The organism is Peteryoungia aggregata LMG 23059 (assembly GCF_030814435.1).
In the GTDB taxonomy this organism is placed as follows: domain Bacteria; phylum Pseudomonadota; class Alphaproteobacteria; order Rhizobiales; family Rhizobiaceae; genus Allorhizobium; species Allorhizobium aggregatum.
On sequence record NZ_JAUSUW010000014.1, the window covers coordinates 1 to 55,567 of the forward strand.

The following is a 55,567-nucleotide window of genomic DNA, read 5'->3' on the forward strand; positions in this document are numbered from 1 at the left end:
GCTTATCGACCTCCTCAAAAGACAATGACTGTCAGGCATGTCTATGAACATCTGTCAGGAATGTCTCCGGGCTTTACACTTGTCCCGAGGATCTATTGCCGCTGCTATTGGCTCGACGTTTAGAACCTTCCCTGAAGCGTCCCCTTCACAACCACCCTTGGCAGATCCTCGGGACAAGCCCGAGGATGACGGCGGGTGTGGGCCGGGCAGTGCCAGTCATTGAACGTGAGCCGCCTCCTCTAGACAGGGCCTTTTCCGGGGGCGAACCGATCGTCGGTTCGGACGGCTGGACTTCGGCCACCGATGCTGGCACGCCGTTGACTGGTCATCAGACAAATCGAGTCTCCCCGATGCATTTCCAGCCGCAGTACCGCGTCTATATCGCCTTCTTTCTCTTCGCCATGTCGACAGGCTCGCTGTTCTCGCGGTTGCCTGACCTGCAGGTGCAGCTCTCGGTCAACAAGGCGGAGCTGGGGCTGACGTTGATCGGCATGGCGATCGGCTCGCTGATCTCGCTCACCCTCTCCTCCCCGCTGATCGTCCGGCTCGGCTCGCGCACGACGCTGGCCATCTCGCTGCTCGGCGTGATGGCGCTCTTGTCCCTGATCTCTCTTCTGCCGTCCGCGCCCTTCGTCTTTGCCACGCTCTTTGCCGTTGGGCTTCTGGCTGGCGCGCTGGAGATCTGCCTCAATGTCGAGATCGGGCGGATCGAGGAGCAGGCGGGTTTCGGCATCATGAACCGCGCGCATGGCTGCTGGAGCCTCGGCTTCTTCGTCACTGCGGTTACCGCCTCGCTGGTACGGCAGGCGGGGGTGACGATGCAGGTGCATATGCATGTGCTGCTGGGGCTGATGTTCGTCATCGGCGCAATCACACTCGCGGGCATGAAGAATGCGCCTGTCCTCACCACCGCCGGAGCCGAGGACAAGGCACCGCATTTCGCGCTGCCGACGCTTTCACTGCTGCCGCTCTGCATCATCGGCACCTCGGCCTTCCTGATCGAAGGGGCGGGCATCGACTGGTCGACGATCTACATGGAAGAGGTCTTCGACGTCTCGCCCTTCATCTCCGGCTCGGGGCTGACGCTGTTTGCCTTCTTCATGGCGCTGGCCCGCCTCACCGTCGACCCGGTGGTCGATCGCCACGGGGCACGGCTGGTGGGCCGCGTGCTGCTTTCGATCGCGGCACTGGGGATCGCCATGGCCTGGCTTGCGCCGCATCCCTATCTGGCTCTGCTCGGCTTTGCGCTGATGGGCGCAGGCTGCAGCGCGGTCTATCCGATGGCCGTCTCGGCCGCTGCCCAACGCACGGACCGGCCGGCGGTGATCAATGTCGCGGCAATCGCGCAGATGGCCTTTGTCGTCTTCTTCCTCGGCCCGCCGCTGCTCGGTTTCGTGGCCGAAGCCTTCGGCATCCGCAACGCCTATCTCGTCTGCCTGCCGCTGGTGCTCGGCTCTATCCTCGCCAGCGGCGCGCTGCCGGTCGGGCCGGCCCGGCGGGGGAAGGCGGCGGAATAGCTGTCAACGGGTGAGGAAGGTCAGCTCTTCCGGCGTCGGGTCGCCGAAGATCTTGATGCCGAGCTTGGCGTCGGAGATGTAGAGCAGCGCCCGCTTGCCATCCTCGGAATAGAGGACCCGGATCCAGCTCGTTTCGCAGGTGCGCGGCTCGCAGGCGCGGAAGAGTTGCATGCGCTTGCCCTTCACCGCCACTTCCTCGGACGCCAACGCGACATAACGCGGCTGGCGCACCAGCGCGCGCACCCAGAAGGGCAGGCCCGGCTTGCCCTTGAGCATCTCCATCAGGCTGTCGCGATGGGGCGGGGACGTGGCGAGCACGCTCGGCAGGTAGTTGCCGGCGAGCGAGGTAGAGGCCGTCTGGGCGTGGAGGGGGGCGGCGCTCAGACTGAGCACGGCAAGGAGAACAAGCTCAGTCCAGACGCGGCTTAACTTCACGCCCCGTTCCCCGTCACCGGAAAATGAAGAGCCTCGTAGTGTTCGAGGAGCGCAACTAGGCGGTCGAATTCCAGCGCGTCTGCGGTGCCATCTTCAGGCTCATGGTCGAAAAACGGGCGAACCGCCGAGAGCATGGCTCGATAATCGCTGTCGTTGGCAATCTCTTTCAACACGGCTCGCTGCACCTCAGCAGAATTGTCTGCACCGTCAGACCATCATTTCCATTGATTGTACTTGCATCGGCCGCCCGTCGGCAACCTGCCGCCTCACACCAGATCCCTTTCCCGCAGCGCCTCCGCCGTCTGCAGGTCGACCGACACCAGCTGGCTGACGCCCTGTTCGGCCATGGTGACGCCGAAGAGGCGGTTCATGCGGGCCATGGTGATGGGGTTGTGGGTGATGATGACGAAGCGGGTTTCCGTGGAGGCGGCCATTTCGTCCATCAGGTTGCAATAGCGCTCGACATTGTGGTCGTCGAGCGGCGCGTCGACTTCGTCCAGCACGCAGATCGGCGCGGGGTTGGTCAGAAACACCGCGAAGATGAGCGCCATGGCGGTCAGCGCCTGTTCGCCGCCTGAGAGCAGGGTCATGGTCTGCGGTTTCTTGCCCGGTGGGCGGGCGAGGATTTCCAGGCCGGCTTCCAGCGGGTCGTCGCTTTCGATCAGTTGCAGTTCCGCCGTGCCGCCGTTGAAGAGGTGGGTGAAGAGGCGCTGGAACTGGGCGTTGACCACGTCGAAGGCGGCGATCAGGCGTTCGCGGCCTTCGCGGTTCAGGCTCTGGATGGCGCCGCGCAGCTTGCGGATCGCATCGATGATGTCGTCCCGCTCCTTGATCAGGGCCGCGAGCTTTTCCGACAGTTCCTTCTGCTCTTCTTCTGCGCGCAGGTTGACGGCGCCGAGGCGCTCGCGCTCCATCTTCAGACGGTCAAGGTTGCGCTCGACCTCGCGCAGGTCGCCGATCTCGCTCGGGTCCTTCAAGCCCGTCAGGCGGAAGGCCTCATGCGGGCCGACATTCAGGGTCTCGCGGATTCGGGTCTCGGCTTCGATACGCCAGTCGCGGGCCGACACCAGACGCTCTTCGGCGCGGCCGCGCTTTTCGCGTGCTTCAGCGAGTTCGGCGAGCGCGGCAGCCGCCTTCTGGTCGGCCTCGCGCTGGCGGGTCTCGGCTTCGATCAGCCGATCGGCGGCCTCGCGGCGGTCCTTCTCGGCCTTGTCGAGGGCGGTCATCAGGTTGCGGCGCTTGTCCTCGAATTCGTCGGGCGCCATTTCGAGATCGGTGATCTCGTCACGGGCTTCCGCCTCGCGCTCGCGCAGGGTCGCGATGTGTTCTTCGGCAGATTTGGCGCGGCTCTGCCAGTTCTGCTTTTCCTGGCGGATCGAGAGGATGCGGCGGCGGCGCATTTCGTCTTCGCGGGCGAGCCCCTCGAAACGGGCGCGGGCTTCGGCGAGCAGGCCACGGTCGCGGGCGACGACGGCCTCCGCCTCGCGCAGGCGGGCGTCGAGGGCGGAGAGATCGGGCGTCTCCTCCATCTCGATGCGGGCGGTTTCCTCCTGCTCGACGATTTCCTCGATCTGACCCTTCAGGCCGTTCACCGCCTCCTCGATCACCTCGCGGCGGCGGATGAGGTCGCCCGAGGCGCGTTCGGCCTGAGCGAGCGCGTCGCGGGCTTCGGCGAGCGCGCGGACCGTCAGGCGGCTGCGGTCGCGGGCGTCGGTCAGGCGGGCCTCTTCGGTGCGGATGGCATCGGCGGCCTCGCTAAGGCGATCCTCGGCCTCGACCATCTGGTCGCGGGCTTCCTCGGTCTCGATCTCGATTTCGGCAAGCCGGTTCTTCTGGGCAAGGCGGAGTGCCGCGGCACTCGGGGCATCGGCGCCGGTGATATGGCCATCCCAGCGATAGACCGCTCCATCGCGGGTGACGAGGCGCTGGCCGGGGGCGAGTTTGGCCATGAGGGCGAGTGCTTGGGCTTCCTCGATGACGCCGATCTGGCGGAGCGCGCGAGTAAGCGCTGCCGGCGCGCGGACATGGGAGATCAGGGGCTTGGCGCCTGAAGGCAAGCCCGGGTCCCCTGCCCCGTCGCCATTGTCGTGCCAGTGGGCGGGGGCGGATTGGTCGAGCGCGCTGTCGAGATCGTCGCCAAGGGCGGCACCGAGCGCGGTTTCATAACCGCGATCAACGGAGAGCTCATCGGCGACCGGCGGAAAATCGCCTGTCGTGGTCGAGGCCAGGATGCGGGCGATGGTGCGGGCTTCGGTCTCCAGACCGTTGACGCGGGCGCGCGCGGCTTCGAGCGGCTGGCGCAGATGGCTTTCGGTGCGGCGGGCCTCAGTCAGAGCCGCTTCTGCCTCCATGGCGGCACTCTCGGCGTCAGCCACGGCCTGCTCGGCGATCTCGACCATTTCGCGCTTTTCGTCCGGATCGGGGAGAGCCGCGATGCGGTCGGAGATTTCGGCGAGTTCGCGGGAGGCGTCCGACACCTGGCGCTCCAGCCTTGCGCGGCGCTCGGCGAGGTCGCGGATGGCGCGTTCCAGCTGGTGGCGTCCGGCGGCGGCTTCGGCGCGCTCGGCGGTCAGCCGGGTGAAGTCACGTTCGCTGTCGGCAAGCGTTGCGGCGGCGGCGTCGAAACTTTCCTTTGCCTCTTCGGCAAAACGGCCGGCATCGGCGAGGATGTCCTCGAGTTCGGCCTCTTCTTCCGCCAGCCGCTGGATGACCTCGGCATTTTCAGAAACCAGACGCTCCTCACGGCGGATGTCCTCGTCGAGCTGCGCGAGACGGCGGGTGAGTTCGTCGCGGCGGCGCAGGATGCGACTGGCTTCCTCGTCGAGCTGGCTGCGGGCGATCTGCAGACGCTGGAGGCTTGCTGCACATTTCGCCTCCTCCTCGCGCAGTTCCGGCATCTTGAGGCTCGCCACAGCCTGGAGCTTTGCCGCCTCCATCTGGTGGTTCGCCTTTTCGGCGACCGTGGACATGGCCTGGTTCAAGGCGCTTTCGGCCTCGCCCTCGGCCTGCTTGGCCTGCGCCCAGCGGATGTGCAGGAGCATTGCCTCGTGCGCGCGGATATCGGCGGAGAGTTGTTTGAAGCGGTTGGCCTGGCGGGCCTGGCGCTTCAGGCTCTCGATCTGGCTTTCGAGCTGGGCGGTGATGTCTTCCAGGCGCTCCAGATTGGTCTCGGCGGCGCGCAGCCTGAGTTCCGCCTCGTGGCGGCGCGAATGCAGGCCGGAAATGCCAGCGGCCTCTTCCAGCAATTGCCGGCGAGCCTGGGGCTTGGCCTGGATCAGCTCGCCGATGCGGCCCTGGCCGACCATGGAGGGCGAGCGGGCGCCGGTCGAGGCATCGGCGAAGAGAAGCTGCACGTCCTTGGCGCGGGCCTCCTTGCCATTGATGCGGTAGACCGATCCATTGCCGCGTTCGATCCGGCGGGTCACCTGGATCTCGTCGGCATCGTTGAAGGCGGCGGGCGCCGTGCGGTCGGAATTGTCGAGATAGAGGCCGACTTCCGCCGAATTGCGGGCGGGGCGGTTTCCCGAACCGGAGAAGATCACGTCGTCCATTCCGGACGCGCGCATGTTCTTGTAGGAGTTCTCGCCCATGACCCAGCGCAGCGCTTCGACAAGGTTCGACTTGCCGCAGCCATTCGGCCCGACAATGCCGGTGAGGCCGCGCTCGATGATGAATTCCGAGGGCTCGACGAAGGACTTGAAGCCGACGACGCGCAGGCGGTTGAATTTCATGCTTTTACCCTCCCCTTGAGGGGGAGGGTCGGACCGCAGGTCCGGGGTGGGGTGATGCCGCGACAACTGCCAAGTGAGGTTACATAGCTGGAAACGCCGGCGTCTAGCCAGTTCGCCCCCCTCTGCACTGCCGGGCATCTCCCCCACGAGGGGGGAGAGCGGCGCGCGGTTATTGTCGCGGTTGCCACTGGCGTCGCGTTCGGGGTTGATGGTGCGGTCGGGACGCTGCAGCGAGAGGCGAGCGAGTTTCCACTCTCCCCCCTTGTGGGGGAGATGCCCGGCAGGGCAGAGGGGGGTAGCGCCTGATGCAGCGTCGCGGATGCGCCCCTCATCCGGCTGCCGCCACCTTCTCCCCGCAGGCGGGGAGAAGGGCCATAGAAGGCGCCATCGGCGCCCGTCAGCATGACGAAACGTCGGTCAGAGCAGGCTGTCGATGAGGGCCGACATGGTGTCAACCGACATGTCCCCCGAATAGGCCTTGCCATTGATCAGGAAGGTCGGGGTCGACTGGACACCGAATTCCTCAGCACCGCGGTCGCGGACTGCCGACACATCACCGGCAAGCTGTGCGTTCGTCAAGCAGGCGTCGAAGCTCTCCTGTGTAAAACCGGCAAGCTTAGACATCTGCAGCATGGCGCCGCGCACGTCGCCGTCAGCGGGTGCTGCCCAGGTGCGCTGCTGCTTCAGGAGTGTCGAGACGAAGGGGAAGAACTTGTCTTCGGTGGTGCAACGGGCCAGCATGAAGGCGGCGAGCGAGGCGGTGTCCTGCGGGAAGGGGAACTCGCGCACGACGAAATAGACCTTGCCGGTGTCGACATATTTGGTCTTGATCGCATCGAAGGTGTTGGCGTGGAAATTGGCGCAATGCGAGCAGGTCATCGACATGTATTCGATGACCTTGACCGGGGCATTGGCATCGCCGAGCGTCATTTCCTTGAGCGGACCCGGCTTCAGCGCTTCCTCCATGTCGACGTCGCGGTCGGCGGTCGGGATCTCGACGGCAGGCGTCGTGGAGGCGGTGGTCTCGTTGCTGACCGCCGGCTTGGCCTCAGCGCTTGCAGCCTTGTCTTCGCTGTCACTGCAGGCGGTGAGTGCCATGGAGACTGCGGCGATGGCGATGCCGCCGAGGAGACGGCGCTTGGTGATCGAGAGTTCGGAAGTCGACATGGGTCAGTTACCTGCTTGCAAGGGTCTTGGATGGGTCCACCGTTATAACGGCAAATGGCGCCAAACAAGGCAGGGTCCCCCCCGAAAAATCAAAGTTCCGTGACCTTTTGACGCCATCCCCCTCAAAGAGCATGGGTTCGCCGGGCGCATCGCCTGCCGAACCCCGCAGCCGGTGGAGAACCGTGTCAACCTCCCGTCGGGCGGCTGACCAGCGATTGCACCGTATAGACAAGGATCGCGATGCCGACGGCACCCATCGCCGCCACGCCGAGCAAGACGATCACGTCAACCGGGCCGCCGATGTCACCGAAGCCGGAGCGGGTGACAGCCTGGACGAACCAGACGGCGCCGACGGCACCCACAGGCATGGCCAACTGGGCCAGCAGGAACTTCTTCCAGGAGACGCGGCGGTCGCGGATCAGGACGTAGAGATAGGCAAGCGTGATCACGGCGGCGACCACGACCATCACCCAGAACAGGGTGCGGCCGAAGATCTCCTCGAGAACGGCAACGAGCATTCCGACAGTCATGTCCTTCATGGCATCCTCCTCAGGCGCGGCCGCGCAGCATGGCGTTGTAGGTGGGCTTCAGGGCGATCTCCTTCATCAACCAGGAAATCCAGAGCTCTTCGAGTGGCGCAATCAGCCCCGGGAAGGACGGCACGAGATTGTCCTTGTAATCGAACTCGACGAGCATGGCGGAACCGATGCGGGTGATCAGCGGGCAGGACGTGTAGCCGTTGTAGCTTTCCTTGCTCTCGCGACCCTCAATCTGCGCGACCAGTTGGTCGACGGCGACCGGCACCTGCCATTTGACGCTGGCGGCCGTCTTGCCCTTGGGCACCCCGGCGATGTCACCGACGGCAAAGACCTCTGGATAGCGCGTGTGGCGCAGGGTGTGCTTGTCGACCTCGACCCAGCCCTGCCCGACCCACTTGTCGGCCCAGGGCAGCGGGCTGTTGAGGATGACATCCGGCGCGCGCATGGGCGGGATGACATTGGTGAAATCGTAGCCCAGCTCCTTGTCACCTTCCGGCGTGGTGAATGTGGCGATCTTCCGCACCGGGTCAATCTTCTTCATCACGTGTTCGTAGACCGTATCGATGCCGCGCTCTTCATAGAGCATGCGCACCTTTTCGGAGACGATCGGCACGCCGAAGAGTGCCTTGTTGTGGGCGGCATAGACGATCTTCGAATTGCTGCGGGTGCCCTTGCGGGTGAGATAATCCTCGGTGAGGAAGGTGTATTTGAGCGGCGCGCCGGCGCATTTCATCTCGGTCGCCGGGCGCGAGAAGAGTGCCAGTCCGCCCTTGTCGGTGAAGCGGTTCATTTCGGCCCAAGTCTTCTCGGCATAGTCAGGGCCTGCATAGACGGATCCGATGCCGTCCTTGCCGATCAGGTCAAGGGACATGCCTTCGATGGCGGCATAATCGAGCTTGAGGCCAGTGGCGACAAAGAGAAAATCATATTCGAGCGCCGTGCCGCCGGTGGTGACGACCTTCTTGCCCTCCGGATCGACCTCGGCTGCGCCCTCCTCGATCCATTCGACGCCAGATGGCAGCCAGTCACCCGTGCCGGAGACGGAATAGGAGGCAGGCTTGAGACCGGCGGCGATCAGCGTAAAGCCTGGTTGATACCAGTGCTGCTTGCGCGGATCGAGGATGGTGATCTTCGCTCCGTCCAGGCGAGTGGAAAGCTGGTTGGCCAATGCCGCTCCAGCAGCACCTGCACCAAGGATCAGAATGCGAGCGCCGGTCTTGACCGGTGTCGCCGTAGCCCGGCCCAAGGGGGCAGCCGCGAGTGCTGCACCGCCGGCCGCCAGACCGAAAAACTGTCGTCTGCTGGTCTTCATCATTTCCTCCCCAGGGCGGCCTAGCCACCACGCTGCTCCAGCTGCTCTTGCCGATCACGCCACCGGCCCCTTCGGGCCTCGGCACACATCAAGGATGCAATCGGTCTCTATATATACTAATCCGTATCTACAATGCAACGTAGTTATAGATATATAGACTTTAGCATCATGCCGTGCTCCTACGGGCATCCGGATTGCCATTCGGAGAGAGGCCAGCTAACACCATGATCGAGGACTGCGAGAAGTCGGGGAAGACCCCAAACTTGGCCGTGATGGTCCGTTTTACCGCCTTCAAACCGGGCATCAAACTGTCATAAAGAATTTCACCCGTTCATTGTCAGAGTCCATTCGTTGATGTTGTTGCCGAAACGCCGAGCGCCGGCGCCCCTCGCCGCGTACAGCCTGAACCTTACGCTGGTGGCTGCCTGCCTGGTGTTGCCGGTGCTGCCTGCGGCTGCACAGCAATCGCAGAATGTCATGCCGCGCATCGCCGGAAGCTCTTCCGAGGCGATCGAGGCCGAACGCCGGCAACTCTTCGAGCGCATGATGGCGGCTCCCGACGATCTGGATACGGCCTTCGAATATGCCGCGCTTTCCTCGCAGGCGGGCGACCTGGAAGGGGCCATTTCCACGCTGGAGCGCATGCTGATCTATGCACCCGGCCTGCCCCGGCTGCAGCTGGAGCTCGGCGTGCTCTACTACCGTCTCGGCGCCTATGAGACCGCGCGGCAGTATTTCGACGGTGCCAAGGCCGCAGGAGAGGTGCCGCCGGAGGTCTCCGCAAAGGTGGAGCAGTATCTTGCGGCGATCGACCAGCGCGCGGCGCCCTCGCAGCTCTCGGGTATGATCAGCACCGGGCTGCGGTATCAGAGCAATGCCAATGCCGGCCCCGGCAATTCCACCGTCACGCTGAATGGCCTGTCCTACACGCTCGACGACCTCAGCGTCGCCGGCGAGGATATCAACGCCTTCGTCAACGGCGCGCTGCGTTTCCGCCACGACACGGACATCCAGGGGCTCTCGCTCGAAGCCGGGATTTCCGGCTACGCTGCGGGATACCGGGAGCGCGACACGCTGAACACGGCTGCCATGGAGGCCTATGCCGGCCCCGTCTTCGATCTCGGCCGTTTCGGGCTGGATGACCGGTCGGTCTCGGTGCTGGTATTGACCAGCGGCGTGCTGATCGAAGGCGACCGCTATCTCGCCTCGGCCGGGGTCTCGACCAATTTCGACTGGCAGGTTACCCCGGTCGACAGCCTCTCGGCGAGCCTGCAATACCGTTACGAGGACTATTCCAATACCAAGTCGCGTCAGACCGCCGAACTGCAGACCGGCAACCGCTTCGACGCACAGCTGTCATGGTCGCACAACGTGACCGAGGATTTCAGCCTGACCGGTCGGCTGCTTGCGACGCGGCGGGATGCGCAGGAGGGCTATCTCTCCTCGACCGAGGTCGGCGGCGCGATTTCCGGCACCTATCGCTATGCCGCACCTATCGGAGACGGACCGGCCTGGATCACCGGGCTGGAGGCGGCGGTGGCGGGGCGCAGCTATGACGATGCTGATACGATGATCAACGCGGACGAGCGCCAGCGCGATACGGAATTCAGCCTCAACCTGCGCCAGATCATGCCGTTTACCGAGCGCGTGGCCCTGGTCGCGGAGGCCGGCTATCGCAAGGTCTGGTCGAACTACGACATCAAGGCCTTCGACAACATCTCGCTCTCCGTTTCGATCCAGTCGGCCTTCTAGGAGCATCACGATGAAGACGAAGACACGTCATGCCCTGCTCAGCACCTCGGTGGCGCTGCTCCTGCTTGCCGCCGCTTCGGCGCGCGCGGAGGCCGAAGTCGCCGGTGTGACCGCTGCCGTCAATCCGACGGCAACGGCCTTTGACGGGGGCGGCAAGCCGCGCCTGATCTCGCTTGGCGATCCCGTGATCCGCAACCACCGGATCGAAACGAGCGGCGAGGGTCTGGTGCAGATCCTGCTTGCCGACGGGACATCCTTCACCGTCGGGCCGAATTCCTCTGTCGTCATCGACAGCTTCGTCTATGATCCGGAAAAGAACACGGCCTCGCTGGCTGCGACCATGACCAAGGGCGCGCTGCGCTTCATCGGTGGCAAGGCCTCCAAGGCAAGCGGCAATGTGAAGATCGACACGCCGATCGGCACGGCCGGCATTCGCGGCGCCGTGGTCGACATCAATCTCAACGGCCAGACGTCCGACGGTCAGCCGCTGCCGCCGCATATGACGCTGGTCTATGGCAAGGAAGTGCAGCTGACCGGCAACGGACAGCCACAGCGGCTGTTCAGACAGGGCTTCTCGATCGTGGCTGGCGACGGCCAGCCGCGCGTCCAGCGGACGCCGCCGCAATGGGTGAGCGGGCTGCAGCAGTTCCTTGCCGGCCGCCCCGGCCAGAGCGGAGGTGCGAACAACACGCCGACCGACCAGACGGTGCAGAACAGCACGGTCGGCCAGAGCAATTCCGCGCAGCTGCCGTCGGAGAATGCGATCCCGGTGCCGCAGCCGCGGCCGATCGTGACGACACCCGTGGAAGACGTGGCGGGAGAATCGCAGCGGGATGTCGGGACACGGCCGGAAGTGCCGGTGGATCCTGTCGACCCGGAGCCGGAGGAGCCTTGGGATGGATCGGCCAGAGCCGTAGCACGGATCGACACGGACGGCGACGTCGCCGTCGCGGCGATCGACGGGACGCTGACATCAGACGGCGCCGGCAGCCTGACCGGAACCTTCGGCGGTCTGGGTGCCGTCTCCCTGGAGAAGCCGGCCTCCAGCTCGACATTGACCAGCACAAACGTCACCGGGACGATTGGCAGCCTCGGCGTGGTCAGCGGCACGGCCTATACCGGCAGTGGCGAATTCATCGCCTATTTGCTGACAGCCAATGATGGCGGCGAACCGGTCTACATCGTCGGCGGCAAGCCGGCCGACGCGACCGAGGTGTTCTCGTCCAGCCAGGTCTATCGCTATGCCGTGCAGGCGGATCCAATCAGCGGTTCGGTGACGATCGGCGGAGTGCCGGTGCCCTTCACCGATTCCTTCTCGTTGGGGACACCCGAGACCGGCCTTGCGGTCACCAGCGACATTTATGCCGGAGGCGTGACCTCCGAGGACGACGTCGTTGCCCGCCTTCTTCAGGCATCCCTGTCGATTTCCGGCACAGGCAGCGCCCAGTCGAGCTCGATTCTGGTCATGGCAGGAAGCTTCGACGAGCGGGACAGCACCTACGGCTTCAACGGGCGGGTCTCTGGCTCGTCTCAGACCAGCGATCCGACCTCGACCTCCGGGACCGCCCTCTATGTGGAAACGCTCGGGAGTGGCAGCGGGAACGATCAGATCTTCGGCGAGGACGGCGAGTATCTCGTGCTCGGTACCGGCAGCATCGAGGACGTCGAGGATCGGGGGAACCTCTATGGTACGGTGCAGGTTGCGAGCCGCAATGACGCTGCGACCACCTCGGCGACCCGCAGCTTCGGCGGACAGACGATGACCGGCTTCGCCTCGGGAGCTGCAACCAACATGTTCAGCGGCAATACCGAGCTTTTCCAGGGTGTGACGTCGCTGGAATTCGACAATGCGGCCGGCACCTTCACCGGTTCGATCTTCAAGCCCTCGAGCAGCTACTTCGCCGATTTCCTGGCGACGAGCGAGAAGAGCGAACAGGTCTACCTGACCGACCAGCTGATCGCCGCCGTGGATTCCTCCGGTGGGGCCTACATGGTCTCGTCTGCCGTCGTGCCGACGACGATCTTCAACGGCAATACGAGCTCGTCGATCTGCAATGCCTGCGATTTCATGACCTGGGGATGGTGGGGCAAGCAGTCGGGGCCCGAGAGCACCTACAGCGTCCATCTCGGCAACTGGATCATCGGCAAGCAGCCGGCCAACAGCGCTGTTCCGACCACGGGCACTGCGACCTATAACGGCAATGCGGTCGGCACCGTACTCAATGACGGCGCGCAGTATATCGCGACCGGCGCAATGACCTCGACGATGAATTTCGGCACACGGACAGGGAGCGTCTCTGTTTCCGGTTATGACAGCAAGAGCTTCAGTGCCGATGTCACCTTCGGCAGCGGAAGCGCGACCTTCAGCGGCACCTCGAGCAGCGGCATTGCCACAAGCGTCACCGGCGCGTTTGCTTCGAACGGCACGGATCCGGTCAAGGGCATCATGGGCAGCTTCAGCGCAAACGACGGCGCCGACTGGTCGACGACCGGCATCTTCGCCGGCAGTCGCTAGGCCTTCCCATGGCCGAAGCCCGCACGCAACGTCGCCTGTCCTCGTCGCAACGGCGCAAGCTCGGCGTGCTGATCGTGGGGGCGGCAGCGCTTGTCGCCGTTCTCACGGCCCATGCAGCCCTGGCACCGCAGGCCTTCCGGCTGACGGCGCTCGTGTTCGACGCCTATCAGACGATCAAGCCGCGGGAGGCAACCGATCCGCCGGTTGCCGTGATCGACATCGACGAGGCCTCGATCGGCAAGCTCGGGCAATGGCCCTGGTCGCGCCGGACGGTCGCAGAGATCGTAACGCGGGCGAGCGGGCTGGGTGCAGCAGCCATCGGCTTCGACATCGTGTTTTCCGAACCGGACAGAACGGCACCTGCGCGCCTGGTCGAAGAGATGCGGCGGCAGGGGATCGCAATCGATGTCGGGCCGGATCTGCCGGATCCGGACAAGATGCTGGCCGACGCCGTCGCCGCGAATGCCGTGGCGCTGGGGATCGCGCTCAGCAACGAGACGTCGGTGCCAGCACCAGAGCCCAAGGCCGGTTTCTCCTTTCTCGGCCCTGATCCAGGCGAACGCCTCCCTCCCTTTTCGGGAGCCCTGTCCAACCTGCCGGTGCTGACGGACCGCGCCACCGCGATGGGCTATTTCTCCTTCCCTCCGACGCCCGACAACATCATCCGCACCTTCCCGTTGATCTCCAAGAGTGGTGACAGGCTCTATCCGGCGCTGTCGATCGAGACGCTTCGGATCGCCCAGCAGGCCGGATCCTTCGTTGTGCGCTCTGCCGGCACGGCAGGGGGATCGGCGATGACGGATCTGAGGGTGGGGGCTCTCGACATACCAGTCAGCGCCGATGGCGAGATCTGGATCTACTATTCCGGCCTGCCGAACATGCCGGTCATCTCGGTCGCCGATCTCCTCGACCCGGCCAAGGCCGCCGCAATCGCAGGCCAGATCCAGGGACGCATCCTGCTGGTGGGCACGAGCGCCGTCGGCCTGCGCGACATCGTCGCCACTCCCGTCGATCCGGCCATGGCGGGCGTGAAGGTGCATGCGGAAATCATCGACCAGATCGCAAGCGGCGTCTTCCTCGAACGCCCCGACTGGATGCTCGGGGCGGAGCGGGCCGCAGCCGTTGCTGCGGGGCTGGTGCTGCTCCTGGTGCTCGCAACCGCCACCCCTGCCCTGTCGGTCGCGACAGGCCTGCTGCTCGCCGCTCTCATTGCCGGCACCTCCTGGCTTGCCTTCGCCCGTGGACTGACGCTTTTCGATCCGCTGCTGCCGTTCGCCGGGCTCGGCGCCGTGCTGCTGACGGCGCTGCCACTGTTGCTGATGCTCACCCACCGCGAAAAACGCTTCGTGCGTGAGAGCTTCGGGCGATACCTTTCGCCAACTCTGGTCGAGCGGCTTTCCGAGAACCCTGAGGGGCTCACCCTTGGTGGCGAGGACCGCGAGCTGACCATCCTCTTTTCCGACATCCGTGGCTTCACCACGCTGTCGGAAAAGCTGAAGCCGACCGAGCTTACCGGGCTGTTGAACAACTTCCTGACACCGACGACCGATGTGCTCCTGAAGCGTGAGGCGACGATCGACAAGTATATCGGCGATGCCGTGATGGCCTTCTGGAACGCGCCGCTCGACATTGCCGATCATCCGCAAAAGGCGTGTCTCGCCGCACTCGACATGGTGTCTTCGCTGGAACGGCTGAACCACGAGAGCGGCATGGCCCTCAAGATCGGCATCGGGCTGAACACCGGCATGGCCTGTGTCGGCAATCTCGGATCCGACCAGCGCTTCAGCTATTCCTGTCTCGGCGACAGCGTCAACCTCGCCTCGCGGGTCGAGGGCATGACCAAGCTCTACGACCTTTCGATCCTGGTGACCGAGGAGGTGAGGGCAAAGACCACGGGGCTTCTGTTTGTCGAGATAGACCGGGTGCGGGTGGTCGGGCGGCAGGCACCGGTGACGCTGCATGCGCTCATGGGAGTTTCAGGGGGAAGCGCTCCTGAGCAGACCAACCTTTTCGCAGCCCACGGCGCCTTCATCCGCGCCTGGCAGGCGGGCGATCTCGCAGCCGCGCGCAACCAGTTGCAGATCCTGCTGGCGCTGCCACGGAACCGGCTATCCGGCACACATGCACTCTATCAGCAGCGACTGTCGGAGCTACCCGAAACGGCACCCGAGGGCTGGGACGGCGTGTTCACCGCGAGCAGCAAATAGTCCTTCGGCATCGGTTACTCATGCAGTGCCTGGACCAGGCGATTGGCGATGGTCAGGCGTTCGGCAAGCGTCGTGGCGCAGAGACGGTGAACGAGGAGCGCCAGTTCCGGGTCGGCCTGTTCGAGATAACGCAGCTGTCGGCGGGCGAGACGGTAGACGGTGGACGGAACCTCGGCGACAACATCGGCTGTGCGTGGACCACCCCGATAGATGGCGATTTCACCCAGCACGACGCCGGGCTTCACGGTGCGCAGGCGCAGGCGCTTGCCATTGGCCAGTACGGCCTCCACCTTGGCGCGGCCGGTCCAGAGCAGGAACAGGTCGTCGCCCGTCTCACCGGCGCGGATGAAGCGGTCTCCCGGTTCGAGACGGATTTCCTGCATGGAGGCGACGAGGTCCTTGAGCCGGGAGCTGTGGCCGATCGTCTGGGCGAAATAGTCCTCGACATCCTGCCAGGTTTCTTCCCGGGCGATCGCGGCGATCAGCCGCTCCTCGCAGCGCTCCAGCGCATGGTCGAGATCGCGCTCGCGGCCGACGACGGGATCGGTCGCAAAGTCGATGCCGTTTCGAACAAGCGCCTGCTCGATCTCCGGCGATAGGTTGCTGAAGACGAGCTCGACCTCGCTGCCGGCAAGCAGGTTGCGGATCTTCACGAAGGTGGCCGCAGCCGCGGCATCCATGCCGCTCACCCGGCGGAAATCGATGATGACGAAGCGCAGCGACAGGCGGGTGCGATCCTGCAGGCGCTGGCGGATGGCATCGACCACCTGCTCGGCCGTGCCGAAAAACAGAAACTCCTGCAACTCCAGAACCTGGACCTGCTCGCCCTCGAGTTCGAGCAGGCTGTTTTCCGCCGGCGGACGGTCGATACTGCTCTTGCGCTCCCGCAAAGAGGCATTGATCCGGATGACCGAAAGGCGGGCATAATTGTAGACGAAGGTGACGATCGACAGACCGAGGCCGAGCGCCATGCCGCCCATGAAGCCGAAGGCGGCCATGCCGAGTGGAATGGCAAGCACGGCGAGCCACTCGCTGCGCGGCAGCTGTTGCCGGGAGCGCCAGAGCCAGTCGTGGATCAATTCGATGCCGAGGGCGATCATCAGGCCAGCCGCGACGAAGGTCGGCATGGCACCGGCGAGTTCGCCGGCAAAGGGCAGCATCAGCGCCAGCATCACGGCCGTCGCGATACCGACAGACCTTGCCGTTGCGCCCATGCGATTGGCAAGCAGGGTCATCGACAGGCCGGTGAAACCCGGTGCGCCACCGAAGCCGCCAGCCACAACGTTGGCGATACCGGTTGTGCGCAGTTCCGCATCCGCATCGATGTCCTGGCGGGTCGCCACTTCCAGGCCACTGGTGTTGAGGAGCAGGCCGACCATGCCGAGCAGCGCGACCGAGACGATTGCCGGCAAGGCCAGGACGACGACGGACCAATCCGCTGTCGTGACGACCTCAAGCGGCTGCGGCAGGGCAAGGCCGCCGCCAGGCGGCATGGCGGGGAGCCAATGCATGGCGCGCGCCTGTTCGACGTCGGCGCCGATCGCAGCCAGCATGGCAAAGAACAGGACGCCACCACCGAGCATGAGCAGCGGCATGGTCAGCGGGCTTGAGGAGCGCCTGAGAGCAAAGGTGACGACGGTGGCAAAGACCAGGGCTACATAGAGATTGGCAAGCGCCTGCTGGCCCTCGGGGCGGACGAAGAGTTCGGCCAGGCTGCGATCGCCGACGATCATCATCACCGCGCCCTGGATGAGCAGCCAGCCGGATCCGGCGAGAAAACCGGCAACCACCGGATAGGGCATGAAGCGCACGAGGCGACCGAAACGGCAAGTGCCGAAAATCCAGAAGACGGCTCCCGTGACAACCGCGCTCGTCCCGAGGATGGCGAAAGCGGTGGCGACCTTGACCTCCTCCGGCGCGAACTCCAGATGAGCGATGGCTGCGGCGATGGCTGTTGCGAGGATAGCGATGCTCGCCTCCTGCACCTGACCGATGCTGGAGGGATAGCGGCTGCGCAACGCGATCCATGCGGCCATCACGATGCTCGACAGAAGGATGACACCCACCCCCATGCCGAAGCCCGCCGCAAGCGGACCAGCGAAGATGAGGGCGGCAAAGGCGATGCTGGTGCCGAGCCCATCGATGCCGGCGATGACAGCGAAAAGCAGCGGAGCGAGAAGCCGCGCGCTGCCGTTGTGCCATGCTGCGGGAGCGACATCCCCTCTCGGAACAGCCCCGAGCATGGCATCGCGATCCGGAGCAGGTGTCGGGCTGTGAAGGTTCAAGCGGATGTTCCTGCGGATTCAAGAGACAAGCGCGCAGGCCATGCCGGCCCCGCGCCGTCGACTGGTAGACCTGGTCCTTGGCAGGAGCAACGCGAGCTCAGGGATCGGCCCAAACTTGGCCGCCACAAAGGCGGCATCTGGGGCAGATGCAGCGCCGGACGATCGCGCTTCGATCGGCCGGAGAGCCAATTGCGGACAGGCGACCGCTCGCTATTTGCGCTTGGCCTGCAGCACCGCAGTGCCCAGACGCTCGACGGCACGGCGGAGGTTTTCGTCGTCTATCCCCTCCATCATCGCCGCGAGCCGTTTTGCCTTCTCACCCTCGAGCTTGCGGATCCGCGGCCTGACGCTCGCATTCGAAACCGGCTTCTGCACGATGCGGACCTGGCCGATCGCGGGATAGCCGAAGAAGCCGTTGATGCGGGCAATCAGCTCGCCCTGGGCGTGGGAGAGGAAAAGCGCCCTTGCTCCTTCGCAGGCGATGGTGAGGACGCCGGGCCGATGGCCGCCATCGTCGGGAAGATCGGAGCGGCGCGGCCAGGCGATCTTTTCCGGCCGCGTGCAGTCGGCAAAATTGTCGCCGACGATATCTTCCCAGGACCCGAGCAGCGCCGTGTTGATACCGGCACGCCGCGCCAGAACGGGATCGACGATGCCGTTGGCGATCTCGGCGATCTGGTTGGCACCGTAGCGTTTAGGCTGATCCTTCGACATCCGTATTCGCTCCCGGTGTGGCCGATACGGCGATGATCGTGCCGACCCAGAGGAACAGGGCGTCGTAGATCATGTGACCGAAGACCTGGTTGACCATGCCGCCCCAAGCATAGGCGAATACGAGGATCGTGGCGATGAATAAACGTGGCCGATAGAGGTCATCTTTCGCAGCGCGCAAGGCAACGATCATCGGCGCTACGAGCAACACGGTCATCAACAGCAGGCCTGGAATGCCGTTGTCAAAGGCTGCCGTCAGGAAGCCATTGTGCCAATGGTTATAGTCGTAGCCCAGCAGGCCGATGAAATGGCGCCGGTTCTGGAAACCGTGACCGGAGAATGGAGCGTCCAGCACTGCCGCGAAGCTGTTTGACCACATGGTCAGACGCTCGGTATAGGAATTGCCCAGTTTCGCCGAAGGATTATCCTGCACCAGGATCGCCCAGATATCGCGGAAGCGCTCCCAGCTGTCCGACAGATAGAAGCCGATGCCCGCAAAAAGCATGACAGCGAGCCCGATGCCGGCGAGCTGCCAGAGGGGCATGCGCCCCCTCAGGAAGATAAGCCAGAAAAGGGCAAGGCCGAGGATGGGAACGGGCATCATGCTCTTGGTCTGGGAAAACAGGACACAGAGGAAGCCCGCAGCAAAACCCGCCGCCGCCAGCCACCGATAACGCCGGTCTTTTTCATTCAATCCGAGCAGCGCACAGGACGAGAAGAGGGAGCCCATCAGCGCAAAGGGAATGGCGTTGCCGGTCCCGGCCTCGGCGCGCATGTCGAGGAGGAGCCCCTGATAGAGCGTGTAGGGAAGCGTTGCGAGCCCCCAGACGGCGGCGGCGAGCCAGACCGTGCGCAACAAGCTTTCCGATGGAACGGCTGACAGACGTGCGGCGATGAAGAAGGGCAGCAGGAAGGTGACAAGCTTCAGCGGCTCCGCCCATTCCTTGTCCGGCTTCGGGAAATGGGTTCCGTAGTGCGCGAAGAGATAAACGACGTGAACGACAAAATACGCGGCTGCCGCCGCCACGAAAAAGCCGATCGCGCCGTCGAGCCTTGGCTTCAGGACGCCCACCAGCAGAAAACAGAGGGCCCAAGCAGCGGACACGATCAATGCAATGTTGAGGATCGAGTTCTCGTAGGCGGAGAGGCTGAGGATCAAGAACAGAGCCCATACCGTATTGCGCCTCAGGGCGGAGGACTGTAGCTGCATAGGATCTCCAGAGCATGGACTGACGGTCGTCTTCGTCGCTCGCCCCGTCTAAACGCATCATGGCAGCCATTCAACCGATGAAACACCAATTCAGCGCCGATCTCCTCGCCTGGTATGACCGACATCACAGGGACCTGCCGTGGCGGATTTCGCCTGCGGCGGCCAAACGGGGGGTGAAACCCGATCCCTATTACATCTGGATGTCGGAGGTGATGCTGCAGCAGACAACGGTTGCGGCGGTGAAGGCCTATTTCGCCAAGTTCATCGCGCGATGGCCGACGGTCAGGGATCTTGCGGAGGCGCCGAACGAGGATGTCATGGCGGCCTGGGCGGGGCTTGGCTATTACGCGCGTGCCCGCAACCTGAAAAAATGCGCCGAGGCCGTCGCCTTCCAGCATGGTGGGATCTTTCCCGATACCGAAGAGGGTTTGCGTACCCTTCCCGGCATCGGCGACTATACCTCGGCTGCCGTGGCGGCGATCGCCTTCAACCGGCCATCCGCTGTCATGGACGGTAATGTCGAGCGGGTGATCTCACGGCTTTTTGCCATCGAGGCGCCGCTGCCGGGATCAAAGCCGCAGATGAAGGCGAAAGTCGCAGAGCTGACGCCGACCGATCGGCCCGGGGACTTTGCCCAGGCGATGATGGATCTGGGTGCGACGATCTGCACCCCGAAACGCCCGGCCTGTGCGCTCTGTCCGTTCAACGATGCGTGTCTGGCGCTTGCGAGTGACGAGCCGGAGCGTTTTCCGGTCAAGGCGGCGAAGAAGGCAAAGCCGGTGCGGCTGGGGGCCGCCTTCATCGCTGTTGATCGCGACGGGCGGCTTCTGCTGCGCAAGCGGGTGGAAAGCGGCCTGCTGGGCGGCATGACGGAGGTGCCGACGACGGACTGGACCTCACGGCAGGACGGGGAAACGGGGGTGGACGCTGCCCCCTTCCCGGCCGAGTGGCAGGCGGCGGGAAGCATTTCCCATGTCTTCACGCATTTCGAGCTCAGGCTGTCGATCTTCCGCGTCGGGCCGATCGACTGCCCTGCCGGTGATCACGGTTTCTGGGTGCCGGTCACCGAACTTGATGGGGAAGCGCTGCCGACTGTCATGAAGAAGGCAATTGCGGTAGCTATTCCAACCGCCTTTCCAACACTCAAGGGCTAAGACATGACCGAAATCCGCCATATCGTCTTCGACATCGGCAAGGTGCTCATCCATTACGATCCGAACCTGCCTTATCAGCGGATCATTCCGGATGCGGCAGAACGGGCGGATTTCTTTCAGCGCGTCTGTACGCATGACTGGAACATCGAGCAGGATCGCGGCCGCGACTGGGCAGAGGCTGAAGCGCTGCTGATTGCACAGTTTCCCGAGCGGGAAGCGCATATCCGCGCCTTCCGCCAGCATTGGGCCGAAATGGTGCCGCATGCCTATGACGAGAGCGTCGCTGTTATGACCGGGCTGATCGCGGATGGCCATGACGTCACCATGCTCACCAATTTTGCCGCCGACACCTTCCGCGAAGCGCGGAAGATGTATCCGTTCCTGAACACGCCGCGCGGCGTGACGGTTTCCGGCGAGATCGGCCTGATCAAGCCTGACGTGGCGATCTACACGCGGCACGCGACGGATTTCGGACTGGAACCGGCCCACACCGTCTTTATCGACGACAGCTATCCCAATGTCGAAGGGGCTCGTGCTGCCGGCTGGCAGGCGGTGCATTTTACCGGGGCGGACAAGCTGAAGGCGGATCTTCGGGGGCTGGGGATCAGCCTCTGACTTCCTCGGCCACAATGCTGCCCTGCGGCCCGCTTGTGCGGGCCGTTTGCGTCCATCAATTGGGTCGTTCGACCAGTTCCACGCGGCGGTTCAGCGCCCGGCCTGCCTCGGTCTGGTTGCTGGCGCGCGGGGCAAGCATGCCCATTCCGGCAGCGGCGACACGCTCTGCCGCGATGCCCGAGGAGACCAGCGCTGCCATGACCGCCTGAGCCCGCTTCTGCGACAGCGACAGGTTGGTATCGGCATCGCCGATCCAATCGGTATGGCCGACGATATAGACCTTCAAAGCCGGGTTTGCGGTGAGGAGCTTTGCCATCTCGGCAATGGCCGGGGCTGCTTCCGGCGACAGGTTGGCCGTGCCGAAGTCAAAATAGACATTGTCGAGCGCGATATGGCCCTCGTCCGAAATGCCCTTGGCCATGGCGGCGGCATCGATCATGCGGCTTTCGAGCGCTGCCGCGGTGACAAGATCCAGATGGACGGCGGCGCGCTCCGATGCATTTTCGGAGATCGGGGTTTTCTGGTTTTGCGCGACATAGAGCGCGACATGGCGGGTGCCATCTGCGGAGACGGCGGCCATGTAATGCTCGTCGCCGTCAATATAGAGCGCGAATTCCGACGCCTTGCCCAGATTTCCCAGCTTCCGCTGCGGCGGGTAGATGATGAGCTTGCCGAGCAGGGCATTGTTGCTGCCACAGGTTCGCGCGGAACATTCAAACAGGGGGGAGAAGCCGGCCCCTAGCAGGGCCGTACGGTAGTTGAGAAAGACATCGGCTGCGCTTGCGCCTTCAGGGGCCACATAAAGGCGGCGCTGCAACTGGCCCTCGATCGGCTTGACCTCGGACACGGTCCGGCCCTTCATCGGGCCGACCGGCAGCTCGAACCGGGTGAAGCCTGCATCTTCGGCGCCGTAAAGGCAGGCCCCGTCATAGACCGGCAAGGCCTCAAGCGGGGCAAAGCCTTCGAGGACAGGACAGGTTTCGGCAGCGCTGGTGCGGGCAAAGCCGAGAAGGACAAGTGCGATGATGCCGATGAATTTCAGTGAATGCCGGGTCATGGAGCACCCTTTTCCGGGCATTCCCCCAATGGCCTGCCGGCAGTCAGGATCGTGGCGCGATAGCGATCGCTGATCAAGTGTTTCCTGTCACTCTCTCCGGATATTAGGACCGTGAGAGCGCGAATATCGACTTTTGGGGTGAGCGCCCGACAGGAGGGGCGAATAAGGCGCTGGCGCGGGTGGAGTTGGCGGACCCCTGCCCGCGCCAGTTCGATCCAGAAGATCGAATGCAGCCGAGATAAAGCGCACAACTTGCTCGAAGCTGATCACGCGCATGTGAAGTTATTCTAATATTGATGGAAATCGGCTTCGGCGCATTCAAGGCGCCGAAGCTATTTCGTCACTCCAGGCCGCCCATGCGGCTGCGGATGACCGAGCGCAGGTCGTCGATCGGCTTCAGGGCGCCCTCTTCCTCGACATGCCAGAAGGTCCAGCCATTGCAGGCATCCATGCCCTGGACGCGTGCACCGACACGGTGGATGGAGCCGGCTTCACCGTTTGCCGTCAGCGTGCCGTCGGCGCGGATGATGGCCGAGTGGCGGCGCTTGATGTCGGTCAGCACCTGGCCGGGCTTCACGAGGCCGGCTTCCAAGAGAACGTTGAAGGCGACGCGGGGTTCGGCCTTCTTGCCGGTCATGACCGTCAGTTCGACCTTGCCCAAAGGCTCGACGGCGGCGATTCGGGCGGAGGCCGCATCAATGTAATCCTGCTCGCGCTCGATGCCGACGAAATGACGGCCGAGACGCTTGGCAACGGCACCCGTGGTGCCGGAGCCGAAGAAGGGATCCAGCACGATATCGCCCGGCTTGGTCGAGGCCATAATGACACGGGCGAGAAGCGCTTCCGGCTTCTGGGTCGGATGGACCTTCTTGCCGTCGTCGCCCTTCAGGCGCTCGCCACCCGAGCAGATCGGGAAGAGCCAGTCGGAGCGCATCTGCACATCGTCGTTCGACGCCTTCATCGCATCGTAATTGAAGGTGTAACCCTTGGCCTTCGGATCGGGCGAGGCCCAGATCATCGTCTCATGGGCGTTCTGGAAACGGCGGCCCTTGAAGTTCGGCATCGGGTTGGTCTTGCGCCAGACGATGTCGTTGAGGATCCAGAAGTTGAGATCCTGCAGCGTGGCGCCAACGCGGAAAATGTTGTGATAGGAGCCGATGACCCAGATCGTGCCCGTCGGCTTCAACACGCGGCGGCAGGCCAAGAGCCAGGCGCGGGTGAAGGCGTCATAGGCCTCAAACGAGGCGAACTGGTCCCATTCGTCGTCGCAGGCATCGACAACCGACTGATCGGGCCGCGTCAGCGCGCCACCGAGCTGCAGGTTATACGGCGGATCGGCAAAGATCACATCGACGGATTTATCGGGAAGGGCTTCGAGGGCGGCGACGCAATCGCCCTTGATGATGCTGTCGACCCAGGAAAACGGGTCCGTAGAACGGCGGAGTTCGGCAAGCGGGAATACAGAAGCCATGGGTTACTCACTCTTACGCTGACGCAGCACGGTATGTGAGGCTTATGGTTACCGAAGTTGGTTACTGAAGGGTGAAGACGGGGTGAGATTTTGTGCGGGGGTGGGATGGGTGGGCGCTGTCAGCAGGCATTACTCTGCTTCGCGGCTGCTTTTCGCTGCCTCAAGCTCGGTGTCGTTATCGTGAAGCCAAAGCTCAAGCGCATTCATACGCTTGGGCCAAACGTCGTCGTACTCGTGATGAAACGTCTCCATACAAAGCTGCATAGAATTCAAGTGCTCGTTGGCGTGAAGTTCAGTCCAGCGATTCAAGAATTGAGTTTCATATTCGTCATGGTCGATGATCGAGTACCCCTTTGACATTCCTTCATAATTCGGATGCGCACTCTCCGAGAGAAACGCATAGAGGCTCATCAATCCTGGATACCGTTTGTCACAATTCTCCAGGATTGTGACAATATTCAGCGACTTCACGTCCGTTGATCCATTGCGAGATCCCAACAACAAAACGGTGGTTTTTTCTGAAAATGTCCAAAAATCGATGTCATTGGTGACCACCTTTTGGATGAGCTGGTTAAGGTAGATCATGACGGCCAGCGTTTCAAAGCCGCTGCGCAGCAAAATGCGGGCGCCAAGACTGTGTCCCTGCTGATGCAGAGCATACGACTGGGTCAGCAAATCAGAAACTCTCCAGAAGGTCACTTCGCGCAGCATCCAGCACCGAAAGGTAGCCTTCCACTTGTACGCCACGGGGTCCTTCGCCAGCAGTCCAGCGATTGGTATGCTTTTCAAAAGTGATGCTTGCCAGTTCACCAAATTCTGCTCGACCGCATCCATATAAACCCTCGCTTCAATAGTAGAGTATACGCTGGGGAAATCAGGTAGACCCTTTGGACGGTCAACCTATTGACGGAACAAGATAGCAAGCCTGAAAACAGCCAATTAATGAATAGCGGCGTTGACCTTGAGTCTGCAAACGCGTGCGAATTTCTTGAGGCAGCAAAGGCGGGCACAGAAACGAGTGTATACCTACAAGATGCCTTGATCGAGGGCGAGCAGTCCGGCGAGCCACAGCCGTTTGATTTCGATGCCTTCAAGGCGCGAAAGCGAGCCGAGTTTAAAGGCAAAGATTGATACTGAGGCGTCACCGCGCGCTCCCTCTTCTCCCCAGCGGGGAGAAGATGTCCGAAGGACAGATGAGGGGGGCGAAGCCACTGTTTTCCTTCGGAATCCCCCTCATCCGACGCGATGCGCCACCTTCTCCCCGCTGGGGAGAAGAAGACCGCTACCGTCCCACATCCCACTCTTTCACCACCGCCTTCTTCGCCTGCGCCCGCCAGACGCGGGTGAGGTTTTCCCGCGCCCATTCGACGTCGAGCCGATCCGGGTGGGCCAGCACCAGCCGATGGGGCCGATGATGGTCTGTGGTGAAGAAGGTGTCGGGGTCCATCTCGATCAGATGATCGCGCTCCTCGAAGGGCACCTTGAAGACCGGGCAGTCATGGATCGGGTTCCAGAACAGCATGGCCTTGCCGTTGACCTTGAAGGACACGGCGCCCCAGGAGGTGGTTTCCTCCGTGGTCGGCAGGGCAAGGATGATCTGGCGGAGCGTATCGAGCGTGATCATGGCGGGGGCCTCCGGGCGGGAAGTCTGCCAGAGGAAGAGCCTCCTGTCATCGCCATCGGCATATCCGGGGCAAGCAGATTTCGGGAGCCTGACGGCCCCACCTTGCGCGCGACGATTTCTCCATTATAGTTGCATATTGCAACCTATTTGGAGAAAACGATGACGCTGCAGGCCCCTGATGTCGCCGAGATCCGTTCTGCCTCGCGCATGCTGGTGCGCAAGCTCGGCTTCATGGGCAAGACGCTGGCACAGACCGAGCTTTCGCCGTCCGCGGTGCATGCGCTGATCGAGATCGGGGCGGCACCCGGCATCCCGGCACAGGCGCTTTGCGGCCTGCTCAACCTCGACAAGTCGAGCATCAGCCGGATGCTGCGCCAGCTCGCTCTTTCCGGCGACGTCGAAGAGCGAGCCGACAGCCGCGACAAGCGGGTGAAGCGGCTGTATCTGACGCCTGCGGGCGAGGCGCGGCTTTCGCAGATCCACCGCTTTGCCGAACAGCAGGTGACGCAGGCGATGGGCCGCCTGACGCCCCGCGAGCAGGCAACCACCCTGGATGGCTTGCGGCTTTATGCCGGCGCGCTGTCTCCGGCGTCAGAGCCCGCGTCTTCCAGGATCGAGATCGCGGCGGGCTATCGGCCCGGGCTGATCGGCCGCATCACCGAGATGCATGCAAGGCACTATGCGCGCAGCTCCGGCTTCGGCCAGAGTTTCGAAAGCCTGGTGGCTTCGGGCCTTGCCGAATTCGCCGGCCGGCTGGACAGGCCATGCAACGCGATCTGGTGCGCGCTTCGCGACGGCGAGATCGTCGGCTCGGTCGCAATCGACGGCGAGGATCTCGGGGGCGGGTTTGCGCATCTGCGCTGGTTCATCGTCGAGGACGGTCTGCAGGGTGCGGGTGTCGGGCGTCGGCTGCTGACGGCTGCCATGGGCTTTGTCGATCAGCAGGCCGTTCCGGAAACCCATCTGTGGACCTTTGCCGGCCTGAACGCGGCACGGCATCTCTACGAGGCGCAGGGGTTTCGCTGTGTCGAGGAAAGAAAGGGCAGCCAGTGGGGCCGCGAGGTGCTTGAGCAGCGTTTCGTGCGGACGCTCGGCGCCAATGGGGCAAACCTGCCGCTCGTTCAGGACTCCACTCGCACGCCGAGATAACCGCCATCGGCGACGCTATCACAGAGGCCGGACCATTCGCAGCCGGAACAGGCTGTGCGGATCTCGCCGGTGGCGAAGGTTTTTCTGAGACGCGCGATGAGAGCGGCTGAGGGGGTGATGCGGGCGCCCGGCGGCAGCGGGCTGCCGATCAGGCGGGCAACGGCGTCTGCTGCTGCCCGGTCCCGCTCGATAACGCTTGCGCCATGGCAATGGGCTCCGGGGTCTGCGGTCAGCGGGCCGCAGATGTCGTCCGGCCCCGCCACCAGCTCGATCCCCTCGCCGGCCGAGAGCCTTGCGGCAATGACCTCGTAGTTCTCGACGAAGGCGGGCGAATAGCCCTTGCCGACATAGGTCAGCATGCAGAGCAGGTGGTGGGCGCGGAGCCGGACGGTCATGTACGTGTCTGTCGGTTATCAGCAGTTCAGAGGTCGAGCGGCTGCGCCTTGCGGCGGGCAAGCGCCATCAGCAGGGCGGCGGCGAGCGCGGATTTGAGCACGGCCCCCAGGATGAAGGGCGTGACGCCGAGAGCCAAGCCTTTTTCAACACCGATGAGATAGCCAAGCCATGCGCCGCCAATCGCAAGGCAGAGGATGTTGGCCGAGAGATGGGCGAGGAAGCTTTTGACCACATGGCTGCCCGTCCAGCCCTTCTCTGCGAGGTAACCGGCCAGTGCCGCGATGATCGGGAAGGCGACGAGATAACCGGCGGTTGGGCCGACAAAGGGGGCAAGCCCGCCACCGCCATTGGCCAGAACCGGCAGCCCCATCATCGCCTCACCGAGCCAGGCGAGTACGGTCAGGGCGCCGAGACGCCAGCCATAGAGCACGCCGATCATCGTCAGCGCGAAGGTCTGCATGGTGATCGGCACCGGCACCATGGGCACTGAGATCTGCGAGGCAAGGGCCAACACGCCCGTTCCGAAGAGGAGAAGGGCGGCCTGCATGGGAAGCGAACGGCCTGAAATGCCGAGCGGATCGAAACCGCGGGCGGCGGGCGCAAGAATGGTCGTCATGGGCAATCTCCATTTTATAGATAATTTGAAGTGACGGAGAATCTTTTATCTATGGAATCGGCGGATGCCAAGATGGCGCTTGGGGAATTTTGCGGTCAAGGCTGTCCGTTTGGCAATCAAACCGCCAAACAAAGGGCAAAGTGGCATCACATTTTCATTTTTATCTATAATTTAACTTGAAGGCGCGACCTCGCCCCTCACCCTGAGGCGCCTGCGCCAGCAGGCCTCGAAGGGCGAGGCCACGGAGGAGCCACACGCCCTCGTCCTTCGAGGGGAGCATTCGCTCCCGCCTCAGGATGAGGGCTGGTCACCAGAGAGGGGCGCTTCTATCACAGCGCGATAGTGGGTCAGCGGAGAGCGGAACCTTCTTCTGCCAGGATGGGGGGCCTGAGGTGGCGCCACCAACACCCTCCCCTTGAGGGGGAGGGTCGGACCGAAGGTCCGGGGTGGGGTGATCTCGACGTTTCCCGGAAACGAAGGCGATATGGCAGCGATCAAAGCAAGTGGAAGTTGGACAGGTCAGCGGGGTTCACCCCACCCGCCGCTTTGCGGCGACCTCCCCCCTCAAGGGGGAGGTGGAGTGCGGCGGAACGGCTCGGCGACGCTCACCCGACGATGGCGAAGCCTTCCGTTTCGGCGCGGCCTGGCACCGGCAGAGGCGCGCGGCCGATCCATTGGACGTGGCGCTCCAGGATGCGGGCGGCTTCCGATGCGTCGCCAGACTTGAGCGCTTCGAGAATGGCGCGGTGGTCGTGGTCAGTGCGGGCTTCCCAGGTGGCGCGCCAGGCGACGAAGAGGAAGCGGGCGGAGACGGCGTGCAGGTCGTCGATGACAGAGAGCAGGCGCGGCATGCCGCAGGTCGAGACAATCAGCCGGTGGAAGCGGCGGTTGGCCTCCTCCCAGGTTCGCACATCCTTGGCGTCATCGGCGTCGGCTGCGGCCTGTTCGGCTGCGGCCAGCACCTCCGGCGTCAGGTTCGGGGCAGCGTGGCGGAGCGCCAGAACTTCGAGTGCTGCGCGCATTTCGGCGACTTCGCGGACCTGCTTGAGATCAAAGCTTGCGACGCGAACGCCGCGACGCGGGATGCTGACGACAAGGCCTTGCGCCTCCAGCCGGCGAAAGGCCTCGCGCACCGGCACATGGCTTGCGCCGAATTCCTCGGCGATATGGTCCTGGGCGAGGCGCGAACCGGGGACGAGTTCGCCATGGATGATGCGCTCCGCCAGCGCGCGGCTGATGCGGCTCGCCACCGTGTCCTTCAAGGAATCGTCGCGCGTCTTGGGCATGCGGTCATGCATAGTGAGCGGGGCATGGCTTGTCGAGGGAGGGGACTGCGGTGCTCTCCCCAACCCTCACCTCATCCATGCCTCGCCCGGCTGTCCTCCGGCGCCTCGTCGCGCGCATGAAGACCGTAGTCACGCAAGACATCAGCAACGCGCAGACGGTAATCGGCGAAGACGCCGCCCCTGCCGGCCGTTTGCGCGGCGCGGTGTTCATCCGTCTCGCGCCAGCGGCGAACCGCCTCTTCATCGCGCCAAAAGGAGAGCGAGAGCAGCTTGCCGCGCGTGGTCAGGCTTTCGAAGCGCTCGACGGAGAGGAAACCGTCGGTCGCTTCCAGATGGGCGCGCAGGTCTCCGGCGAGATCGAGATAGCGGTGACGCTCGCCGGTGAAGGGGATGACCTCGAAGATGACGGCGATCATGGCTGGACCTTAGGTGGTGCCGGGTTGGAGACGTTTTTGAGGAAGAGGCGGTCCTCTTCCAGGATGAAGCGGGCGTTCCTGGCGAAGTCGTAATTGGCCTTGCCCAGCGGATCGGCGGCGAGCCTTGCGCGATAGGCCTCGTAGGCCGCCAGATTTTCGATGTGGTAGATGCCATAGGCCGTCGTCGCCGACCCTTCATGTGGCGCATAATAGCCGACGAGATCGGCGCCGCAGCGTGGGATCGCCTCGCCCCAGTTGCGGGCGTATGTGGCGAAATCGTCGCGACCGAAGGGGTCGATGCGATAGCGGATGATGCAGGTGATCATGGGGGGCTCCTCGTTGTTGACGAGGCGGGTCTTGCCATGGCGACACAGGGTGATGCTTCGATCGGGGTCGAAGTCTGCGGCGCATGTCCTCCTCCACAGTTCGACCGGCATCGAAGCATGCGCTACAATCACGGTGCAGACTGCGCTTGAGACCATGGAGAATATCTGATGGCGGAAGGACCTGACATTGCGCGCATCGCATCGCTGATCGGCGATCCTCCGCGGGCGAACATGCTGCTCGCACTTCTCGGCGGCAAGGCTTTGACGGCGACCGAGCTTGCGGGCGCAGCGGGTGTCACGCTTCAAACGGCGAGTTCGCATCTCTCGAAGCTCGAAGAGGGTGGCTTTCTCTGCCAGCGCAAGCAGGGCCGGCATCGCTATTTCGCGCTGTCCGATGTTCAGGTCGGGCAGATGATCGAAAGCCTGATGGGCTTTGCCGCAGAACGCGGACATCTGCGCCACCGGATCGGCCCGAAGGCGCCGGAGCTGCGCAAGGCGCGGATCTGCTACGACCATCTCGCCGGCGATTATGGTGTGCGCATGCTCGACAGCCTGATCCGGCAGGGTGCGATCGAGGCAGAGGGCGAGGCGCTGCGGCTGACAGGTGAAGGCGAGACGCTTTTGCTGCGCCATGGCATTGACTGCGCTGGATTGAAGGCTCAGCGGCGCCCGGTCTGCCGGGCCTGCCTCGACTGGAGCGAGCGGCGCACGCATCTGGCCGGTTCGCTGGGTCAGGCGCTGCTGTCGCAGATGCTTGACCGGGGCGATGCGCGGCGGGTCGAGAAAAGCCGGGTAATCCAGTTTTCACCGGAGGGGGAACGGCGGTTCCGGGCGATGTATCCGGAGGCCTGAGTGTGCGTGCGGCCTTGCGCGACTGAAGGCAGGCGGCGATGGTTGCCCATCGCCGCCCTTCCCCAGCCTCAGATATCCTCGATGAATTCGACCGCGCCGGACTTGATGTCATAGACGCCGGCGACAATCTTGACGCTGCCGGCAGCGACCAGTTCGCGGACCATCTCGCTTTCTTCCGCGACGCGGCGGGCGCCGGAAATGGCGTTGCGGCGAATGGTTTCGGTCACCAGGTCGTTGCCGCTGTCGCGGGCGTTCAAGGCGATCGGCAGGATCGGCTGCAGCATCTTGCCGATCGAGCCCCCGACCTCGCCGCCCTTGACCACCTCGTCGCAGGCCGCCGTGACGGCGCCGCATTTGCTATGGCCCATGACAACGACAAGCGGGGATTTCAAATGTTCGGCGCCATATTCGATGGTGCCGAGCGCGCCGGTGTCGAGCACATTGCCGGCATTGCGAATGACGAAGAGTTCGCCCAGCGTCGAGCCGCCAAAGACAAGCTCCGGGCTGACACGGCTGTCGGAACAGGTGAGGATGGTCGCCCAGGGATGCTGGCCACCGGCAAGTTCACCGCGCAACGAAGCGAGATTGGAGGCGCAGGATTCGGCATCCTTGACGAAACGGATATTGCCTTCCTTCAGCCGAGCAAGCGCCTCGGCGGGCGTCACGGGCGCCGACGCGGCGGCGGGCGCCGTCGCCTGGCTTGTGGAAGATGCAGCAGTCGCGGTGGCTGTTGTCGCCGCGATCAAGGCGGCTGCGGTCAGGCCGCCACCGGCGAGCCTGAAAAGCTGGCGGCGATCAAGTCCCTGTGGTTCACATTCCTGGCACATGCTGGATGTCCTGTGGTTGGTGGAATAGGCCGCTTTGACGGCGGCCAAGCTCGCGCCGCAAACAGGGCAAAATTGTGTTATGTCAATATTTTGATACCTGATTATTGTTTTCTCTACTTACAGTTTTCATAGCGACTCCCAAGTCTCGTTTTTGGATCTTGAAAACAAACCTACCGTATGGTATGTTTAAGCTCAATTGATTATCTGGAGCAGACTCATGTCCCCCGCTTTCACCGCCTATGGCGCGCTCGCCGCTGCGATCGTGCTCGAAGTCATCGGCACGACGCTGCTGCAAAAATCGGCGCAGTTCACCAAGCTCCTGCCGACAGCGGGCATGGTGATGTTCTATGCCGCATCCTTCTATCTCCTCTCCCAGGCCCTGAAAGGCATGCCGCTCGGCATCGCCTATGCGATGTGGGGCGGGCTCGGCATCGTGCTGACCGCCCTCATCAGCGTCTTCGTCTTCAAGCAGAGCCTCGACTATGCAGCCCTTGCCGGCATCGGTCTGATTGTCAGTGGCGTGATCGTGATGAACACGCTGTCGAGTTCGGTGTCGCACTGATGACGGCCTCCCCCGCAGACGCCGAGGCTCCTCTCTCGGCCCATCACCGCAAGAAGCAGCCGGAGCAGGTGCGACGCGCCCTGCTCGACTGTGCAGCCCAGATCGCCGCCGAACAGGGGGCATCGGCCATCACCATCCAGGCGGTGGCGGATCGGGCGGGCGTGACCAAGGGCGGGCTGCTGCACCATTTCGACAGCAAGCAAGCGCTGCTGGCGGCGGTCTTCGCCGACCTCCTGGAGCAGATGGATCGCGAGATCGATCGGACCATGGCTATCGACCCGGTGTCGCGTGGCCGCTTTACGCGAGCCTATGTGCGGGCCTGCTTTTCCGACCGTTTGCTCGGTGAGCGTAGCCTTTGGGGGGCACTTTCCGTTGCGATCGTCTCGGAGCCTGCGCTGCGATCGCTCTGGTCGGGCTGGCTCGACAGCCGCATGGCGCAGCATGCCGAGACCGATGGCGATCCAAGACTGGTGGCCGTCAGGCTCGCCGCCGACGGGATCTGGCTTGCAGACATGATGGAGAAGGCGGGCGGGCTGAAGCGCTATCCGCAGGATTTCGAGCGTGTGCTGCTCGCGATGGCCGAAGGCTAGCCCTGTCGGCGCCAACCAACCTGACGGCACACCAGCCCTGCGCCGCACGTGATTGTCCTTGTCGTTCCGATCGTGTAGGGAGCGACCTTCCCTGGACCACATGACGGATGTTTCCATGAGCGGCTTCGACCTCACCCTTTTCGATTGCGACGGCGTGCTCGTCGATTCCGAGATCATCGCGGCCAAGGTCGAGTCGAAGCTTCTGACGGAAGCCGGTTACCCGATCTCGGTCGAGGAAATGGGCGAACGCTTCGCCGGGATGACCTGGAAGAACATTCTTCTGTCGATCGAGAAGGAAGTCGACATTCCCCTGTCGGCAAGCCTGATCGACAAGTCGGAACAGTTGCTCGACCAGAAGCTCGCGCGTGAGGTGAAGGCGATCGAGGGCGTGCAATATGCGCTGTCGCGGATATCAGGCCCGCGCTGCATCTGCTCCAACTCGTCGTCGCAGCGCCTCGACATGATGCTGTCGAAGGTCGGGCTCAAGGAGTTCTTCGCGCCGCATATCTATTCGGCCAAGGATCTCGGCGCCGACCGCGTCAAGCCGAAGCCTGACATCTTCCTGCATGGTGCCAAGCAGTTCAATGTCAGCCCGTCGAAGTGCATCGTCATCGAGGATTCCGTGCATGGCGTGCATGCCGCGCGCGAAGCCGGAATGCGGGTGATCGGCTTTACCGGCGCTTCGCACACCTATCCCTCGCATGCCGACAAGCTGACCGATGCGGGTGCGGAAACCGTGATCGCCCGGATGCAGGACCTGCCCGGCGTGATCGCGGCCATGGCGGAATGGGAAGGCGCGTTCTGACGCGATCCCCATTCTCCGTTAGGTCCTGACGGTCAGGACGCCCGGCAGGATCTCGGCCACGAAACCGCCCCGGATGGGCGCCTCGCCATCGACTTCGATGGGAAAGCGGGCGGGGTCACGCGGGCGGACCTCGACGCGTCTTGCCCTGTGGAAACTCAGGAGCGGATGACCGACATGACCGGCGGAATGCAGGCGTCCCAGTAAATTCAGAAGACCGAGAACCCGTTCCTCGCGCATCACCGCCACCTCGAACATGCCATCGCTTATGTCGGCATCCGGGGTGATATGCATGCCGCCGCCAAACCAGCCGCCATTGGCAATCGCAACAAGCGCAAGCCGTCCCTGGTGTACGAGCATGCCATCGACGAGAACCTCGAAATCGTAAGGCCGGTAGCGCAGCATGGCGAGCGCGGAATGGACGAGGAAGCGCAACGGCCCATTGAGGATGCGCGGGCGGCCAGGCGCGTTGACGGCATCGACGATTTCTCCGGAAATGCCGGCACTGGTGATGTTGGCAAAATGGCGGCGCTGTTCTGAACCGTTGCCATCCCGCGCGATCAGGAGGCCCGCATCGATCTTTCGAAGCGGGGCATTGGCGATGTGATCGGCCAGCGCTGCCGGATCGGCCGGCAGTGCGAAGTTGCGGACGAAATCGCAGCCCGTGCCGACCGGCAGGAAGGCAAGCGGCATGTCCGGGCGGGAGGATGTCAGCACGCCGTCTACGACATCGCTGATGGTCCCGTCACCGCCAGCAACGAGAAGCAGATCGTAAGGGCCGGCGGCCAGCTCGCAGGCGAGGCGACGCGCGTCGCCGCTGGAACGACTTTCATGGATCTCCATGTCCGGAAAACGGGCGCGAAAGGCGGCAAGCAAAGGCGCCCATTGCCTCTGGCCAGTACGGCCTCCCGCAATGGGGTTTCTCACGACTGCAATTTTCAATCAGTCCTCCCCAACAGGGCGCCACATGCGGGCACCCCTGCTGCCTCTTCAATCCGGCTCGCATCCCCTGAATCGCGAATATCGCCCCGTCATGATAACGTAACATTCACGGATCGCAGAGAGCAAGGTGAGGCGCCGACCGGTGCAACGCGGCCTTGCCGTCTTGAAGACAGGCCCGTCAGCCCTGCGGCTGTCTGTGTGACGCGGCGATGTGGCGGTCGCTCAGGCGGGGTTGGCCGAAGAGCTTCTGGCGCAGTGGACCCTCGCCATACGCCGTCTTGTAGAGGCCGCATTCCTGCAGGCGGGGCACGATCAGTTCGATGATGTCGTCGAAGCATTCCGGCACGACCGTGCGCGACAGGTTGAAACCGTCGACGCCGGTGTCCTCGACCCAATCCACCAGCCAGTCGACCACCTGGTCGGCCGAGGCGACGAGCGGCGGTTGGCGGCTGCCGAGCACCATCTGCTCAAGCAGCTTGCGCTTGGTCCATTGGGGGCCTGCTGCGCGGTCCATGGCCTTGATGTTGGAGGTGATCGCCTGGCTCTTTCCCGTCTCGACAGGCTCATCCATGTCGAACTTGTCGAAATCGATGCCCATGGAGGCGGCGGCATGGGTGAGTGCCGCTTCGGAGCTGACATAGCGACGATAATCCTCGAATTTTTCGCGCGCTTCCTTCTCGGTCCGCCCGGTGACGATGGTGGCGCCGAGGAAGAGCTTGATGTCATCGCCACGCCGGCCGATGGCTTCGGCCCGGTTGCGGATGTCGGTGGCGATCTCGCGCACGCCTTCCTTCTTCTGGCCGTTGACGAAGACACATTCTGCGTGGGTCGCTGCAAACTGGCGACCACGCGGCGAAGAGCCGGCCTGGTAGAGCACCGGGGTGCGCTGCGGCGAGGGTTCGCTCAGATGGACCGCATCCACCCTGTATTGCCGTCCATGATGATGGACGGCGTGGACCTTTGCCGGATCGGCATAGACCTGGGCGACCTTGTCGGCGAGCACGGCGTCATCCTCCCAGCTTGCCTCCCAGAGCTTGTAGACCACGTCCATGTATTCATCCGCCAGATCGTAGCGGTCGTCATGGGCCATCTGGCCGTCAAGACCGATCGCGCGCGCAGCACTGTCGAGATAGCCGGTGACGATGTTCCAGCCGATGCGACCGCCAGTCAGATGGTCGAGGGTGGCCATGCGGCGGGCAAAGAGGAAAGGCTGTTCATAGGTGAGGTTGGCGGTGACGCCGAAACCGAGATGGCTTGTCACCGAGGCCATGGCCGGGACCAGCATCATCGGATCATTGACCGGCACCTGGACGGCACCGCGCAGGGCCGGCGCGGGGCTGCCGCTCAGGACATCATAGATGCCGACGACATCGGCCAGGAAAATGCCGTCGAAAAGGCCCGCCTCCAGACGCTTTGCATAATCGGTCCAGTAGCCGATGCTCCTGTATTGCATCGAGCGGTCGCGCGGATGGGTCCAGAGGCCCTGCTGGATATGTCCGATGCAGTTCATGTCGAAGGCATTGAAACGGATTTCGCGCGCCACTGGATTTCGCCCCCTTGCATGGTCTGGCAGGCGCGGTAGCTTGTCGGCATTCCGTCGCCTATTTTATGTTATCGTCCACTATAGAAGACAGAGACCACGAATTTGACAAGAGGCACGATGCCCAAGACCGCAGTGACATTCGCGATTGGCGACCCCGACCGCCAGGCAAGGGCCATTGCGGAACGGATCCGGCTTGAGCGCGAAAGCCGGGGATGGTCGCTTGCCGAGCTCGCCGCAAGATCAGGCGTCTCCAAGGCGATGATCAGCAAGGTGGAACGCTGCGAGGCAAGCCCGACGGCCACCGTGCTCGGCCGGCTGTCAGGGGCGTTCGGACTGCCGCTTTCGGTGCTGCTCGCACTTGCGGAACGGGAGGGCGATCGTCTGGCACGGCGGGACGATCAGCCGGTCTGGACTGATCCGGAAACGGGCTATACGCGGCGTACGCTCTCGCCTGCCCTGGGCGGCCAGCTGGAACTCCTGGAGGTCGTGCTGCCACCCGGCGTGCGGGTGCCCTACCCGGCTTCTGCCTTCAGCTTCCAGCATCAGCAGCTTCTGGTGCTCGAGGGGAGGCTCGATTTCATCGAGGGCAGCCGCAGCTACCGGCTCGGTGCCGGCGACTGCCTGCAGCTCGGAGCGCCTGCCGATTGTGTCTTCGTCAATGAAAGCGACGGTCCGACGCGCTATCTGGTGGCGCTGACGCGGCGAGGCTGAGCGTGGCGCGACGCCTCGGGTCCCGGACTACTTCTCCTTGGGCTGTTCGAAGCCGATGAAGACACGGGTCATGCCGGAGACATTGCCGGGCACGGTGACGGCCTTGCTGTAGATGAACTGGGTGGGCATGTTCACGTCGGCGAGCGATACCGGATACTGCTCGACCTCATTGAACACCTCCTGCCCGCCATCGACCACCGTCACGCGGACCGGCAGGTTGATCGTTCCAGCCTTGCCCTGCGGGCCTGCGACGAGGCGGCCCTGGATGAGGGCGTTGACCGTGAGCGTCGTGTCGGTGCGGGCGCAGGAGCGCGTCGTATCTGCGAGCGAGGCCTGGAAGACCACCTGCTGGGCATCACCGTCCTTGCCGCGCACGTAGCTCCGATAGACGGCGGTGCCGTCACGCAGCGAAATCTGCGGGCAGAAGCCCTGAACGAAGGCCTGCTGGTCGGGTGCTGCGGCTGGCGTCGCCGCTGCCGGCTGGGACGATGAAAGGCCGAGGCCGCCGCCGAGGCTGCCGGCGTTGCAACCCGAGAGAACCATCATCAGCGAAACGGCGATAACACCGCGCGACACGTTTACAGACACGAGACTTCACCTTCCGCATGCTCGGCCAAAGGCCGAAAAACAGTCAAACTTGAGGCTTTTCAGCGCCCTCGCGGATGGTCTATACCAGCGGCCACGACAAAAATCGATTGGGTAGCCGGCAATTTGCTTCAATTTTCGATGGGCCATCGCGTGCCGGCAAATGGCCTACTGCCGGAGATGCGCCACTTCACTGCCGGGCTTGCGAAATCCTGGCCGGCGCACTGGCGCAAACGGGCAAACCTCTTTATCCGAAACGCCATAGGTTTGACGGCGGCTTCGGCTCCGAATTCTTGAACTCTAGGGATAAGCGACGTGGAATATATCTCGACCCGCGGAGAGGCCCCGAGCCTCGGCTTTTGTGACGCATTGCTGGCGGGTCTTGCCCGCGACGGCGGACTTTACGTTCCCCGCGAATGGCCACAGATGTCGAAGAAGGCGATCCGCGGATTGCGCGGCAAATCCTATGAAGAGGTCGCCTTTGAAGTGCTCCTGCCCTTCACCAATGGCGAGATCGAGCCCGCCACCTTCCGGGCGATGATCGACGAGGCCTATGCCACCTTCAAGCATCCGGCGGTCGCGCCGCTGGTGCAGACGGGACCGAATTCCTTCGTGCTCGAACTCTTCCACGGCACGACGCTCGCCTTCAAGGACGTGGCGATGCAGCTGCTTGCGCGCCTGATGGACCATGTGCTGGAAAAGCGCGGCGAGCGTGCGACGATCGTCGGCGCGACCTCGGGCGATACCGGGGGTGCGGCGATCGACGCCTTTGCCGGACGCTCCCGCACCGACATCTTCATCCTCTTCCCGCATGGCAAGGTCTCGCCGGTGCAGCAGCGCCAGATGACTTCGTCGAAGGACGAGAACGTACATGCCATCGCCGTCGAGGGCAATTTCGACGACTGCCAGAACCTCGTCAAAGCGATGTTCAACGACGGCGCCTTCCGCGACCGTGTCAGGCTGTCGGGCGTCAACTCGATCAACTGGGCGCGCATCATGGCGCAGGTGGTCTATTACTTCACCTCCGCCGTTGCACTCGGCGCACCCGATCGGAAGGTGTCCTTCACCGTTCCAACAGGCAATTTTGGCGACATCTTTGCCGGTTACGTCGCCAAGAAGATGGGCCTGCCAATCGACAAGCTGGTGATTGCCACCAATGACAACGACATTCTGGCGCGGACGATGAAGACCGGCCGCTACGAGATGAAGGGCGTTTCGGCCACCACCTCACCGTCGATGGACATCCAGATATCCTCGAATTTCGAACGCCTGCTGTTCGAGGCCTATGGCCGCGATGCATCCGCCATCCGTTCCTCGATGGAAGGCCTGAAGCAGTCCGGCGCCTTCGAGATCAAGCCGGACGCGCTGAAATTCATCCGCAAGGATTTTCGCGCCGGACGCGCGACGCAGAAGGAAGTGGCAAAGACCATCAGCGCCGTTCTCGACGAGACCGGCTACCTGCTCGACCCGCATACGGCCGTCGGCGTGCATGTGGCGAAGAAATTCGAGAAGCCGCAGAGCCCGATGGTGGTGCTGGCCACAGCTCATCCGGCGAAATTCCCGACCGCAGTAAAATCGGCCTCCGGTATTGACCCCGCGCTTCCGGCGTGGCTTGCTGATCTGATGGACAGGGAGGAGCGCTTCGAAGTCCTGCCCGCAGACCTGAAAGCCGTTGAAAGCTTTGTCAGTGATCATGCGAGAGCAGTCAGGTAGGAAGCGCGGAAAGACGGACCATGAATGTTGAGTGCACCCGGCTTCCTTCGGGTTTGACTGTTGTTACCGAGACCATGCCGCATCTGGAAAGCGTGGCTCTCGGCACCTGGATCAAGTCCGGCTCGCGCAACGAGACCGAGGCCGAGCATGGCATAGCCCATCTGCTCGAGCATATGGCTTTCAAGGGAACGAATCAGCGAACTGCGCGCCAGATCGCCGAGCAGATCGAGAATGTCGGCGGCGAACTGAACGCTGCCACCTCGACCGAGACGACCTCCTATTACGCCCGCGTGTTGAAGGATACGGTCCCGCTCGCGGTCGACATCCTCGCCGACATCCTGACGGACAGCGTGTTCGACGAAGACGAACTGGAACGCGAAAAACACGTCATCCTGCAGGAAATCGGCGCGGCCGACGATACGCCTGATGATGTGGTTTTCGACCGTTTCTCCGAACGCGCCTTCCAGGACCAGACCATCGGCCGCAGCATTCTGGGGACGCCGGAGACGGTTCAATCGTTTTCCAGTGACCAGATCCGCGCCTATCTGTCGCGCAACTACACCACCGACCGGATGTTCGTCGTCGCTGCCGGCGCCGTCGACCACGACGCCTTCGTCAAACAGGTAGAGCAGCGTTTCGCCTCGCTGCCGACCAAGCCATCGGCGACCCCGGTGATGGATACCGCCCGCTACACGGGCGGCGAGGCGCGTGTCGAACGCGACCTCATGGACACCCAGGTCCTGCTCGGCTTCGAGGGCAAGGCCTATCACATGCGGGACTTCTATTGCTCGCAGATCCTCGCCAACATCCTGGGCGGCGGCATGTCGTCGCGTCTTTTCCAGGAAGTGCGCGAGATCCGCGGCCTCTGCTATTCGGTCTATGCCTTCCACTGGGGTTTCTCCGACACCGGCATCTTCGGCATCCATGCGGCAACCGGCGGCGAGAACCTGCCGGAACTCGTGCCCGTGATCATCGACGAGCTGCGCAAGGCCTCCGAGCATATCGACCAGCAGGAGATCGACCGTTCGCGGGCACAGATCCGCGCCCAGCTTCTGATGGGGCAGGAAAGCCCGGCAGCAAGAGCCGGTCAGATTGCGCGCCAGATGATGCTCTATGGTCGGACGATTCCCAACCAGGAAATGATGGAACGGCTGGCCGGCATCACCACCGAACGCCTGACCGATCTGGCGGGACGCCTGTTCTTCGACACCGCACCGACGCTGTCTGCGATCGGCCCGGTCGACCATCTCGTTCCGCTCGACGATATCAGGGAGGCGCTCAGCACGCCCCCCTCGGGCATCCGCCAGGCCGTCGGCTGAACGCCGCAGGCACAGAATTCGACCGGCGGATGCCTCCGCCGGACACCGCTCGGGGATTGACGATGACGCGCTCGGTCTTTCGGTTTCTGTCACGGCAGCCGGATCTACCGGAGCTGACGAGCGAGCACCATCTGCTGCGCCTGCCGCGCTTTCGCGACTTCGAGCAATGGCACCAGTTGCGCCGGGAAAGCCGGGCTTTCCTGCAGCCCTGGGAACCGAGCTGGCGGACCGACGAACTCACCGAGCGGGCTTACCGCCAGCGCGTGCTGCGCAATGAACAGGAATTTCACTCCGGAATGGCGGTGCCTTTCTTGCTGTTCGACCGGGATGAAAGCACCCTTCTGGGCGGGCTCACCATCGGCCTGATCCGCCGAGGTGCTGCGCAAAGCTGCATGATCGGCTACTGGATGGGTGAGCGGCATGCTCGACACGGCCACATGTTTGCCGCACTTCAACTGGCTATTCCCTATATCTTCGGGCCACTCGAGTTGCACCGTATCGAAGCAGCCTGTATTCCGGACAACGTCAACAGCCTGAGGCTACTCGAAAAAACGGGATTTGAGCGGGAAGGTCTTTTGCGCGACTATCTGAAAATCAACGGGGAATGGCGGGATCACCTGCTGTATTCCCGGATCGGCGGCCCCAGGGCGCGGAACGGCAAGACGTCTCCATGAGCGGAACCGAAACTCTTTCGCGCGCCTTGCCTCGCCTGGCCGCCTGGTGCCTCGCTGCGTGCCTTTCGCTGCTTGTCGGCCTCGGCGCCGCGGCGGCCCTGGCCGCCGAGCCGGTAAAGATCTCGCGTGACGACAATGCACTCGACCTGACCGCGACGACCGAAATCTATACGAATCAGGGTGAAGCCTTCCAGGTTTCGACTGCGGCAGGTGCTGATGGCATTCGCCGACGCATCGAGGTGCGCTCGTCGACCGAAGGTCATCAGGGTGACTGGGCGGTCTTTGCGCTCGCCAATGTTTCAGAAGAGCAGCTGGAGCGCGTGATCGTCGCACCGCATTTCCGCCTGTCGGGTTCGCGCATGTTCTGGCCGGATCTCGGCTCGCAACGCATCCTCGCCATCACGCCATCGGAAGGCTTCGCACTTGACCGCGTGGCAAGCCCTGATGCCGACGTGTTCCGCATTACGCTGAACCCCGGCACTGTGATCACCTTCGTGGCGGAACTCGCGACGCCGGAATTGCCGCAAATCTATCTCTGGGAACCGGATGCCTACAAGGACACGGTCAACGCCTTTACGCTTTATCGCGGCATCGTGCTTGGCATTGCCGGCCTGCTGGCGGTGTTCCTGACCATCCTTTTTGTGGTCAAAGGCACGTCCATGCTGCCGGCGGCAGCGGCGCTCGCATGGGCAGTGCTCGCCTATATCTGCGTCGACTTCGGTTTCCTCGAAAAGCTGATCTCGCTCACCTCCTCGGATGTGCGAATATGGCGGGCCGGGGCCGAGGTGGCGCTCGCGTCCTCACTCGTCATCTTCCTCTTCACCTATCTCAACCTCAATCGCTGGCACGTGCATCTGGGTTATGCAACGCTTGCCTGGATGCTGGGACTGACCGTGCTTTTCGGCGTGGCGATCTTCGATCCGTCGATCGCGGCCGGGATTGCCCGCGTCTCCTTCGCGCTTACGGGCGTGGTGGGCATCGGGCTCATCATCTATCTCGGCCTCAACCGCTATGATCGCGCCGTGCTGCTCGTGCCGACCTGGGCGCTGATCCTGGTCTGGCTCTTCGCCGGCTGGCTGACCGTCACCGGCCAGCTCGACAACGACATCATCCAGCCGGCACTCGGCGGCGGTCTGGTGCTGATCGTTCTCCTGATCGGCTTTACGGTCATGCAGCACGCCTTTGCCGGCGGCGCCTATCAGCAGGGCCTGTTCTCCGACCTCGAGCGCCAGTCGCTGGCGCTGACCGGTTCCGGAGACACCGTCTGGGACTGGGACGTAGCCCGCGACCGCGTGGTGACGAGCCCCGACGTTTCGCTGCGGCTCGGCCTGTCGCCCGGCACCATGCATGGACCGGCACGCAACTGGCTGCCGCGCCTGCATCCCGATGATCGCGACCGTTTTCGTGCCACGCTCGACGTGCTGCTCGAACATCGCAAGGGACGGCTTTCCCACGAATTCCGCATCCGCGCCGAAGACGGGCATTTCCACTGGCTGAAGATCCGCGCCCGGCCGGTCTTGGGATCGAACGGCGAAGTCATCCGCTGCGTCGGCACGATCATCGACGTCACCGAGCAGAAGAACTCGATCGACCGTCTCCTGGTCGATGCCATGCACGACAACCTGACAGGCCTGCCGAACCGTGAGGTCTTCCTCGATCGGCTACAGGCGATCCTGTCACTTGCATCGACATCCGACAGCGTGCGCCCGACGGTGCTGGCGATCGACATCGACCGCTACAAGCAGGTGAACGACGCACTCGGCATCGCCGCCGGTGACAATATCCTGATTGCGATCACGCGGCGCCTGCGTCGGTTGCTGAAGCCGCAGGATACGCTGGCGCGCCTGTCGGGTGACGAATTCGGCCTGATCCTGGTGTCGGAAAAGGACCCCGGCAAGATCGCCGACTTTGCCGATGCGGTGTCCAAGGCGATCATGGTGCCGCTCAACTTCGCCAATCGCGAGATCAGCCTGACGGCCTCCATCGGTCTTGTCTCCTGGGTTGACCAGCAGGAGAGTGCGGCAAGCCTGCTCGCCGATGCCGAGCTTGCGATGTTCCGGGCGAAACGTTCAGGCGGTAACCGCGTCGAGCCGTTCCGTCCGGCCTTCCGCACCGTCAGCACCGACCGGCTGCAGCTGGAGACGGATCTGCGCCGCGCCATCGAGCGCAAGGAACTGTCGATGGCCTATCAGCCGATCGTCAAGCTTGCGAATGGCGAAATCGCCGGGTTCGAGGCACTGATGCGCTGGGATCATCCGAAGCGCGGCAATATTTCACCGACGGAATTCATCCCGATCGCGGAAATGTCTGATCTGATCGAGCCGCTCGGCATGTTCGCGCTGGAGCGCGCATCGGGCGACCTGATGGACTGGGAACGCCAGACGGGCGAACTGCCGATCTTCGTCTCGGTCAACCTGTCCTCGGCCCAGCTGATCTCCAGCGAGATCTACAACGACATCCGCGCGCTCCTGGTGAAGACGCAGTGCGATCCGAAGCGGATCAAGCTGGAACTGACCGAAAGCGTCGTGATGGAGAACCCGGAACAGGCGCGCCTGATGCTGGAAAAGCTGAAGGACACCGGCATCAGCCTGGCGCTCGACGATTTCGGCACCGGCTATTCCTCGCTTGCCTATCTCACCCGCTTCCCCTTCGACACGATCAAGCTCGACAAGGCGTTGGTCTGCGACCAGTCGGACAAGAAATCCGTGCTGTTGCGCTCCGTCGTCTCGATGGCGCGCGGACTCGACATGCAGGTGGTGGCCGAGGGCATCCAGACCGACCAGGACGCTGCCGACCTTGCGATGATGGGCTGCGACTTCGGCCAGAGCTATCTGTTCGGCCCGCCGCTGGGGGCCGAGTCGGTGCTCCGGTTGCTGAAGGAACGCTTTCCGCTGATGAAGCGGGCGTGAGGGTTCACGTGCGCTGGAAGGCGACGTGAAGGCCAAGCCCGACAAGGATTGCGCCCCCTGCCCTTTGCAGATTGCGTTGCAGAGACGAGACCCGTGACAGACGGGTCGTGATGACGCCAGCCGCCATGACGCAGGCAATGTCGGCAATCGTGAACATCACACTGACCAGCGTGCCGAGGATGACGAATTGCAGCCAGACTGGGAAGGCTGCCGCCTGATCGATGAACTGCGGCAGGAAGGCCAAGAAGAAGATCGCCGTCTTCGGATTAAGCACCTCGACGAACATGCTTTCAACAAAGGCGCGGCCGGCGGATTTCTGCGGCAGCAGGGCTGCGCCTGCGCCACCCGCCAAGCGGGTGGCACGGAACATGCGGAAGCCGAGATAGATCAGATAGGCAGCACCTGCGAGCTTCACGGCCAGATAGAGCGTGGGCACGAGGTGAAAGAGGATCGACAGGCCTGCGGCGGCCGCCGCCACATGCACATAACATCCTACATGAATGCCAAGCGTTGCCATCAGGCCCGCGCGGCGATCCGCAGCCAGCGTGCGGGCCGCGACATAGAGCATGGCGGGGCCGGGAATGAAGGCAAAGACGGCGGTGGTGATGAAGAAGGCAATGAGGATGTCGGATGAGGGCATGGGGTGGGTCTCGATTGCGCCGGACCCGGTGGCCCGCCACCATCACAATGACTGCGCCCACTCAGCTTGCAAGCGGAAAAAACGCAACCGCTGGATTTACCCCCTCAAGCGTGCCCCGCCTCCATCGACAGCATCGCGGGATTGATGCCCATCAGTGCCAATGCCCTGTCATACTTGTTGTCGAGGCTGCGGTCGAAGATCAGGCTTTCGGTGGCCGCACAATGCAGCCAGCCGTTCTGGGCGATTTCTTCTTCCAGCTGGCCCGGGCCCCAGCCGGCATAACCGAGCAGCATGGTGGCGTGGCGGGGACCACGGCCATCGGAAATGGCCCGCACGATGTCGAGGGTTGCGGTCAGCGAGATGTCATCGCTGACGGGGATGGAGCTATCCGAGAGATAGTCATCGGAATGCAGCACGAAGCCGCGGTTCTGCTCGACCGGTCCGCCGCACTGAATGGGGAAATGGCGAGCGTGGTCCGGCAGCATGATCGCATCGTTGCGGTCGATCAGCTCCAGATGCAGGAGCAGGTCGGCGAAGGTGACGGATTGGGCACGGTTGATGATGAAGCCCATGGCGCCGGCATCGGAATGGGCACAGATATAGACGACTGCACGGGCGAAATTACCGTCCGCCATGCCCGGCATGGCGATCAGCAGATGGCCATCCAGAAATCCGCGTTCTCTCAGACTGGTTTTCGACGACAATGCCATGCCCGCCTCCTCGGTCTGCCTCGTCGGCAATCGGCTTCCTGCGTGGTTCAGATGTAGTCTCCCCATAAAGATGGGGCAGAAGCGGGTTCTGATCAACCCAAAATGATGAGCGTGAACGAAGCGTGACTGGCCAAGGTGGCGGCGATCTTCTAGAGCCGGATGCATGAGCCATAAGATAAAAGCAGACATGTCTTGTTCGAACCTGTCGCAAGGCGGCCGTCTCCGTCGCCGCCTGACGTTCGCCACCCTGCTCGTCGTTTCAACCCTGCTCCCCGCGCTTGCAGCACAGGCTGCCAGCAGCGACTGGGCTGTGAACGAAGGCGGACGGATGCGGCTGATCCTGCTGCCGGAGGGCGCCGATGGCCTGCGGCAGGGGGCGCTGGTGATCGAACCCAGGCCCGGCTGGATCACCTACTGGAAGGAACCGGGGGACGTCGGCATACCGCCGGCCATCGCCCCTCTTGCAGGTGCGCCCTACAGTGTCGAGCGGGTCGAGTTTCCCGTGCCGAAGGTGCTGATGAGCGGTGACATGACCGATGTCGGCTATGACCATCCCGTCACGCTGCCGATCACGCTGAAGGATGCTTCGGACGACCTGAACGTAACGTTGAACGCCTTTATCGGGGTGTGCCAGAATATCTGCATTCCGTTCCAGGCAGATCTGACCGTGCCGGCTGATCCGGTGGGCACATCCAGCCCAGTGGAGACGGCGTTGATCGCTGCGGCGAAGGCCAAGGTGCCGTCCGGTCCTTCAGCGGACTTTCAGGTCCTCGGCCACAGCCTGCGGACGGAGACCAAGCAGCTGATCGTGTCGCTCAAGCTGCCCGAGGGCGCCGCCACGCCCACGGCCTTTGTCAGCGGCCCCAGCGGACATGTCTTCGTCAAGGCGACCGCGTCGCAAGGGCCCGATGGGGAGACCATGCTGACCATGCCGATCGGCAAGCTGCCGAAGAAGTACAAGATCGCCGGAAAACAATGGGGCATCCTCGTGATCAGCGGCGAGCGCGCCATGGAAACCACGCTTGCCTTTGACTGACCCGCTTCTATATTCGCGTCGAACGCCGTCCGGAGGGTTCCGGTCGGCCCAACGCAAGCGAGGACGAGTTCATGACCATAGCGATTGGCGAAAAGCTGCCCCAGGCCACCTTCAAGGAAAAGACCGCTGATGGCCCGGTGGAGATCACCACGGAACAGCTGTTTGCCGGCAAGAAGGTCGTCGTCTTCGCGGTTCCCGGCGCTTTCACGCCGACCTGCACGCTGAACCATCTGCCGGGCTATCTGGAAAACCGTGATGCGCTGATGGCGCGCGGGGTCGACGACATCGCCGTTGTCTCGGTCAATGACTGGCATGTGATGGGCGCCTGGGCGCAGCATTCGGGCGGCATGGGCAAGATCCACTTCCTGGCCGACTGGGATGCGGGCTTCACCAAGGCCATCGGTCTCGACATCGACCTCTCGGGCGGCGGCCTTGGCGTGCGCTCGAAGCGCTATTCCATGCTGGTCGAGAACGGCGTGGTGAAGAGCCTCAACATCGAGGAAAACCCCGGCCAGGCAACCGTGTCCTCGGCTGCAACGATGATCGAGCAGCTTTGATCTGACGCATGTCGATTAACGGCAGGGTGGAGGGCGCGTTCGCCCCCTCTATCCTGCTGAGCTTCCCTTGGGGGCGGACATCTCCCCTCTCAAGGGGGGAGGATCTGCCGCAGACCGCCCATTTCCAAAACGCGACGGCACGGCTGGATTAAGCCATCGCCCTTGTGGGCCAGTCCCTCACAGAAATGGGGAATCCCAGCAGATGCGGGTGCCGGATACGCTTGTGGCATGGTGTTTGGACCGGCTTCTATTGCGGGAGACATCGTCTTGAAGCATTCCCCGCTCACCTGAGGCAAAACCTTGGTTTTGCGACATGGAAAGTTGGGCGCAGAACTGTCGCTTTACTTGGGATTTTTGCGACAAACGGTGAAGTGAAAGTCTGCTCTCGGCCCGAAGCAGTCATCCCGCTCTCGGCGAAATAGTAGCGAAAATCCTAAGTTCTGTTTCGCACTATTAGTCGCAGGAGAGCACTAAGCGTGTTCTTGACGATCTCACGCGAATTTTGCATCTTGAAATCGCGCGCTACGTAGGGTGCACCGGCTTTGGGCCGACTGGGCAATGCCCGCCTGCGAACTTCAAAGGTAGCGCCTGTGCGGAACCTCGAAAACCTTAAGAAGCAAGCCAAGCAGTATTTGCGGTGGCATCGTGAGCGGTATTATCCGGTCGCGGCCCATATCCGGGCTGCTTTGCCACGATTTCAGCACCTCGACGATACGCAGATACTGGAATCCAGCTTCAAGCTAATGGACGCGCAAGAACTCGTCGCACGCCAATTGGGATTCGAGGGATGGCAGGCGCTCAAGTCAGGAGCTCATGGCATGACCACTCAAAGCAAACAGACCGCCCCCCGCCCCGTTCTAAGTTCGACCTCCGCGCAACTGTTCGTCTCCGACATCAAAGCGTCGTGTGGCTTTTTCGCGGACAAACTCGGCTTTGCAATCGACTTCGTTTATGGGGACCCACCGTTCTACGGGCAGGTTATACGTGACAAAGCGCAGCTCGCGCTGCGGCTGGTCTGCGAGCCTGTTTTTGTTGGCGATATACGACAACGCGAACATCTGCTCTCCGCCTCAATTACGGTCGATACTGCAAGCGAGATCAAGCGACTCTTTCTGGATTTCCAAGCCGCCGGAGTGGATTTTCACCAGACGCTCAAGAAAGAGCCATGGGGGACTCGAAATTTCATTGTTCTGGATCCGGACGGAAATCTCATACTGTTTGCTGGTCCGGCAGACTGAACATATCCTCGAATCTCCGGGGCACCGCCCGGCATTGTCGCAAAAGTCCCAATTAAAGCGATACTTGTCTTCCTGACTTTTGCGACGTCGCAGAATAGGAAGTTTTGCGGCGGCCACAACGACCGCTATTGGCGCAAAGCGAACGATTGTCGCAATATCCTGATTCATGCGAAAAACGAACCCGCCGACTATTCAGGGGAACCTCTGTCGCAAATCCCACTCGCAAAAAGTCGGAGTTTCGTGAAGGAGATTTGCGACAGAACGTATTCCACATGTCAGTTAAAGGCTGGCCCATGTGGGTAGGATCTCTTCTTTCCCATGCGTTTCCCCTGCCCGTGGAGCGGCGATGCCTGGCAAGGCAGAGGGGGTATCCCGGCCTCCCGGGCCGACAGCCCCCTCACCGATCAACGCCTCAAAACTGCACCACCGCCATTGATGCCCGGTGGTCAGACGGCCATGGGGTGACGACCACGTCGGCCTCGGGGGCCTTTTCGCCGACAATGCCGGCCTTCACGACCTTGAGGTTCTTTCCGCGACCGAGCGTATAGTCGATACGGTCGTGGTGATCGTCCTTGACTGTCGGTTCCGAGGTCGGGGTCCAGGTGAAACCGGGCTTGGCGACCGGGTCGGGGAAGGCTGCGCGGAAGAGATCGGTGAAGCCGCCTTCAACCTCGATGCGCTGGGCCGAGGGATAGCTGACTGCGAGCGGATGACGACCGGCCTTGGCGGCGGCTTCCGTCCAGTCGAGATGCGAGGGTTCGTTGAAATCACCGAAGACGAAGGCGGCGTCTGCGCCATCGGCCTGTTTCAGATCGGAGAAGAAGAGGTCAAGCGCCGGACCGCGGGCCGCTTTCGCTGCCGCTTGCGCCTCCGCTGCCGTCTTCAGGAAGGGCGCCGTGCCATATTCGATGTTGAGCAGCTGGTAGGGCTGATAGGGGAAGTCGGTCAGGTGCAGGTTAAACGCATAGACCTTGCGGCCCTTCACATCGATCTCGACGCCGAGATCATTGGGCGTCGGCTAGCCGATCGGATAGCGGCTGAGAATGGCATTGGCCCACAGCGCCGCATTCTGCTGGCTCTGGTCATAGTAGAAATAACCGAGCTTTTCGGCGATGGCCTTTGCCTTGCTGTCTCCGACGGCGGCACAGGATTCCGCCGTGCAAGGGGCGGGCTCAAGCCGGGTTTCCTGGATGCCGATGATGTCAGGATTGACAGCCTTGATCACGGCGACGGTTTCGTCGACCGGCTTTGCCGCATTTCCGCCGCCGCCCCAGATGTTGAAGCTCATGACGGTCAGTTCCAGAGGGTCCTGTGCTTTTGCCTGAAGAGGGGCAATCAATAGCAAGGCTGTGAGCAATATCGGAAAGGCGCGCATGATCCTGGTCTCCTTGGCGTTTGCGCGACGCTAGCAGCGGCAGGTGACAGGCCGGAGACATGCCCGGAACTGCGCCTTTGCACACGTCAGAAACACTGTTTCATGACCTTGATTTCGCCACAAACCGGGCGCCCAATAAATGTAATGTTATTACATACAATCCGGATCCCGCATGAATGACGACGCCCTCCTCCCGAGCCTGCTGGCGCGCTCGGCCCTTGCCCGCCTTTGCTTTGCAGCCCTGCTGATTGTTCTGATCTGGGGCGGCATCCAGTGGGCGGTCTCGCTGCCATGAGCGAGGCTCTCATCCGGATCGACAACCTGACGCTGGCCTATGACCGGCATCCGGCGGTGCATCACCTCTCCGGCCATCTCCAGGAGGGCAGCCTGACGGCGATTGCCGGGCCGAACGGAGCGGGCAAATCGACGCTGCTGAAAGCCCTGATGGGCGAGATCCGGCCGGCTGAAGGGGCGATCCATCACCGCTTGACCCGGCACGATTTCGGCTATCTGCCGCAGGCTGCCGAGATCAATCGGCGCTTCCCGATCACGGTGCTCGATACCGTGGTGCTCGGCGCCTGGCGACGGGTTGGCGCCTTTGGCAGCATTGGCAAGGCGGAGCGGATGAAGGCCGGCGAGGCGCTTGCCACCGTCGGCCTCGAGGGGTTCGAAAGGCGTGCGATCGGTTCGCTGTCTGCCGGACAGTTCCAGCGGGTGCTGTTTGCCCGACTGCTGCTGCAGGATGCCCGCGTGATCCTGCTCGACGAGCCGTTTACCGCGATCGATGCGCGCACCACCCGCGACCTGATCGATCTCGTCGCCCAGTGGCATGGGGCCGGGCGTACCGTGATCGCGGTCCTGCATGACCTTGACCAGGTGCGACAGCATTTTCCGCAGACGCTGCTGATCGCCCGCGAGCTGATCGGCTGGGGACCGACGGAGGAGGTGCTGACGCCGGCCAATCTGCTCTCGATGCGGACCATGGCCGAGCGTTTCGACGAGGATGCCGATGTCTGCCGACCCGATGGCCACCCGGGGCGGCGTGCAGCATGACCGCCTTCGACCTGTTGATTGCGCCCTTTGCCGATTACGGCTTCATGCGACGGGCCCTGATGGCCGCCGTCTGCCTTGGCTTCAGCGCCGGACCGATCGGCGTCTTCCTGCTTCTGCGTCGGATGAGCCTGATGGGCGATGCGATGAGCCATGCGGTGTTGCCGGGGGCGGCGATCGGCTATCTCGTGGCCGGCTCGCTGTCGCTGACGGCCATGGGCATCGGCGGGCTTGTCGCCGGTCTTTCGGTCGCCGTGCTGTCCGGTCTCGTCAGCCGCTCGACCGTGCTGCAGGAGGATGCGAGCTTTGCCAGCTTCTATCTCACATCGCTGGCGCTTGGCGTGCTGATCGTGTCGCTGCGCGGCTCCAATATCGATCTCCTGCATGTGCTGTTCGGCACGATTCTGGCCATTGACGCGCCGGCATTGACCCTGATCGGGGCGATCAGCACGGTGTCGATGCTGGCGCTTGCGCTGATCTATCGGCCGCTTGTGCTGGAATGCCTCGATCCGGGCTTCCTGCGCGCCGTCGGCGGCTGGGGCGCACTCACCCATTTTGCCTTCCTGGTGCTTGTCGTCATCAACCTTGTCGCCAGTTTCCAGGCGCTCGGCACGCTGATGGCGGTCGGGCTGATGATGCTGCCGGCGGCGATCGCGCAACTCTGGGCGCGCAGCCTGCCCGGCATGATGGCGGTCTCGGCGCTGACGGCGATCATCTCCAGCTATATCGGGCTGGTCATGTCCTTCCATCTCGAAACTGCCTCGGGGCCGAGCATCATCCTGACGGCGGCGCTGATCTACGGCCTGTCGATTGTCATCGCGCCGATGGGGATCGCCCGCCGCTTCTTCCCTCTTCCGCATCTCAAGGGCTGACCACAGCCCGACATCTCCCAGGCAACACAAAAGGAGTGCCTCATGATCCGCAAACTCACCCTCCTCGCCGCCCTTCCCCTGATCACAGCGCTTTACGGTTCCACGGCGCTGGCCGGCGAGCCGATCAAGGTGGTCGCCTCGTTCACCGTGCTCGCCGATGTCGTGGCCCAGGTGGGTGGCGAGCATGTTGCCGTCAGCAGCCTGGTTGGACCGAATGGCGACCCGCATGAATTCGAACCGTCGCCTGCCGACGCCAAGGCGCTGAAGGCCGCCAAGCTTACCTTCATCAGTGGCGAGGGCCTCGAAGGCTGGATGGAACGGCTGATCTCGGCATCCGGCTATGAAGGCAAGCCGGTGGTGGTTTCCGAAGGCATCACGCTTCGCAGCATGGATGAGGACGGCAAGACCGTGACTGATCCGCATGTGTGGAACAGCCCTGTCAATGTGAAGGTCTGGGTCGACAATATCGAGGCCGCGCTTGCCAAGGCCGACCCGGAGGATGCCGCAGCCTTCAAGGCTAATGCGACGGCCTACAAGGCCAAGCTCGACGCGATGAATGCCTATGCCAATGACAAATTCGCGGCCATTCCGGAAGCCAATCGCAAGATCCTGACCAGCCATGATGCCTTCGGCTATCTCGGCCGCGATTATGGCGTGACCTTCCTCTCGCCGCTTGGACTTTCGACGGAAACGGAAGCGTCAGCAGCCGACATTGCGAAGCTGATCGAGCAGATCAAGACCGAGCATGTGAAGAGCTATTTCCTCGAAAACTCCAATGATCCGCGGCTGGTGCAGCAGATCGCCAAGGCCACGGGTGCGGAATCCGGCGGCGAACTCTATGTCGAATCGCTCTCGGAAAAGGACGGGCCGGCGCCGACCTATGAACAGATGTTCCGCTACAATATCGACCAGCTTTCGGCAGCCATGGCGAAGTCGAGCTGAGGCGGCACCGCTTCGCGATGCAATCGCAGCCCTCCCCTTGCCGGGAGGGCTTTTCGCGTTCAATGGGCGAGGTCGAAGACCAGGATGCCGGCGAGACCGCCATCGGTGGCGCTGACGATGCGCTCGCCGACCTCGACATGTTTGGGATGCTTCAGGTAGTAATCGCGGACCAGTTCATCTTCGAAGGTGACGATGAAGCCGTCGTTATAACCGCCTGTCAGCCCCTCCGGCGACACATTTGCCCCCGCCTTCACCTCCAGCATGCCGGGCACGACGTCTTTCAGGGCGGCAATCGCCGCATAGATCGCCTGCTTCTCGGCCTCCTGAACAGCAGCCTTGAAGCGCAGGAACACGCAATGCTGGATCATGGATGTCTCCCGTCGGTTTTTGTTTTGAAGGGAGCATAGGGGGAAAGGACGAAAGGGCAAGGGGCGGGAGCCTTGCCGGATCGCCGGGAGATCCCGCAGCGTGGATCATGTTGACATTTCAAGTTAAGGCGCCCAGATTATACTGAAATCTGTATAAAACTGAGTGGGGCATATGTCGCAGACCCTCGCCTACCGCAACATCTTCGAGTCGATCACGGAAGACCAAGCGCTTGCCGCCGATCTCCAGTTCCGTTCAGACCTTCTGATGACGTTGATCGACATCATTGAGCACAAGGGATGGAACCAGGGTGAAGCGGCCGCAGCGCTGGATATACCTCAACCGCGTGTGAGCGAGCTGTTGCGCGGCAAGATCAGCCTCTTCTCCTCGGACCGGCTGATCGGCTACCTGGCGAAACTCGGCTATCGCTTGCGTCCTTCCGTCGATCGGGATCGCAACGTCGTCTGCGTGGTCGAGGCGGCGGCAGCTTGACGCCGTTGATCGTCGATCAGGATGTCCTGCGGTCAGACTTTTGTTCTTCACGAAGGATCGCCATCATCTCCTTGTAGCGCTCCCTCACCGTCGTCATCGCTTTCCTGTCCACGCCGTTCGTGGTTTTGGTGAACGCGTGAAGGATAAACACGGTGTCGGCAAATTTTGCGCAATAGACAAGTCTGTAAGCGGGTGAGCCGTTTTCGATCAACTCGATCACTCCGGAACCAAGTTCAGGCAAATGCTTGAACGGTGAGCGCGGATCTTTACCTGCGGCGACAAAGTTCAGATCGTTGAGAAAGTCGATGGCGATGGCTTGCGGCAGTTTCTGAACCGCCTTCTTGGCGGCGTTGTTGACATACCGAATTGACCTGATCGCCATCCCGCCCCACCACACAGACATCCATCTGTTTTGCGACAGGCGATGCCGACTTCGCCCGCCGCGACAGGTTATGGTAACGCGCGGGGCAGGACGATTGCACCCCTGCAAATACAGGGATCAGTGCGGTCCCTGATACGTCACTTCACCATCAGCGACTTCGGAAAGCCACCCGTCTTCTTGAACGGCTCCATGCCCTTGCGGGCGAGCTCGTCGGCGCGTTCGTTTTCCGGGTGGCCGGCATGGCCCTTGACCCAGTGCCATTTGACCTTGTGGCGCTGGTTGGCGAGATCCAGCGCCTGCCAGAGTTCGCCATTCTTCACCGGCTTCTTGTCGGCGGTCTTCCAGCCGTTCTTCTTCCAGCCGAAGATCCACTTGGAGATGCCGTCCATCACATATTTGCTGTCGGTGTAGAGATCGACCTCGCAGGCGTCTTTCAGCGCGTTGAGCGCCGTGATGGTGGCGAGCAGTTCCATGCGGTTGTTCGTCGTGTCCGCCTCGCCGCCCGAGAGCTCCTTCTCGGTTTCGCCGTAGCGCAGCACAGCACCCCAGCCGCCGGGGCCGGGATTGCCGGAACAGGCGCCGTCTGTGTAGATCTCGACATGCTTCATGCGATCAATCCGTATTCGGAGGCATTGGTGACGGCGCGGTGGAAGCGCAGCTTCTTCAGATATTCGAGCGGGTCCTTCTTGACCACCAAGGCTCCCGCCGGCGTCGTCAGCCAGTCATAGAGGCGGGTGATGAAGAAGCGCAGGGCAGAACCACGGCACAGGATCGGCAAGGCCTCGATCTCGGCGGCCGAGAGCGGGCGCACCGACTGATAGCCCTCGATCATCGCCTTGCCCTTGGTGATGTTGTAGGCACCATCCTTTTCGAAGCACCAGGAATTCAGGCAGATCGAGAGGTCGTAGACCAGGATATCATTGCAGGCGAAGTAGAAGTCGATGAGGCCCGACAGGCTATCGCCGAGGAAGAAGACATTGTCCGGGAAGAGATCCGCATGGATGACGCCCGCCGGCAGGTCCTTCGGCCAGTGGGTGGCGAGGACATCGAGCTCGGCGCCGATCTCGGCTTCCAGGCCCTCTTCCACTTCGTCGGCGCGCGCTTCGGACTTCGCCCAGAGCATCTGCCATCCTTCAAGCGACAGCGCATTCGGTCGGGTGAGCTCAAAGCCCTCGCCCGCGATATGCATCCTGGCAAGCGCGGCGCCGACTTCGCGGCAGTGCTGGGCCTCGGGCTTTCGCAGCCACATGCCTTCGAGGAAGGAGATCAGCGCTGCCGGGCGGCCGGAGAGTTCGCCCAGCAATTCGCCATCCTTGCGCGGCAAGGGCAGCGGGCAGTTCAGACCGCGCTCCGAGAGGTGATGCATAAGGCCGAGAAAGAAGGGCAGGTCGGATTTTTCGACCCGCTTCTCGTAGAGCGTCAGGATCAGCGGCGCATTCGAGGTGTGCAGCAGGAAGTTGGAATTCTCCACGCCCTCCGCAATGCCCTTGTAGGAGAGCAGCTCTCCGGCATCATATTGCGCGAGAAATGCCTTGAGGTCGATTTCGTTGATGTCGGTGTAGACTGCCACAGCGTAAGTTCCGTGCCGCTTCGATGAGGTTCAAAGTCCTATAACGGCGTGACGGACAGTGCCAGCCCTGGAACGACATGGGGCACAGGAAATGGGGCGCCACCGGCAGGCCGATCTACGCAGAAAGCGCATAGCCTTTCACATTGCCAGGATTATCATCTTCGCTCATCTGCCGTTTTGCGGCCTGAGCGAGGAAACCCGAGCGTGTAAGGCCATGCGCCTCGGCATAGGCATCAATTTCGCGCAAGACTTCTTCCGGCAGGGTGATGTTAAGCCTGACCGATTTTCGCGCCTGGCTTTTCAGCGGAATGAGCACCGCAACTGCGTCCAGATTGGCGGCGTCGGCCATGACCTGGTCAAGCGAGGAAGGCTCCGGGATGGCTTCACCGTCCTCCACCATGCCCTCAACATGGAAAGCGAGCGCCTCTTCCGCCATACGGCGGGCATCGTCCAGATCGGTGCCAGCCGTCACGACGCCAGGAAAATCCGGAAAGGATACACCATAGTCACTGTCCGGATCCTTGTGGATCAAACCGATATAGCTGCGCATAGGTTCACCTTAGCTTCAAAGCCGCCTGTTTTTCGATATTCTTGAGCGTGCCGATCGGGAGGTCCCGCTTCGGGTGCGGGACTGTCACCCGCCCCGCCTTCAGAGCATGCCTGAACTGCACATGGCTGCCCTTGGTGGAAACCACGAACCAGCCGTCTGCCCTCAATGCTGCAATGACATCAGCGCTTCTCATTGCTCAATTATACACACTGAATAAGTATTAGCAAATTGAGGCAGGTTCTTCAAACTGGCTGCCGCGTTTGTCGA

At 62.8% G+C, this 55,567-nt stretch carries 57 protein-coding genes; 25 read left to right on the forward strand and 32 right to left on the reverse strand.

Features of this window, described 5'->3' with window-relative positions; all coding sequences use genetic code 11:
* Positions 1-350: 350 nt before the first annotated feature.
* Positions 351-1,517: an MFS transporter gene (locus tag J2045_RS19310; protein ID WP_307375962.1), complete on the forward strand. Its 1,167-nt coding sequence runs from the start codon at positions 351-353 to the stop codon at positions 1,515-1,517.
* A gap of 3 nt (positions 1,518-1,520) precedes the next feature.
* Here J2045_RS19310 and J2045_RS19315 read toward each other — a convergent pair whose 3' ends face one another.
* The 6 genes from J2045_RS19315 to J2045_RS19340 form a co-directional block, all read right to left on the reverse strand.
* Positions 1,521-1,952, reverse strand: coding sequence for an Ivy family c-type lysozyme inhibitor (locus J2045_RS19315; RefSeq protein WP_307375964.1), 432 nt, complete (start codon positions 1,950-1,952; stop codon positions 1,521-1,523).
* Positions 1,949-2,125, reverse strand: coding sequence for a hypothetical protein (locus J2045_RS19320; protein WP_307375966.1), 177 nt, complete (start codon positions 2,123-2,125; stop codon positions 1,949-1,951). Before J2045_RS19320 ends, J2045_RS19315 begins: the two co-directional genes overlap by 4 nt.
* Before the next feature lie 93 nt (positions 2,126-2,218).
* Positions 2,219-5,683 carry a chromosome segregation SMC family protein gene (locus J2045_RS19325; RefSeq protein WP_307375968.1) on the reverse strand — a complete coding sequence of 1,155 codons (3,465 nt, stop codon included), beginning with the start codon at positions 5,681-5,683 and terminating at the stop codon, positions 2,219-2,221.
* Between the two features lie 417 nt (positions 5,684-6,100).
* A complete protein-coding gene (locus J2045_RS19330) occupies positions 6,101-6,850 on the reverse strand; it encodes a DsbA family protein (protein WP_307375971.1) in 750 nt (249 codons plus the stop codon).
* A gap of 185 nt (positions 6,851-7,035) precedes the next feature.
* On the reverse strand, positions 7,036-7,389 hold the full coding sequence (locus tag J2045_RS19335; protein ID WP_307375973.1) for a DUF5368 domain-containing protein: 354 nt from the start codon (positions 7,387-7,389) through the stop codon (positions 7,036-7,038).
* Between the two features lie 10 nt (positions 7,390-7,399).
* On the reverse strand, positions 7,400-8,701 hold the full coding sequence (locus J2045_RS19340) for an NAD(P)/FAD-dependent oxidoreductase (RefSeq protein ID WP_307375976.1): 1,302 nt from the start codon (positions 8,699-8,701) through the stop codon (positions 7,400-7,402).
* A gap of 354 nt (positions 8,702-9,055) precedes the next feature.
* On the opposite strand from J2045_RS19340, the gene J2045_RS19345 reads away from it, so the two are divergent.
* The 3 genes from J2045_RS19345 to J2045_RS19355 are packed head-to-tail and all read left to right on the forward strand — an operon-like array spanning position 9,056 to position 15,175.
* The gene (locus J2045_RS19345) at positions 9,056-10,453 is read left to right on the forward strand and encodes a surface lipoprotein assembly modifier (RefSeq protein ID WP_307375978.1); all 1,398 of its coding nucleotides are present in this window, start codon (positions 9,056-9,058) and stop codon (positions 10,451-10,453) included.
* 10 nt (positions 10,454-10,463) lie between these two features.
* Entirely contained in the window at positions 10,464-12,968 is a 2,505-nt protein-coding gene (locus tag J2045_RS19350) for a FecR domain-containing protein (RefSeq protein ID WP_307375980.1), read from the forward strand.
* A gap of 8 nt (positions 12,969-12,976) precedes the next feature.
* The gene (locus J2045_RS19355; protein ID WP_307375983.1) at positions 12,977-15,175 is read left to right on the forward strand and encodes a CHASE2 domain-containing protein; all 2,199 of its coding nucleotides are present in this window, start codon (positions 12,977-12,979) and stop codon (positions 15,173-15,175) included.
* A gap of 14 nt (positions 15,176-15,189) precedes the next feature.
* On the opposite strand, the gene J2045_RS19360 is transcribed toward J2045_RS19355, so the two are convergent.
* The 3 genes from J2045_RS19360 to J2045_RS19370 all read right to left on the reverse strand — a co-directional run bounded on the left by J2045_RS19360 (position 15,190) and on the right by J2045_RS19370 (position 19,381).
* Positions 15,190-17,460 carry a SulP family inorganic anion transporter gene (locus tag J2045_RS19360; protein ID WP_307375986.1) on the reverse strand — a complete coding sequence of 757 codons (2,271 nt, stop codon included), beginning with the start codon at positions 17,458-17,460 and terminating at the stop codon, positions 15,190-15,192.
* Positions 17,461-17,670: 210 nt separating this feature from the next.
* On the reverse strand, positions 17,671-18,174 hold the full coding sequence (locus J2045_RS19365; protein ID WP_307375988.1) for a DUF721 domain-containing protein: 504 nt from the start codon (positions 18,172-18,174) through the stop codon (positions 17,671-17,673).
* Positions 18,155-19,381 carry an O-antigen ligase family protein gene (locus J2045_RS19370; RefSeq protein WP_307375991.1) on the reverse strand — a complete coding sequence of 409 codons (1,227 nt, stop codon included), beginning with the start codon at positions 19,379-19,381 and terminating at the stop codon, positions 18,155-18,157. The genes J2045_RS19365 and J2045_RS19370 overlap by 20 nt, the downstream gene beginning before the upstream one ends.
* Before the next feature lie 59 nt (positions 19,382-19,440).
* Here J2045_RS19370 and mutY point away from each other — a divergent pair, with 59 nt between their 5' ends.
* Together mutY and J2045_RS19380 are read left to right on the forward strand one after the other, a co-directional pair.
* Positions 19,441-20,535 carry an A/G-specific adenine glycosylase gene (gene mutY, locus J2045_RS19375; RefSeq protein WP_307375993.1) on the forward strand — a complete coding sequence of 365 codons (1,095 nt, stop codon included), beginning with the start codon at positions 19,441-19,443 and terminating at the stop codon, positions 20,533-20,535.
* 3 nt (positions 20,536-20,538) lie between these two features.
* The gene (locus J2045_RS19380) at positions 20,539-21,150 is read left to right on the forward strand and encodes an HAD family hydrolase (RefSeq protein ID WP_307375995.1); all 612 of its coding nucleotides are present in this window, start codon (positions 20,539-20,541) and stop codon (positions 21,148-21,150) included.
* Positions 21,151-21,205: 55 nt separating this feature from the next.
* On the opposite strand, the gene J2045_RS19385 is transcribed toward J2045_RS19380, so the two are convergent.
* The 3 genes from J2045_RS19385 to J2045_RS19395 form a co-directional block, all read right to left on the reverse strand.
* Positions 21,206-22,207 (reverse strand): OmpA family protein, encoded by a 1,002-nt coding sequence (locus J2045_RS19385; RefSeq protein WP_307375997.1) that lies wholly within the window; start codon positions 22,205-22,207, stop codon positions 21,206-21,208.
* Positions 22,208-22,547: 340 nt separating this feature from the next.
* Positions 22,548-23,678, reverse strand: a complete 1,131-nt coding sequence (locus J2045_RS19390) for a site-specific DNA-methyltransferase (protein WP_307375999.1) — start codon at positions 23,676-23,678, stop codon at positions 22,548-22,550.
* A 129-nt stretch (positions 23,679-23,807) separates the two neighbouring features.
* Positions 23,808-24,512, reverse strand: a complete 705-nt coding sequence (locus J2045_RS19395; protein ID WP_307376003.1) for a hypothetical protein — start codon at positions 24,510-24,512, stop codon at positions 23,808-23,810.
* Between the two features lie 69 nt (positions 24,513-24,581).
* Between J2045_RS19395 and J2045_RS19400 the strand changes: the two genes are divergently transcribed.
* Positions 24,582-24,809, forward strand: coding sequence for a type II toxin-antitoxin system ParD family antitoxin (locus J2045_RS19400; protein WP_307376006.1), 228 nt, complete (start codon positions 24,582-24,584; stop codon positions 24,807-24,809).
* Positions 24,810-24,960: 151 nt separating this feature from the next.
* Here the strand turns inward: J2045_RS19400 and J2045_RS19405 are convergent, their stop codons facing one another.
* A complete protein-coding gene (locus J2045_RS19405; RefSeq protein ID WP_307376009.1) occupies positions 24,961-25,302 on the reverse strand; it encodes an MmcQ/YjbR family DNA-binding protein in 342 nt (113 codons plus the stop codon).
* Positions 25,303-25,461: 159 nt separating this feature from the next.
* Between J2045_RS19405 and J2045_RS19410 the strand changes: the two genes are divergently transcribed.
* The gene (locus J2045_RS19410) at positions 25,462-26,451 is read left to right on the forward strand and encodes a bifunctional helix-turn-helix transcriptional regulator/GNAT family N-acetyltransferase (RefSeq protein ID WP_307376011.1); all 990 of its coding nucleotides are present in this window, start codon (positions 25,462-25,464) and stop codon (positions 26,449-26,451) included.
* Here J2045_RS19410 and J2045_RS19415 read toward each other — a convergent pair.
* The 5 genes from J2045_RS19415 to J2045_RS19435 all read right to left on the reverse strand — a co-directional run bounded on the left by J2045_RS19415 (position 26,424) and on the right by J2045_RS19435 (position 29,491).
* A complete protein-coding gene (locus J2045_RS19415) occupies positions 26,424-26,846 on the reverse strand; it encodes a DUF1284 domain-containing protein (protein WP_307376013.1) in 423 nt (140 codons plus the stop codon). The genes J2045_RS19410 and J2045_RS19415 overlap by 28 nt on opposite strands.
* A gap of 26 nt (positions 26,847-26,872) precedes the next feature.
* Positions 26,873-27,463, reverse strand: coding sequence for a biotin transporter BioY (locus J2045_RS19420; protein WP_307376015.1), 591 nt, complete (start codon positions 27,461-27,463; stop codon positions 26,873-26,875).
* A 605-nt stretch (positions 27,464-28,068) separates the two neighbouring features.
* Positions 28,069-28,749, reverse strand: a complete 681-nt coding sequence (locus J2045_RS19425) for a GntR family transcriptional regulator (protein WP_307376017.1) — start codon at positions 28,747-28,749, stop codon at positions 28,069-28,071.
* 71 nt (positions 28,750-28,820) lie between these two features.
* Entirely contained in the window at positions 28,821-29,165 is a 345-nt protein-coding gene (locus J2045_RS19430) for an antibiotic biosynthesis monooxygenase family protein (protein ID WP_307376020.1), read from the reverse strand.
* On the reverse strand, positions 29,162-29,491 hold the full coding sequence (locus J2045_RS19435; RefSeq protein WP_307376021.1) for an NIPSNAP family protein: 330 nt from the start codon (positions 29,489-29,491) through the stop codon (positions 29,162-29,164). The genes J2045_RS19430 and J2045_RS19435 overlap by 4 nt, the downstream gene beginning before the upstream one ends.
* 168 nt (positions 29,492-29,659) lie before the next feature.
* On the opposite strand from J2045_RS19435, the gene J2045_RS19440 reads away from it, so the two are divergent.
* A complete protein-coding gene (locus J2045_RS19440) occupies positions 29,660-30,343 on the forward strand; it encodes an ArsR/SmtB family transcription factor (RefSeq protein ID WP_307376023.1) in 684 nt (227 codons plus the stop codon).
* Positions 30,344-30,411: 68 nt separating this feature from the next.
* Here J2045_RS19440 and J2045_RS19445 read toward each other — a convergent pair whose 3' ends face one another.
* Positions 30,412-31,218, reverse strand: coding sequence for a carbonic anhydrase (locus J2045_RS19445; protein WP_307376026.1), 807 nt, complete (start codon positions 31,216-31,218; stop codon positions 30,412-30,414).
* 169 nt (positions 31,219-31,387) lie between these two features.
* Here J2045_RS19445 and J2045_RS19450 point away from each other — a divergent pair, with 169 nt between their 5' ends.
* From J2045_RS19450 to J2045_RS19460, 3 genes are all read left to right on the forward strand, one after another.
* The gene (locus J2045_RS19450; RefSeq protein ID WP_166601058.1) at positions 31,388-31,732 is read left to right on the forward strand and encodes a DMT family transporter; all 345 of its coding nucleotides are present in this window, start codon (positions 31,388-31,390) and stop codon (positions 31,730-31,732) included.
* Positions 31,732-32,322, forward strand: a complete 591-nt coding sequence (locus tag J2045_RS19455; protein ID WP_307376029.1) for a TetR/AcrR family transcriptional regulator — start codon at positions 31,732-31,734, stop codon at positions 32,320-32,322. Before J2045_RS19450 ends, J2045_RS19455 begins: the two co-directional genes overlap by 1 nt.
* 115 nt (positions 32,323-32,437) lie before the next feature.
* The gene (locus J2045_RS19460) at positions 32,438-33,127 is read left to right on the forward strand and encodes an HAD family hydrolase (protein WP_307376032.1); all 690 of its coding nucleotides are present in this window, start codon (positions 32,438-32,440) and stop codon (positions 33,125-33,127) included.
* 18 nt (positions 33,128-33,145) lie between these two features.
* Here J2045_RS19460 and J2045_RS19465 read toward each other — a convergent pair whose 3' ends face one another.
* Both J2045_RS19465 and J2045_RS19470 read right to left on the reverse strand, forming a co-directional pair.
* Positions 33,146-34,066: a diacylglycerol/lipid kinase family protein gene (locus tag J2045_RS19465; RefSeq protein ID WP_307376035.1), complete on the reverse strand. Its 921-nt coding sequence runs from the start codon at positions 34,064-34,066 to the stop codon at positions 33,146-33,148.
* 178 nt (positions 34,067-34,244) lie between these two features.
* Positions 34,245-35,609, reverse strand: a complete 1,365-nt coding sequence (locus J2045_RS19470) for an LLM class flavin-dependent oxidoreductase (RefSeq protein ID WP_307376038.1) — start codon at positions 35,607-35,609, stop codon at positions 34,245-34,247.
* 117 nt (positions 35,610-35,726) lie between these two features.
* On the opposite strand from J2045_RS19470, the gene J2045_RS19475 reads away from it, so the two are divergent.
* Positions 35,727-36,320 carry a helix-turn-helix domain-containing protein gene (locus J2045_RS19475; RefSeq protein ID WP_307376039.1) on the forward strand — a complete coding sequence of 198 codons (594 nt, stop codon included), beginning with the start codon at positions 35,727-35,729 and terminating at the stop codon, positions 36,318-36,320.
* 27 nt (positions 36,321-36,347) lie between these two features.
* On the opposite strand, the gene J2045_RS19480 is transcribed toward J2045_RS19475, so the two are convergent.
* Positions 36,348-36,908 (reverse strand): hypothetical protein, encoded by a 561-nt coding sequence (locus J2045_RS19480; protein WP_307376041.1) that lies wholly within the window; start codon positions 36,906-36,908, stop codon positions 36,348-36,350.
* Positions 36,909-37,220: 312 nt separating this feature from the next.
* Between J2045_RS19480 and thrC the strand changes: the two genes are divergently transcribed.
* The 4 genes from thrC to J2045_RS19500 all read left to right on the forward strand — a co-directional run bounded on the left by thrC (position 37,221) and on the right by J2045_RS19500 (position 43,520).
* Positions 37,221-38,618, forward strand: a complete 1,398-nt coding sequence (thrC, locus tag J2045_RS19485) for a threonine synthase (RefSeq protein WP_307376044.1) — start codon at positions 37,221-37,223, stop codon at positions 38,616-38,618.
* A gap of 20 nt (positions 38,619-38,638) precedes the next feature.
* Entirely contained in the window at positions 38,639-39,937 is a 1,299-nt protein-coding gene (locus J2045_RS19490; RefSeq protein ID WP_166601070.1) for a M16 family metallopeptidase, read from the forward strand.
* A 62-nt stretch (positions 39,938-39,999) separates the two neighbouring features.
* Positions 40,000-40,611 (forward strand): GNAT family N-acetyltransferase, encoded by a 612-nt coding sequence (locus J2045_RS19495; protein ID WP_166601071.1) that lies wholly within the window; start codon positions 40,000-40,002, stop codon positions 40,609-40,611.
* Positions 40,608-43,520, forward strand: a complete 2,913-nt coding sequence (locus J2045_RS19500; RefSeq protein WP_307376047.1) for an EAL domain-containing protein — start codon at positions 40,608-40,610, stop codon at positions 43,518-43,520. The genes J2045_RS19495 and J2045_RS19500 overlap by 4 nt, the downstream gene beginning before the upstream one ends.
* 4 nt (positions 43,521-43,524) lie before the next feature.
* On the opposite strand, the gene J2045_RS19505 is transcribed toward J2045_RS19500, so the two are convergent.
* Complete coding sequence (locus J2045_RS19505; RefSeq protein ID WP_307376050.1) at positions 43,525-44,160, reverse strand: LysE family translocator; 636 nt, start codon at positions 44,158-44,160, stop codon at positions 43,525-43,527.
* Between the two features lie 104 nt (positions 44,161-44,264).
* Positions 44,265-44,870 (reverse strand): YqgE/AlgH family protein, encoded by a 606-nt coding sequence (locus tag J2045_RS19510; RefSeq protein ID WP_307376053.1) that lies wholly within the window; start codon positions 44,868-44,870, stop codon positions 44,265-44,267.
* Positions 44,871-45,057: 187 nt separating this feature from the next.
* Between J2045_RS19510 and J2045_RS19515 the strand changes: the two genes are divergently transcribed.
* The 3 genes from J2045_RS19515 to J2045_RS19525 all read left to right on the forward strand — a co-directional run bounded on the left by J2045_RS19515 (position 45,058) and on the right by J2045_RS19525 (position 47,701).
* Entirely contained in the window at positions 45,058-45,906 is an 849-nt protein-coding gene (locus J2045_RS19515; RefSeq protein WP_307376055.1) for a protein-disulfide reductase DsbD domain-containing protein, read from the forward strand.
* A 71-nt stretch (positions 45,907-45,977) separates the two neighbouring features.
* The gene (locus J2045_RS19520) at positions 45,978-46,463 is read left to right on the forward strand and encodes a peroxiredoxin (protein WP_166601078.1); all 486 of its coding nucleotides are present in this window, start codon (positions 45,978-45,980) and stop codon (positions 46,461-46,463) included.
* A gap of 590 nt (positions 46,464-47,053) precedes the next feature.
* Positions 47,054-47,701, forward strand: a complete 648-nt coding sequence (locus tag J2045_RS19525) for a VOC family protein (protein WP_307376056.1) — start codon at positions 47,054-47,056, stop codon at positions 47,699-47,701.
* A 412-nt stretch (positions 47,702-48,113) separates the two neighbouring features.
* Here J2045_RS19525 and J2045_RS19530 read toward each other — a convergent pair whose 3' ends face one another.
* Positions 48,114-48,686: an endonuclease/exonuclease/phosphatase family protein gene (locus J2045_RS19530; RefSeq protein WP_307376059.1), complete on the reverse strand. Its 573-nt coding sequence runs from the start codon at positions 48,684-48,686 to the stop codon at positions 48,114-48,116.
* A 33-nt stretch (positions 48,687-48,719) separates the two neighbouring features.
* Entirely contained in the window at positions 48,720-49,076 is a 357-nt protein-coding gene (locus J2045_RS19535) for an endonuclease/exonuclease/phosphatase family protein (RefSeq protein ID WP_307376061.1), read from the reverse strand.
* Positions 49,077-49,248: 172 nt separating this feature from the next.
* On the opposite strand from J2045_RS19535, the gene J2045_RS19540 reads away from it, so the two are divergent.
* From J2045_RS19540 to J2045_RS19555, 4 genes are read left to right on the forward strand one after another with little or no spacing between them, the layout of a single operon-like run.
* Positions 49,249-49,371 (forward strand): hypothetical protein, encoded by a 123-nt coding sequence (locus J2045_RS19540; RefSeq protein WP_307376063.1) that lies wholly within the window; start codon positions 49,249-49,251, stop codon positions 49,369-49,371.
* On the forward strand, positions 49,368-50,129 hold the full coding sequence (locus J2045_RS19545) for a metal ABC transporter ATP-binding protein (protein ID WP_307376066.1): 762 nt from the start codon (positions 49,368-49,370) through the stop codon (positions 50,127-50,129). The genes J2045_RS19540 and J2045_RS19545 overlap by 4 nt, the downstream gene beginning before the upstream one ends.
* Positions 50,126-50,998: a metal ABC transporter permease gene (locus tag J2045_RS19550; RefSeq protein WP_307376069.1), complete on the forward strand. Its 873-nt coding sequence runs from the start codon at positions 50,126-50,128 to the stop codon at positions 50,996-50,998. The genes J2045_RS19545 and J2045_RS19550 overlap by 4 nt, the downstream gene beginning before the upstream one ends.
* 42 nt (positions 50,999-51,040) lie before the next feature.
* Positions 51,041-51,940, forward strand: coding sequence for a metal ABC transporter solute-binding protein, Zn/Mn family (locus J2045_RS19555; protein WP_307376071.1), 900 nt, complete (start codon positions 51,041-51,043; stop codon positions 51,938-51,940).
* 59 nt (positions 51,941-51,999) lie between these two features.
* Here J2045_RS19555 and J2045_RS19560 read toward each other — a convergent pair whose 3' ends face one another.
* A complete protein-coding gene (locus J2045_RS19560; RefSeq protein WP_307376073.1) occupies positions 52,000-52,308 on the reverse strand; it encodes a Dabb family protein in 309 nt (102 codons plus the stop codon).
* Positions 52,309-52,480: 172 nt separating this feature from the next.
* Between J2045_RS19560 and J2045_RS19565 the strand changes: the two genes are divergently transcribed.
* Positions 52,481-52,798 (forward strand): helix-turn-helix domain-containing protein, encoded by a 318-nt coding sequence (locus J2045_RS19565; RefSeq protein ID WP_307376075.1) that lies wholly within the window; start codon positions 52,481-52,483, stop codon positions 52,796-52,798.
* 16 nt (positions 52,799-52,814) lie between these two features.
* Here J2045_RS19565 and J2045_RS19570 read toward each other — a convergent pair whose 3' ends face one another.
* From J2045_RS19570 to J2045_RS19590, 5 genes are all read right to left on the reverse strand, one after another.
* Positions 52,815-53,180, reverse strand: coding sequence for a type II toxin-antitoxin system RelE/ParE family toxin (locus J2045_RS19570; protein ID WP_307376077.1), 366 nt, complete (start codon positions 53,178-53,180; stop codon positions 52,815-52,817).
* 137 nt (positions 53,181-53,317) lie between these two features.
* The gene (gene rnhA, locus J2045_RS19575) at positions 53,318-53,788 is read right to left on the reverse strand and encodes a ribonuclease HI (protein ID WP_307376079.1); all 471 of its coding nucleotides are present in this window, start codon (positions 53,786-53,788) and stop codon (positions 53,318-53,320) included.
* Complete coding sequence (locus J2045_RS19580) at positions 53,785-54,750, reverse strand: homoserine kinase (protein ID WP_307376082.1); 966 nt, start codon at positions 54,748-54,750, stop codon at positions 53,785-53,787. Before J2045_RS19580 ends, rnhA begins: the two co-directional genes overlap by 4 nt.
* A 115-nt stretch (positions 54,751-54,865) precedes the next feature.
* Positions 54,866-55,300 carry a type II toxin-antitoxin system HicB family antitoxin gene (locus J2045_RS19585; protein WP_307376084.1) on the reverse strand — a complete coding sequence of 145 codons (435 nt, stop codon included), beginning with the start codon at positions 55,298-55,300 and terminating at the stop codon, positions 54,866-54,868.
* A 4-nt stretch (positions 55,301-55,304) separates the two neighbouring features.
* On the reverse strand, positions 55,305-55,493 hold the full coding sequence (locus J2045_RS19590) for a type II toxin-antitoxin system HicA family toxin (RefSeq protein WP_307376086.1): 189 nt from the start codon (positions 55,491-55,493) through the stop codon (positions 55,305-55,307).
* Positions 55,494-55,567 lie beyond the last annotated feature (74 nt).

Bases quoted from the DNA above. Each gene is read 5' to 3' on its own strand.
- J2045_RS19420 (WP_307376015.1), bottom strand. From the start codon at position 27,463: ATGACGACCATTCTTGCGCCCGCCGCCCGCGGTTTCGATCCGCTCGGC.
- J2045_RS19405 (WP_307376009.1), bottom strand. From the start codon at position 25,302: ATGATCACGCTCGATACGCTCCGCCAGATCATCCTTGCCCTGCCGACC.
- J2045_RS19590 (WP_307376086.1), bottom strand. From the start codon at position 55,493: ATGAGAAGCGCTGATGTCATTGCAGCATTGAGGGCAGACGGCTGGTTC.
- J2045_RS19540 (WP_307376063.1), top strand. From the start codon at position 49,249: ATGAATGACGACGCCCTCCTCCCGAGCCTGCTGGCGCGCTCGGCCCTT.
- J2045_RS19545 (WP_307376066.1), top strand. From the start codon at position 49,368: ATGAGCGAGGCTCTCATCCGGATCGACAACCTGACGCTGGCCTATGAC.
- J2045_RS19330 (WP_307375971.1), bottom strand. From the start codon at position 6,850: ATGTCGACTTCCGAACTCTCGATCACCAAGCGCCGTCTCCTCGGCGGC.
- J2045_RS19340 (WP_307375976.1), bottom strand. From the start codon at position 8,701: ATGAAGACCAGCAGACGACAGTTTTTCGGTCTGGCGGCCGGCGGTGCA.
- J2045_RS19570 (WP_307376077.1), bottom strand. From the start codon at position 53,180: ATGGCGATCAGGTCAATTCGGTATGTCAACAACGCCGCCAAGAAGGCG.
- J2045_RS19475 (WP_307376039.1), top strand. From the start codon at position 35,727: ATGCCCAAGACCGCAGTGACATTCGCGATTGGCGACCCCGACCGCCAG.
- J2045_RS19325 (WP_307375968.1), bottom strand. From the start codon at position 5,683: ATGAAATTCAACCGCCTGCGCGTCGTCGGCTTCAAGTCCTTCGTCGAG.
- J2045_RS19495 (WP_166601071.1), top strand. From the start codon at position 40,000: ATGACGCGCTCGGTCTTTCGGTTTCTGTCACGGCAGCCGGATCTACCG.
- J2045_RS19350 (WP_307375980.1), top strand. From the start codon at position 10,464: ATGAAGACGAAGACACGTCATGCCCTGCTCAGCACCTCGGTGGCGCTG.
- rnhA (WP_307376079.1), bottom strand. From the start codon at position 53,788: ATGAAGCATGTCGAGATCTACACAGACGGCGCCTGTTCCGGCAATCCC.
- J2045_RS19410 (WP_307376011.1), top strand. From the start codon at position 25,462: ATGACGCTGCAGGCCCCTGATGTCGCCGAGATCCGTTCTGCCTCGCGC.
- J2045_RS19435 (WP_307376021.1), bottom strand. From the start codon at position 29,491: ATGATCACCTGCATCATCCGCTATCGCATCGACCCCTTCGGTCGCGAC.
- J2045_RS19370 (WP_307375991.1), bottom strand. From the start codon at position 19,381: ATGCAGCTACAGTCCTCCGCCCTGAGGCGCAATACGGTATGGGCTCTG.
- J2045_RS19365 (WP_307375988.1), bottom strand. From the start codon at position 18,174: ATGTCGAAGGATCAGCCTAAACGCTACGGTGCCAACCAGATCGCCGAG.
- J2045_RS19335 (WP_307375973.1), bottom strand. From the start codon at position 7,389: ATGAAGGACATGACTGTCGGAATGCTCGTTGCCGTTCTCGAGGAGATC.
- J2045_RS19450 (WP_166601058.1), top strand. From the start codon at position 31,388: ATGTCCCCCGCTTTCACCGCCTATGGCGCGCTCGCCGCTGCGATCGTG.
- J2045_RS19345 (WP_307375978.1), top strand. From the start codon at position 9,056: ATGTTGTTGCCGAAACGCCGAGCGCCGGCGCCCCTCGCCGCGTACAGC.
- J2045_RS19515 (WP_307376055.1), top strand. From the start codon at position 45,058: ATGTCTTGTTCGAACCTGTCGCAAGGCGGCCGTCTCCGTCGCCGCCTG.
- J2045_RS19425 (WP_307376017.1), bottom strand. From the start codon at position 28,749: ATGCCCAAGACGCGCGACGATTCCTTGAAGGACACGGTGGCGAGCCGC.
- mutY (WP_307375993.1), top strand. From the start codon at position 19,441: ATGGCAGCCATTCAACCGATGAAACACCAATTCAGCGCCGATCTCCTC.
- J2045_RS19460 (WP_307376032.1), top strand. From the start codon at position 32,438: ATGAGCGGCTTCGACCTCACCCTTTTCGATTGCGACGGCGTGCTCGTC.
- J2045_RS19355 (WP_307375983.1), top strand. From the start codon at position 12,977: ATGGCCGAAGCCCGCACGCAACGTCGCCTGTCCTCGTCGCAACGGCGC.
- J2045_RS19490 (WP_166601070.1), top strand. From the start codon at position 38,639: ATGAATGTTGAGTGCACCCGGCTTCCTTCGGGTTTGACTGTTGTTACC.
- J2045_RS19560 (WP_307376073.1), bottom strand. From the start codon at position 52,308: ATGATCCAGCATTGCGTGTTCCTGCGCTTCAAGGCTGCTGTTCAGGAG.
- J2045_RS19380 (WP_307375995.1), top strand. From the start codon at position 20,539: ATGACCGAAATCCGCCATATCGTCTTCGACATCGGCAAGGTGCTCATC.
- J2045_RS19390 (WP_307375999.1), bottom strand. From the start codon at position 23,678: ATGGCTTCTGTATTCCCGCTTGCCGAACTCCGCCGTTCTACGGACCCG.
- J2045_RS19505 (WP_307376050.1), bottom strand. From the start codon at position 44,160: ATGCCCTCATCCGACATCCTCATTGCCTTCTTCATCACCACCGCCGTC.
- J2045_RS19395 (WP_307376003.1), bottom strand. From the start codon at position 24,512: ATGGATGCGGTCGAGCAGAATTTGGTGAACTGGCAAGCATCACTTTTG.
- J2045_RS19535 (WP_307376061.1), bottom strand. From the start codon at position 49,076: ATGCGCGCCTTTCCGATATTGCTCACAGCCTTGCTATTGATTGCCCCT.
- J2045_RS19510 (WP_307376053.1), bottom strand. From the start codon at position 44,870: ATGGCATTGTCGTCGAAAACCAGTCTGAGAGAACGCGGATTTCTGGAT.
- J2045_RS19550 (WP_307376069.1), top strand. From the start codon at position 50,126: ATGACCGCCTTCGACCTGTTGATTGCGCCCTTTGCCGATTACGGCTTC.
- J2045_RS19565 (WP_307376075.1), top strand. From the start codon at position 52,481: ATGTCGCAGACCCTCGCCTACCGCAACATCTTCGAGTCGATCACGGAA.
- J2045_RS19520 (WP_166601078.1), top strand. From the start codon at position 45,978: ATGACCATAGCGATTGGCGAAAAGCTGCCCCAGGCCACCTTCAAGGAA.
- J2045_RS19310 (WP_307375962.1), top strand. From the start codon at position 351: ATGCATTTCCAGCCGCAGTACCGCGTCTATATCGCCTTCTTTCTCTTC.
- J2045_RS19415 (WP_307376013.1), bottom strand. From the start codon at position 26,846: ATGACCGTCCGGCTCCGCGCCCACCACCTGCTCTGCATGCTGACCTAT.
- J2045_RS19555 (WP_307376071.1), top strand. From the start codon at position 51,041: ATGATCCGCAAACTCACCCTCCTCGCCGCCCTTCCCCTGATCACAGCG.
- J2045_RS19385 (WP_307375997.1), bottom strand. From the start codon at position 22,207: ATGACCCGGCATTCACTGAAATTCATCGGCATCATCGCACTTGTCCTT.
- J2045_RS19585 (WP_307376084.1), bottom strand. From the start codon at position 55,300: ATGCGCAGCTATATCGGTTTGATCCACAAGGATCCGGACAGTGACTAT.
- J2045_RS19440 (WP_307376023.1), top strand. From the start codon at position 29,660: ATGGCGGAAGGACCTGACATTGCGCGCATCGCATCGCTGATCGGCGAT.
- J2045_RS19455 (WP_307376029.1), top strand. From the start codon at position 31,732: ATGACGGCCTCCCCCGCAGACGCCGAGGCTCCTCTCTCGGCCCATCAC.
- J2045_RS19430 (WP_307376020.1), bottom strand. From the start codon at position 29,165: ATGATCGCCGTCATCTTCGAGGTCATCCCCTTCACCGGCGAGCGTCAC.
- J2045_RS19500 (WP_307376047.1), top strand. From the start codon at position 40,608: ATGAGCGGAACCGAAACTCTTTCGCGCGCCTTGCCTCGCCTGGCCGCC.